At 63.2% G+C, this 57671-nt stretch carries 57 protein-coding genes and 1 tRNA gene (1 of these 58 running past the window's edge); 18 read left to right on the top strand and 40 right to left on the bottom strand.

Going from position 1 to position 57671, the window contains the following annotated elements; genetic code table 11:
* From G557_RS0100005 to ctaE, 8 genes are all read right to left on the bottom strand, one after another.
* Window positions 1-265 (bottom strand): transposase (locus G557_RS0100005; RefSeq protein WP_028244463.1); only part of this gene is annotated, 265 nt, incomplete at its 3' end.
* Between the two features lie 50 nt (window positions 266-315).
* Complete coding sequence (locus G557_RS0100010; protein ID WP_156877029.1) at window positions 316-768, bottom strand: hypothetical protein; 453 nt, start codon at window positions 766-768, stop codon at window positions 316-318.
* A gap of 70 nt (window positions 769-838) precedes the next feature.
* Window positions 839-2209: an MFS transporter gene (locus tag G557_RS0100015; protein ID WP_028244465.1), complete on the bottom strand. Its 1371-nt coding sequence runs from the start codon at window positions 2207-2209 to the stop codon at window positions 839-841.
* Window positions 2210-2472: 263 nt separating this feature from the next.
* Window positions 2473-3858: an MFS transporter gene (locus G557_RS0100020; RefSeq protein WP_051223929.1), complete on the bottom strand. Its 1386-nt coding sequence runs from the start codon at window positions 3856-3858 to the stop codon at window positions 2473-2475.
* Window positions 3859-3975: 117 nt separating this feature from the next.
* Window positions 3976-5574 (bottom strand): cytochrome bc1 complex cytochrome b subunit, encoded by a 1599-nt coding sequence (gene qcrB, locus G557_RS0100025; protein WP_028244467.1) that lies wholly within the window; start codon window positions 5572-5574, stop codon window positions 3976-3978.
* Window positions 5571-6632, bottom strand: coding sequence for a cytochrome bc1 complex Rieske iron-sulfur subunit (gene qcrA, locus G557_RS0100030; RefSeq protein ID WP_036960152.1), 1062 nt, complete (start codon window positions 6630-6632; stop codon window positions 5571-5573). The genes qcrB and qcrA overlap by 4 nt, the downstream gene beginning before the upstream one ends.
* Before the next feature lie 14 nt (window positions 6633-6646).
* Window positions 6647-7477, bottom strand: coding sequence for a cytochrome bc1 complex diheme cytochrome c subunit (gene qcrC, locus G557_RS0100035; RefSeq protein WP_051223931.1), 831 nt, complete (start codon window positions 7475-7477; stop codon window positions 6647-6649).
* 18 nt (window positions 7478-7495) lie between these two features.
* Window positions 7496-8143, bottom strand: coding sequence for an aa3-type cytochrome oxidase subunit III (gene ctaE / locus G557_RS0100040; protein WP_036960155.1), 648 nt, complete (start codon window positions 8141-8143; stop codon window positions 7496-7498).
* 148 nt (window positions 8144-8291) lie between these two features.
* Here ctaE and trpD point away from each other — a divergent pair, with 148 nt between their 5' ends.
* Entirely contained in the window at window positions 8292-9347 is a 1056-nt protein-coding gene (trpD, locus tag G557_RS0100045; RefSeq protein WP_028244471.1) for an anthranilate phosphoribosyltransferase, read from the top strand.
* Window positions 9348-9887: 540 nt separating this feature from the next.
* On the opposite strand, the gene G557_RS0100050 is transcribed toward trpD, so the two are convergent.
* Complete coding sequence (locus tag G557_RS0100050; RefSeq protein WP_028244472.1) at window positions 9888-10655, bottom strand: SDR family oxidoreductase; 768 nt, start codon at window positions 10653-10655, stop codon at window positions 9888-9890.
* A 114-nt stretch (window positions 10656-10769) separates the two neighbouring features.
* Here G557_RS0100050 and G557_RS10560 point away from each other — a divergent pair, with 114 nt between their 5' ends.
* Window positions 10770-11024: an RNA polymerase-binding protein RbpA gene (locus G557_RS10560; protein ID WP_084626863.1), complete on the top strand. Its 255-nt coding sequence runs from the start codon at window positions 10770-10772 to the stop codon at window positions 11022-11024.
* Window positions 11025-11033: 9 nt separating this feature from the next.
* Here the strand turns inward: G557_RS10560 and lnt are convergent, their stop codons facing one another.
* From lnt to G557_RS0100120, 13 genes are all read right to left on the bottom strand, one after another.
* Complete coding sequence (gene lnt / locus G557_RS0100060) at window positions 11034-12587, bottom strand: apolipoprotein N-acyltransferase (RefSeq protein WP_051223933.1); 1554 nt, start codon at window positions 12585-12587, stop codon at window positions 11034-11036.
* Window positions 12587-14965: a DEAD/DEAH box helicase gene (locus G557_RS0100065; RefSeq protein ID WP_036960158.1), complete on the bottom strand. Its 2379-nt coding sequence runs from the start codon at window positions 14963-14965 to the stop codon at window positions 12587-12589. The genes lnt and G557_RS0100065 overlap by 1 nt, the downstream gene beginning before the upstream one ends.
* Window positions 14958-15761 (bottom strand): twin-arginine translocase subunit TatC, encoded by an 804-nt coding sequence (gene tatC / locus G557_RS0100070; protein ID WP_156877030.1) that lies wholly within the window; start codon window positions 15759-15761, stop codon window positions 14958-14960. The genes G557_RS0100065 and tatC overlap by 8 nt, the downstream gene beginning before the upstream one ends.
* A 12-nt stretch (window positions 15762-15773) precedes the next feature.
* The gene (tatA, locus tag G557_RS0100075) at window positions 15774-15992 is read right to left on the bottom strand and encodes a twin-arginine translocase TatA/TatE family subunit (protein WP_028244477.1); all 219 of its coding nucleotides are present in this window, start codon (window positions 15990-15992) and stop codon (window positions 15774-15776) included.
* Window positions 15989-16387, bottom strand: coding sequence for a hypothetical protein (locus tag G557_RS0100080; protein WP_028244478.1), 399 nt, complete (start codon window positions 16385-16387; stop codon window positions 15989-15991). Before G557_RS0100080 ends, tatA begins: the two co-directional genes overlap by 4 nt.
* Complete coding sequence (locus G557_RS13145; RefSeq protein ID WP_028244479.1) at window positions 16384-17334, bottom strand: helix-turn-helix transcriptional regulator; 951 nt, start codon at window positions 17332-17334, stop codon at window positions 16384-16386. Before G557_RS13145 ends, G557_RS0100080 begins: the two co-directional genes overlap by 4 nt.
* The gene (locus G557_RS0100090; protein ID WP_028244480.1) at window positions 17331-18368 is read right to left on the bottom strand and encodes a helix-turn-helix transcriptional regulator; all 1038 of its coding nucleotides are present in this window, start codon (window positions 18366-18368) and stop codon (window positions 17331-17333) included. The genes G557_RS13145 and G557_RS0100090 overlap by 4 nt, the downstream gene beginning before the upstream one ends.
* Before the next feature lies 1 nt (window position 18369).
* A complete protein-coding gene (locus G557_RS0100095) occupies window positions 18370-19302 on the bottom strand; it encodes a hypothetical protein (RefSeq protein ID WP_028244481.1) in 933 nt (310 codons plus the stop codon).
* A gap of 25 nt (window positions 19303-19327) precedes the next feature.
* The gene (locus G557_RS0100100) at window positions 19328-20305 is read right to left on the bottom strand and encodes a tRNA (adenine-N1)-methyltransferase (protein ID WP_036960163.1); all 978 of its coding nucleotides are present in this window, start codon (window positions 20303-20305) and stop codon (window positions 19328-19330) included.
* Window positions 20298-20972, bottom strand: a complete 675-nt coding sequence (locus G557_RS0100105) for an HAD family hydrolase (RefSeq protein ID WP_028244483.1) — start codon at window positions 20970-20972, stop codon at window positions 20298-20300. The genes G557_RS0100100 and G557_RS0100105 overlap by 8 nt, the downstream gene beginning before the upstream one ends.
* On the bottom strand, window positions 20969-22243 hold the full coding sequence (gene mshC, locus G557_RS0100110; RefSeq protein WP_028244484.1) for a cysteine--1-D-myo-inosityl 2-amino-2-deoxy-alpha-D-glucopyranoside ligase: 1275 nt from the start codon (window positions 22241-22243) through the stop codon (window positions 20969-20971). Before mshC ends, G557_RS0100105 begins: the two co-directional genes overlap by 4 nt.
* Before the next feature lie 12 nt (window positions 22244-22255).
* The gene (locus G557_RS0100115; protein WP_028244485.1) at window positions 22256-23086 is read right to left on the bottom strand and encodes an undecaprenyl-diphosphate phosphatase; all 831 of its coding nucleotides are present in this window, start codon (window positions 23084-23086) and stop codon (window positions 22256-22258) included.
* A 78-nt stretch (window positions 23087-23164) separates the two neighbouring features.
* Window positions 23165-24481 (bottom strand): M20/M25/M40 family metallo-hydrolase, encoded by a 1317-nt coding sequence (locus G557_RS0100120; protein ID WP_028244486.1) that lies wholly within the window; start codon window positions 24479-24481, stop codon window positions 23165-23167.
* Between the two features lie 227 nt (window positions 24482-24708).
* Between G557_RS0100120 and G557_RS0100125 the strand changes: the two genes are divergently transcribed.
* Window positions 24709-24795 (top strand) — tRNA-Leu (locus tag G557_RS0100125).
* Between the two features lie 80 nt (window positions 24796-24875).
* On the opposite strand, the gene G557_RS10570 is transcribed toward G557_RS0100125, so the two are convergent.
* The 7 genes from G557_RS10570 to scpC form a co-directional block, all read right to left on the bottom strand.
* Window positions 24876-26114 (bottom strand): MFS transporter, encoded by a 1239-nt coding sequence (locus G557_RS10570; RefSeq protein ID WP_051223936.1) that lies wholly within the window; start codon window positions 26112-26114, stop codon window positions 24876-24878.
* Window positions 26107-26877, bottom strand: coding sequence for a sulfite exporter TauE/SafE family protein (locus tag G557_RS0100135; protein ID WP_028244487.1), 771 nt, complete (start codon window positions 26875-26877; stop codon window positions 26107-26109). Before G557_RS0100135 ends, G557_RS10570 begins: the two co-directional genes overlap by 8 nt.
* Window positions 26878-26886: 9 nt before the next feature.
* Entirely contained in the window at window positions 26887-28107 is a 1221-nt protein-coding gene (locus G557_RS0100140; RefSeq protein ID WP_028244488.1) for a Dyp-type peroxidase, read from the bottom strand.
* Window positions 28100-28657, bottom strand: coding sequence for a copper chaperone PCu(A)C (locus G557_RS0100145; RefSeq protein ID WP_036960165.1), 558 nt, complete (start codon window positions 28655-28657; stop codon window positions 28100-28102). The genes G557_RS0100140 and G557_RS0100145 overlap by 8 nt, the downstream gene beginning before the upstream one ends.
* 69 nt (window positions 28658-28726) lie before the next feature.
* Complete coding sequence (locus G557_RS10575; RefSeq protein WP_051223938.1) at window positions 28727-29317, bottom strand: copper resistance CopC family protein; 591 nt, start codon at window positions 29315-29317, stop codon at window positions 28727-28729.
* 68 nt (window positions 29318-29385) lie between these two features.
* A complete protein-coding gene (locus tag G557_RS0100155; RefSeq protein ID WP_028244490.1) occupies window positions 29386-29943 on the bottom strand; it encodes a hypothetical protein in 558 nt (185 codons plus the stop codon).
* 125 nt (window positions 29944-30068) lie between these two features.
* Window positions 30069-31613 (bottom strand): succinyl-CoA:acetate CoA-transferase ScpC, encoded by a 1545-nt coding sequence (scpC, locus tag G557_RS0100160; protein ID WP_245542729.1) that lies wholly within the window; start codon window positions 31611-31613, stop codon window positions 30069-30071.
* 134 nt (window positions 31614-31747) lie between these two features.
* Between scpC and G557_RS10580 the strand changes: the two genes are divergently transcribed.
* Window positions 31748-32347: a histidine phosphatase family protein gene (locus tag G557_RS10580; RefSeq protein WP_051223940.1), complete on the top strand. Its 600-nt coding sequence runs from the start codon at window positions 31748-31750 to the stop codon at window positions 32345-32347.
* 35 nt (window positions 32348-32382) lie between these two features.
* Entirely contained in the window at window positions 32383-33090 is a 708-nt protein-coding gene (locus tag G557_RS0100170; RefSeq protein ID WP_036960168.1) for an exonuclease domain-containing protein, read from the top strand.
* A 255-nt stretch (window positions 33091-33345) separates the two neighbouring features.
* Here the strand turns inward: G557_RS0100170 and G557_RS0100175 are convergent, their stop codons facing one another.
* Together G557_RS0100175 and G557_RS0100180 are read right to left on the bottom strand one after the other, a co-directional pair.
* On the bottom strand, window positions 33346-33603 hold the full coding sequence (locus G557_RS0100175) for a type B 50S ribosomal protein L31 (protein ID WP_028244493.1): 258 nt from the start codon (window positions 33601-33603) through the stop codon (window positions 33346-33348).
* Between the two features lie 54 nt (window positions 33604-33657).
* Complete coding sequence (locus G557_RS0100180; RefSeq protein ID WP_028244494.1) at window positions 33658-34446, bottom strand: ABC transporter ATP-binding protein; 789 nt, start codon at window positions 34444-34446, stop codon at window positions 33658-33660.
* 57 nt (window positions 34447-34503) lie between these two features.
* On the opposite strand from G557_RS0100180, the gene serB reads away from it, so the two are divergent.
* Window positions 34504-35145 carry a phosphoserine phosphatase SerB gene (gene serB / locus G557_RS10585; protein WP_036960173.1) on the top strand — a complete coding sequence of 214 codons (642 nt, stop codon included), beginning with the start codon at window positions 34504-34506 and terminating at the stop codon, window positions 35143-35145.
* A gap of 13 nt (window positions 35146-35158) precedes the next feature.
* Here serB and fabG read toward each other — a convergent pair whose 3' ends face one another.
* Window positions 35159-35893: a 3-oxoacyl-ACP reductase FabG gene (gene fabG / locus G557_RS0100190; RefSeq protein WP_051223942.1), complete on the bottom strand. Its 735-nt coding sequence runs from the start codon at window positions 35891-35893 to the stop codon at window positions 35159-35161.
* Between the two features lie 90 nt (window positions 35894-35983).
* Here fabG and G557_RS10590 point away from each other — a divergent pair, with 90 nt between their 5' ends.
* Both G557_RS10590 and G557_RS0100200 read left to right on the top strand, forming a co-directional pair.
* Window positions 35984-36397 (top strand): DUF3099 domain-containing protein, encoded by a 414-nt coding sequence (locus G557_RS10590; protein WP_245542730.1) that lies wholly within the window; start codon window positions 35984-35986, stop codon window positions 36395-36397.
* Window positions 36394-37230 (top strand): SURF1 family cytochrome oxidase biogenesis protein, encoded by an 837-nt coding sequence (locus tag G557_RS0100200; protein WP_028244496.1) that lies wholly within the window; start codon window positions 36394-36396, stop codon window positions 37228-37230. The genes G557_RS10590 and G557_RS0100200 overlap by 4 nt, the downstream gene beginning before the upstream one ends.
* A gap of 10 nt (window positions 37231-37240) precedes the next feature.
* Here the strand turns inward: G557_RS0100200 and G557_RS0100205 are convergent, their stop codons facing one another.
* Window positions 37241-38836, bottom strand: a complete 1596-nt coding sequence (locus G557_RS0100205; protein WP_028244497.1) for an ABC-F family ATP-binding cassette domain-containing protein — start codon at window positions 38834-38836, stop codon at window positions 37241-37243.
* A gap of 135 nt (window positions 38837-38971) precedes the next feature.
* Complete coding sequence (locus G557_RS0100210; RefSeq protein ID WP_028244498.1) at window positions 38972-39937, bottom strand: PLP-dependent cysteine synthase family protein; 966 nt, start codon at window positions 39935-39937, stop codon at window positions 38972-38974.
* A 260-nt stretch (window positions 39938-40197) separates the two neighbouring features.
* On the opposite strand from G557_RS0100210, the gene G557_RS0100215 reads away from it, so the two are divergent.
* The 5 genes from G557_RS0100215 to G557_RS0100235 are packed head-to-tail and all read left to right on the top strand — an operon-like array spanning window position 40198 to window position 45658.
* The gene (locus G557_RS0100215; RefSeq protein ID WP_028244499.1) at window positions 40198-41334 is read left to right on the top strand and encodes an ABC transporter substrate-binding protein; all 1137 of its coding nucleotides are present in this window, start codon (window positions 40198-40200) and stop codon (window positions 41332-41334) included.
* A 19-nt stretch (window positions 41335-41353) separates the two neighbouring features.
* Entirely contained in the window at window positions 41354-42469 is a 1116-nt protein-coding gene (locus G557_RS0100220) for an ABC transporter permease (RefSeq protein ID WP_028244500.1), read from the top strand.
* Window positions 42463-43278: an ABC transporter ATP-binding protein gene (locus tag G557_RS10595; protein WP_051223944.1), complete on the top strand. Its 816-nt coding sequence runs from the start codon at window positions 42463-42465 to the stop codon at window positions 43276-43278. Before G557_RS0100220 ends, G557_RS10595 begins: the two co-directional genes overlap by 7 nt.
* Window positions 43279-43280: 2 nt before the next feature.
* Window positions 43281-43961 (top strand): YcnI family copper-binding membrane protein, encoded by a 681-nt coding sequence (locus tag G557_RS10600; protein WP_051223947.1) that lies wholly within the window; start codon window positions 43281-43283, stop codon window positions 43959-43961.
* A gap of 59 nt (window positions 43962-44020) precedes the next feature.
* Window positions 44021-45658 carry a copper resistance CopC/CopD family protein gene (locus G557_RS0100235; RefSeq protein ID WP_169337729.1) on the top strand — a complete coding sequence of 546 codons (1638 nt, stop codon included), beginning with the start codon at window positions 44021-44023 and terminating at the stop codon, window positions 45656-45658.
* Between the two features lie 69 nt (window positions 45659-45727).
* Here G557_RS0100235 and G557_RS0100240 read toward each other — a convergent pair whose 3' ends face one another.
* From G557_RS0100240 to sufB, 5 genes are read right to left on the bottom strand one after another with little or no spacing between them, the layout of a single operon-like run.
* Window positions 45728-46054, bottom strand: coding sequence for a metal-sulfur cluster assembly factor (locus tag G557_RS0100240; RefSeq protein WP_028244502.1), 327 nt, complete (start codon window positions 46052-46054; stop codon window positions 45728-45730).
* Window positions 46054-46821, bottom strand: a complete 768-nt coding sequence (sufC, locus tag G557_RS0100245; protein WP_028244503.1) for a Fe-S cluster assembly ATPase SufC — start codon at window positions 46819-46821, stop codon at window positions 46054-46056. Before sufC ends, G557_RS0100240 begins: the two co-directional genes overlap by 1 nt.
* Before the next feature lie 22 nt (window positions 46822-46843).
* Window positions 46844-47191, bottom strand: coding sequence for a non-heme iron oxygenase ferredoxin subunit (locus G557_RS0100250; protein ID WP_028244504.1), 348 nt, complete (start codon window positions 47189-47191; stop codon window positions 46844-46846).
* 4 nt (window positions 47192-47195) lie between these two features.
* Window positions 47196-48365 carry a Fe-S cluster assembly protein SufD gene (gene sufD, locus G557_RS0100255; protein ID WP_051223948.1) on the bottom strand — a complete coding sequence of 390 codons (1170 nt, stop codon included), beginning with the start codon at window positions 48363-48365 and terminating at the stop codon, window positions 47196-47198.
* Window positions 48366-48367: 2 nt separating this feature from the next.
* Complete coding sequence (gene sufB / locus G557_RS0100260; RefSeq protein ID WP_028244506.1) at window positions 48368-49786, bottom strand: Fe-S cluster assembly protein SufB; 1419 nt, start codon at window positions 49784-49786, stop codon at window positions 48368-48370.
* 154 nt (window positions 49787-49940) lie between these two features.
* Here sufB and G557_RS10605 point away from each other — a divergent pair, with 154 nt between their 5' ends.
* Genes G557_RS10605 through G557_RS10615 form a run of 3 tightly spaced genes read left to right on the top strand, consistent with a single transcriptional unit; the run spans window position 49941 to window position 53422 of the window.
* Window positions 49941-50954 (top strand): COX15/CtaA family protein, encoded by a 1014-nt coding sequence (locus G557_RS10605; protein ID WP_051223950.1) that lies wholly within the window; start codon window positions 49941-49943, stop codon window positions 50952-50954.
* Between the two features lie 41 nt (window positions 50955-50995).
* Window positions 50996-52375 (top strand): MFS transporter, encoded by a 1380-nt coding sequence (locus G557_RS10610; protein ID WP_245542731.1) that lies wholly within the window; start codon window positions 50996-50998, stop codon window positions 52373-52375.
* The gene (locus tag G557_RS10615; RefSeq protein ID WP_051223952.1) at window positions 52376-53422 is read left to right on the top strand and encodes a 2,3-butanediol dehydrogenase; all 1047 of its coding nucleotides are present in this window, start codon (window positions 52376-52378) and stop codon (window positions 53420-53422) included. It begins immediately after the preceding gene.
* Between the two features lie 86 nt (window positions 53423-53508).
* On the opposite strand, the gene G557_RS0100280 is transcribed toward G557_RS10615, so the two are convergent.
* A complete protein-coding gene (locus G557_RS0100280) occupies window positions 53509-54438 on the bottom strand; it encodes a heme o synthase (RefSeq protein WP_036960423.1) in 930 nt (309 codons plus the stop codon).
* A gap of 161 nt (window positions 54439-54599) precedes the next feature.
* Here G557_RS0100280 and tkt point away from each other — a divergent pair, with 161 nt between their 5' ends.
* Together tkt and tal are read left to right on the top strand one after the other, a co-directional pair.
* Complete coding sequence (gene tkt / locus G557_RS0100285; protein WP_028244508.1) at window positions 54600-56702, top strand: transketolase; 2103 nt, start codon at window positions 54600-54602, stop codon at window positions 56700-56702.
* A 1-nt stretch (window position 56703) separates the two neighbouring features.
* Window positions 56704-57671: the 5' portion of a transaldolase gene (gene tal, locus G557_RS0100290; RefSeq protein ID WP_028244509.1), read on the top strand. It continues 142 nt past the right edge of the window; the window shows 968 of its 1110 coding nt (coding positions 1-968); the start codon lies at window positions 56704-56706; its stop codon lies off the right edge, out of view.

Below are 57671 nucleotides of genomic sequence, written 5' to 3' on the forward strand. Positions count from 1 at the left end.
CCTTGAGGATCGCGACGTCCTCCCGCAGACGCCGGTTCTCAGCCTTCAACGCCTTGATCTCGGCGGCCTCGTCACTAGTGACCCCTTCACGGGCACCAGCATCGATCTCGGCCTGCACGACCCACCGGCGCAGCGACTCACGTCCCACGCCTTCCTGACGGGCGACCGCCGCTATCGCGGCCGCCCGAGACGGGTACTCACTCGCGTGCTCCAGCACCAGACGCACCGCCCGGTCCTTCAACACCTGATCAGTTCTCTTCGGCATGGAAACCATCCTCTCAACTCAAAAGAGAACGGCACAAAACCCCAGGCGCTTCACACAGCAGCAATCGCCATGATCCCCGAAGCCACCCCCAGCACTACCAACCCGCCTCCCACTGGCGCTCCGTAGCGGCTGAGTCGCGAAATGCTGCCAACCCCATCGACCATTCCGATAATGGCGACAACCAGCGATGCACTTCCCACTGCAATATGTGTCCAGCGTCGCTCGTAGAGCAGCACTAAGCACCCGCCGGCAATCAGGATCAGCATCAGGCCCAGAAGCTCGAAGCCATCACCGTTGGTCACCGTGCTGAAGGAATTCATCGAAGTCTGCCCGATACTCACAACCGGCAAGAACAGCGACACGATTCCGAGTGCTGCCGCCCCGATGAGCACAAACGGTGCTCTGTCAACTGCGCGCAGCAGCACAGACCTGCTGTGATTCGCTTCTGGCACTTTTGAAGTAGTCGATAAATCAACCGCTGTCTGAACGTCGTCGCGACTCACCACCCACCTCCCCAACCTGACATATTGACATTATATGCCGCGTGAAGCTGTCAGCAGCAGGCGGATGCCTTTAACAAGCTGCGGCGCTGTCGTGCAGGTCTTCGGCGTTGTCGACCGCTCCGGCCACCCGTTCGGGCAGCAGAGCGAGACACACGAGGCTCAGCACCATCACCACGATCAGATAGATCGAGATGGACATCGTGCTGCCCGTGGCTGCCAGCAGGCGATTGGCGATCAGCGGGGAGAAGCCTCCCCCCAGAGCCGCACCCAGCTGAAACGCAAGCCCCACTGCGGTATAGCGCTGGGCCGCGGGAAACAGCTGTGCAAACCAAGTGACCACTGGTCCGAACATGATTCCAGACAAGGTAAAGCCAATGATCATCGCCAAAAGTGGCCCCGTCGAGCTCGCCTCCGCTCCGGTGCCAGCAGATCGGAACAACGGAAACATCGGCACCGCGTACAGTGCCAGGGCAACCGCGCCAGTAGCGATCACTGGTCGTCGCCCCACACGATCAGACAGGATGCTGCCCACGAGAATCGCGATGGCGTGCGCCAGACACCCCAAGAGCGTGCCCACGATCAGCATGCTTCGAGAAAGCCCCAGCCCATGGTTGTCGACAGCCTCAGAGCCATATGACAGCAGGAAGCTGAACAGCACGAACTGAAACGCATTGAATCCAAACACCACACCGGCGGCGCCAAGCAACCGAAGCCCTCCGGCACGTAGCGCGTCGACCAGGGGTCGACGTGAGACCTGAGTCTGGTCGCGCATCCGTTCGAACACCGGAGTCTCATCAACGTGCAGTCTCGTCAACAGACCGATCACCAGCACCAAGCCACCGAGCAGGAAAGGAACCCTCCAGAGCCCAGCGATCACCGCATCCATCGGAAAAGCCAACACCCCCAACACCGCGAGATTCGCCAGCCCTGCACCGATGGGGGAGCCCAGAGTGACGAAGCTGCCATAGAGCCCCCGACGGTCGGTAGGAGCATGCTCGATGGCAAGCAGCCCCGCACCACCAACCTCGCCGCCACGTGCTACCCCATGAGCCAGACGCAGAATCAGAAGCAACACGGGAGCGGTGACGCCGATGGAGTGGTAGTCGGGGAGCAGCCCCATGAGCACCGTGGCGACGCCCATCAGGGTGAATGTCGACACCAGGGTACGCTGACGACCAATGCGGTCGCCAAGGTGACCGAAGAGCACAGCGCCAACCGGAGCCATCAGAAACCCGACCGCAAAGGTCACAAACCCGAGAAATGCTCCGAACCACGGGTCGTCGACCACAAAGAATACCCGGTTGAACACCAGCGATGTCGCAGTCGCGTAGAGAGCGAAATCGTAGTATTCAAGAGCCGTGCCGGCGCCAGAGGCGACCGCGAGTCGGGTAAAGAGCCGAGTGCTGCTGGGGGTCGCAGTGCTCGTGGCGTTGGTTGCCATGTGCGTTTCCTTTCGCATCGCGCTCATGCGATGCATCTCATTCGCCGTCGCTGCGAGCGAGACCGCACAGATGACACGGGCCGCTCGAACGGCGGCCTGGTCGGGAGCTCCCGGTTATGACCGTCGTGCAGACGGCCACCACCACGCACCCTGTGCGCGGCAGACGCGCACAGATGCACCCTGCAGGGCACTGCGGTTGCGGTGGAGACTCATGGCAAGAACTTTACTCCATTCGCGCGCGCATCCGCGCCAACGTCAAAGAATCAGTCGCTCAGCTGCGCGCCAGTGTGCTCGCTCAGTACGAGAGCTGCAACGCCCGCGAGCAAGAACGCCACCGCGAACACCGCAAACAGCCAGCCGACGCCGGCGGCCGCCAACAGGGCAGGAACCAGCAAGGGAGCGATGATGGAGGCAATGCGGCCAAAGCCAGCGGCAAAGCCGGTGCCCGATCCACGAAGACGCGTGGGAAACACCTCAGGCGAGATCGCGTACAAAGCACCCCATGCGCCCAGGTTGAAGAAGCTCAGCAAGGCCCCAGAGACAAGCACCATGGTCAGTGAGCCCGCACTTCCGAAAAGGATGGCCGAGGCTGCCGATCCGGCGAGGAAGACAGCCAGCGTCGTACGTCGACCCCAGCGCTCGATCAACCACGCGGCCACCGCATACCCTGGCAGCTGAGCCAGAGTCATCAGCAGGGTATAGCCGAACGACTTGACCACTGAGTGCCCCTGGGCCGCCAGCAGCGAAGGCATCCAGATGAATGCCCCGTAATACGAGAAGTTCACGAAGAACCACACCAGGCTCAGTGCAACCGTGGCCCGAAGCTGCCCACCACGCCAGAGGTCTGCGAATCGCGAGGGGCGCTCAACAGCTGAGTCAGGGTGGTTCGAATGGATGCGATCGGCCGCTGGCGCACCACCAGAGACCTGGTACAACACTGGTGACTGTTCGAAACGCTCAACGACCGCTGTCGCCTCGTCGTGGCGCCCTCGAGATTGGAGAAAGCGAACAGACTCAGGCAATCCAGAACGCACGTATGCCGCATACAGGGCCGGAAGGGCACCGACGGCGAAAGCGAGGCGCCACCCCCAATCGCCGAGCGGCACCACGAGGAAGCCGAGGAAGGCAGCTACCAGCCAGCCAATGGCCCAGAATGCCTCAAGAATCACCACGATTCGACCGCGAATAGCGGGGGGAGCGAATTCACTGACATATGTGCTGGCAACCGGCAATTCGGCCCCCAAGCCGAGTCCGATGATGACCCGGAGCACGAGCAGCACCGCCAACGAGGATGCGAAAGCGGCCAAAAGCGAGCCCAACCCGAAAATCACCAGCGTCAGTGCGAAAACGCTGCGACGGCCCAGACGATCGGAAAGACGCCCGCCAAGCAGCGCACCAACCGCCATACCGATAAAGCCCAGAGACACAATCAGGCCAGTATCGCCTGAGCTCAGCGCCCACTGTTCCTTCAGCACGACAATCACGTATGAAATCAGTGCAACATCGAGGGCGTCTAAGGCCCAACCTGAGCCAGATGCGACCAACAGATGCCGATGTGCCTTGGTGAACGAGAGGCTGTCAAGTCGGTCGGTCAGAGATCGCCCATGGGTGTCATCGTCGATTCCGTGCAGCGGGGGAGAAGAACTCATAGCCGCAATGATAGTACACGTTTGAACAGGTACACCAAAACAGAACGAGACGGATTCTGGATCGCAAAACGGGCAGCCCCTCGAAAGGGACTGCCCGTTTTGATGAGGAGTTCAACCTCAGTGGTGCGCGTGCTCCGCAGCTTTGAGCTCCTCTGGAGTGACCGGCTTCACACGATCCTCAAAGAAGAAGCGAGTGAACCAAGCGCGCCGGCGATCCTTGTTGTAGATCTTGCCGTCAGCCCGCGGGCGCACAACCACCGGAACGTTCTCGTCGAACGACACGATCTTGTAGCGCTCGTACTCGTCAAGCGGACGGTGCAGCTCTTGGAACTCGCCGTGCGGCAGACGCAACACGTGACCAGTCTCGGTGCCATGGAGCACCAGATCGCGGTCTTTGCGCTGCAGTGCCAAGGCAGTGCGCTTGGTGATCACGAACGCGATGATCGGGCCGAGAATCAGGTTGGCCTGCAACACGTGCGTCACCAAGAACACGTTCCAGTGGAAGAACACGCTCATCACGTCAGACGAGGCAGCGGCCCACATCGTGGCGTAGAAGGTGATGCCAGCGGCACCGAGAGCCGTGCGAGTCGGGGCGTTGCGCGGACGATCAAGCACGTTGTGGTGACGCTCGTCGCCGGTGACCCACTTTTCGAAGAAGGGGTAGAGCAGCAGTGCCGCAATGAACCCGCCCAGCAGAATCACCGGAACGATGATGTTCATCGAGAAGGTGAAGCCGCCAATCGAGAACTCCCAGCCCGGCGGGATCAGACGCAGGGCGCCATCGGCGAAGCCGATGTACCAGTCGGGCTGTGTACCAGCAGAAACCGGTGACGGATCGTACGGGCCGTAGTTCCAAATCGGGTTGATGGTCACCGTGGCGGCGATCAGTGTGAGTACGCCGTAGACGATGAAGAAGAAGCCGCCGGCCTTTGCCGCGTAGACCGGCAGAACGGGGTAGCCCACCACGTTGTCCTCACGCGAACCCGCCTTGGGGAAGTGCGTGTGCTTGTGCACCACCACGAGCAGCAAGTGCACTGCCACCAGAGCGATGATCAGTGCTGGAATCAGCATGATGTGCAGCATGTACAGGCGGTTGATCAGGTCTGTACCGGGGAACTCGTTGCCGAAGAACAGGAACGAGAGCCAGGTGCCGATGAGGGGCAGGCCCTTCATCAGACCGTCTATGATACGCAGGCCGTTACCCGAAAGCAGGTCATCGGGCAGTGAGTACCCGGTGAAGCCGGCACCCATGCCGAGCACCCACAGGCCAACGCCGATAACCCAGTTGATCTCACGCGGCTTGCGGAATGCGCCGGTGAAGAAAATACGGGCCATGTGGAGCGTTGCCGCTGCGATGAACATCAGGGCCGACCAGTGGTGCAGCTGACGCATCAGCAGGCCGCCGCGGATGTCGAACGACAGGTCGAGCGTTGAGTTGTAGGCTGCAGACATGCTGATGCCCTTCAACGGCAGGTAAGAGCCGTCGTAGACGGTCTCGACCATCGACGCCTGGAAGAACAGCGTCAGGAAGGTGCCCGAGATGAGCAGCGCAACAAAACTGTAGAGCGCGACCTCACCGAGCATGAACGACCAGTGATCGGGGAAGATCTTGCGGCCGAACTCTTTGACGACAGCGGCGATGCCGGTGCGCTCGTCGACGTAGTCAGCGAGACGACCCGTCTTCGTCGTGGGTTTGGTGTTCACTGTGGTGCTCAACGTTCAATCTCCCAGAAGCTCGGTCCGACGGGTGCCTTGAAGTCGCCCTTGGCGATCAGGTAGCCCTCGCTGTCAACGGTGATGGGCAGCTGGGGCAGCGGACGATTGGCCGGGCCGAACACGACCTTGGCGCCGTCAGAGATGTCGAATGTCGACTGGTGGCACGGGCACAGCAGGTGGTGCGTGTGCTGCTCAACGAGTGCCACCGGGCAGCCGACGTGCGTGCAGATCTTGGAGTAGGCGAGAATGCCGTGGTACCCGTCTTCGGCCCCTTCGACGATCTCATCTTCGGGCAGACGAACCAGCAGCACGGCTGCCTTCGACTTCTCGATGATCTTCTGAGAGTGCGGCTCGACCTCGGCGAGGTTGCTGGGCACTACGTGGAAGGCAGAGCCCAACTGCACGTCTTCGGCCTTGATCGGCTCACCGCTGGTGTCGTGCACCAGGCGCAGGCCGTTCTCGTCGCCCCAGATGGTGTGGCGAAGCTTTTCGGCGGGATCAGTCAGCCCCTGGCTCACTGGGGCGAGATCGCGCAGCAGCACGATGCCCGGCAGCGGAGCCACAATCGCAGCGCCAATCAGCGAACGACGCAACACCTTGCGCTTCGTGAAGCCGCTCTCTTCATCAGCCTGCTGCAGAATCTCGACGGCACGCTCGCGAGTCTCATCTGATGAGCGAGGTGAGTGACGCTCTTCTTCGATCTCTTGGGCGGGCATGAGCTGACGAGCCCACTGCACGGCGCCGATGCCAATGGCCAAGAAGGCGAAGGCGATCGAGAGGCCGAGCCAGAGGTTGTTCGGGTGAACAGTGCTGATGTCATCGCCCTTGATCGGCAGAGCGATGTAGAAGACGATGGCCAGCACACTGGCGACGGCCGAGAGGATGAACCACCAAGTGATCTGTGTCGCGGCGCGACGCGCCACTTTGGGATCAACGTCGGTGCGGCGGTGAGGGCTGTGCTCCTCGATGCCTGGGTTCTCGAACTTTTCGTCGAGGACGACAGCCGTCGACTGGGCCTCGTGCCCAGCGTCTGGAGTGATATCAGTTTTCGATGACATAGTGCTCTCTCCGCTCAGTTCGCCCGTGACCCGAGCCAGACGGTGAATCCGATGACGGCACCAAGGCCGATGATCCAGATGAACAGGCCTTCAGCGACCGGGCCGATCGACCCCAAGTCAAAGCCACCGGGGGAGGAGTTGGTCTCGACGTACTTCAGGTACGAGATGATCTCGGCCTTCTCTTCGGGCGTCACGTTGGTGTCGTTGAACACGGGCATGTTCTGCGGACCGGTGATCATGGCCTCGTAGATGTGCGTGGAGGTCACACCCATAAGTGAGGGAGCGTACTTGCCCTCGGTCAGTGCACCACCAGCACCCGCAACGTTGTGGCACATGGCGCAGTTGACGCGGAACAACTCGGCACCGTTGGAGACTTTGTCAGCGTCTGTGGCGTCAACCTCGTCTTCGACATCCGGGATCTCTGGGCCTGAGCCAACGCTTGCGACGTATGCTGCGAGTGCTGAGATCTGATCGTCGGTGAACTGCACAGTTTTCACCTGAGCCTGGGGCCCTTGCGTCTGCATGGGCATACGGCCAGTGCCGACCTGGAAGTCGACCGAGGCAGCGCCGACACCCACGAGGGAGGGGCCTGCGTCAGTGCCCTGCAGGTTGAGTCCGTGACAGGTGGCGCAGTTCGCCTGGAAGAGCTTCTGGCCTTCGTCGACGGTGCTCTGCGTCACCGTTGCGGTCGCCTCAGTGTCATTGGCGCCGATCTGTGCTACGGCAGCATAGCCACCGCCGGTCACCGCGAGGCCCACAGCGAGCAGGCCGACGGTTGCGAGGGGTCCACGGCGTCGAGCGCGACGCTTCGTGGTCGAGGTCTTCTTAGTTGTGCGAATCTTCATGCCTGAATCTCTCTAGTCTCAGCCGATCAGCGGAAGGATGTAGACGGCGGCGAACAGGATCAACCAGACGACGTCGACGAAGTGCCAGTAGTACGAGACCACGATGGCACTCGTCGCATCGTGATGGCCGAACTTACGAGTGGCATACGAGCGCCCGATGATCACCAAGAAGGCCATGAGGCCACCGATCACGTGCAGAGCGTGGAACCCTGTGCCGATAAAGAAGGCTGACCAGAAGGTGTCAGTTGCGGGGGTGATGCCCTCGCTGACCAGCGTGGCGTACTCGAAGACCTGCCCGGTGACGAAGATGGCACCCAGCACATAGCTGATGAAGAACCAGCGGGTCAGCCCCCAGTTCTTCATGCCTTTGCCCGTGTTGCGGTGCTGCATACGCTCGGCGGCGAAGACGCCGAACTGGCAGGTGACCGACGAAAGCACCAGAATGACCGTGTTGATCGCCGCGAAGGGGATGTTCAGCACCTTAATGCCGTCACTCCACTGACCGGTCGAGGTCGACCAGAGGGTGAAGTACACCGCGAAGATCGCGGCGAAGAACATGACCTCGCTGGCAAGCCAGACGATGGTACCTACTGCAGTAGCGCTCGGACGATTAATGCTGGTCGGCGCAGTCTTCTTGGAAATAGCTGTACTGGACACGTTAACCATTATGGCCTATGAATCAACCATGTCTTGACCAAACGGGCTGCGTGTGGCAGAAAACCCGCGTACCCTCGCCAGAAATCCATTTCGCGCCATGGGAGATAGGGGAGAGGACCTGCCAGATTGCACTGCGACAGCGGCGTAGAATCAACGCATGTCATCTGCAATCACCTGGCCTACAGTCATCTCCACCCTCGTCGACGGCGTCGATCTCACCGCAGATCAAGCGCGTTGGGCGATGGATCAGATCATGTCCGGTCATGCCGACCCCGCAGCGATGGGCGGCTTCTTGGTGGCGCTGAAGACCAAGGGGGAGAGCCTGACCGAGGTCGAGGGATTCATCTCGGCGATTCTCGATCATGCGGTGCCGCTCGACGTCGATCGCGACGCCGTCGACATCGTGGGCACTGGCGGCGACCGCTCCGGTACCGTCAACATCTCTTCTATGGCCTCGATCGTCATCGCCTCGACCGGAGTGAAAGTCATCAAACACGGTAATCGCGCCGTAAGTTCACGTTCGGGGTCTTCTGACTTCTTCGAAGCTCTGGGCATCGACATCACGGCCGAGCCTGACCGAGTCGCCGAGATCTTCGCTCGCACGGGTATTGGGTTCGCGTTCGCACCGACCTACCACGGCGGCTTCCGATTCGCCGGCCCGGTGCGCAAAGCACTCGGCGTGCCCACCGTGTTCAACTTCCTGGGGCCGCTGAGCAATCCCGCTCGGCCTCATATCAACGCATTGGGTGTTGCTGATCCGCGCAGGGTTCGCCTGGTCGCCGATCTGCTCGCGACCCGCGGTGACGTCGGCCTGGTCTTTCGTGGTGAAGACGGCCTCGACGAGCTCACAACGACAGGCCCCAGCGTGCTGCTGCAGGTCGATCGTGAGGGCGAGCTCACTGAGTACCAGCTCGACCCCGAAGACTTGTCGATCGCTCCGGCTGACCTCGAAGATCTCGTCGGCGGCGATGCTACGGAGAACGCCGCCATCGGCCGAGCGTTCTTCGACGGGGAGACCGGCTCTGTGCGCGACATCGTGTTGCTGAACGCAGCTGCTGGCCTGGTTGCCGCAGATCTTTGGCATACTCCTGAGTCAGCCTCTCGCGGCGTGACTGATCGCTTCACTGAGAAGCTCGAGATCGCAGCACAGGCAGTTGACAGCGGCGCTGCCAAGGCCAAACTCGACGAATGGGTACAGGCTTTCGCGAGCTGACCCGACACATTCGGCTCACCGGTCAAAATACTGGTCTGGCGCAAAATAGCTCTCGAGGCGCAGCACCGTCATGCTCTGTGACGGCGACTGCGCCTCGGGTGTTTGTGTGGCTGGTCGCTGTGTCACCTGATGCATCGGTGTGCGGCGGGCGGATAGCCGTGGCGGCAGACCTGTCGGGTGGCGCGTGGGTGCGCCTACAAGTGGCGGCAGCGGCACATCGTGCGGCAAATGGCCGAGTGCAAGGCGTTGCGTGTTCTCGTGAGGCAACCACGCGGGTTGGCTGGAACGTGAGTCATTCTGCGCATTCATCTGTCGAGCATCCCAAAGGCGACCACTCGCGCCAAGAGCCAGCGTGAACGTGTGGAGAGAATCGCGCACTCCATACGCTGTGCAGAGTCAGTGGAGGAGAGTCGCAAAACGACGTCGTCACACCCGAGTATGACATAACATACATTATCGGCAGTTATGGCAGGTGCTCGCCAAGACATCAACGGGGCCGTCCAACTCCTTGGACGACCCCGAGAGACGACTCCTGAGAGCTCAGCTCTGAGTGAAGATCGACGTATCGCCAACGAGTTTGATGTGATCAGCCGGAACTGGCTCGATCACCGCGTCACGAATCTCCGCAGCGAACTCTTCGACGCTGTAGAGATGACCGACCTGCTCGGTGCGTGCCTCGAGCACACCCGGGTTGCTGCGGTTGAGCAGCGTCGCCGTGACGGTGCCGACGATCATGTCGCCAGACACGACCACGAAATCGATGCCGCGAGCCTCAAGCTCTGGGATGCGCGCCCGCAGCGCAACCTCGCCGGCGCGCTTGGAGACCGCCACTGGGCGATACTCCGGCAGCGTGTCGACTGTGTCGATAAAGTGCGCTTGGTGACTGGTGATGAACACGACGCGCGACCCCTCGTGCAGCAGCGGCTCAGCCAGGTCAAGCGCGCGCACCTGGGCATCTCGATTGAGCTGCAGTGCGTAGTCTTCTGCGACGTTCTTCTCCATGCCGCCCGAGGCGTTGAGAATCAGCACGTCGAGCGTGCCGAGCTCGCGGCGCACGGTGTCAAACAGCGCGGTCACTGAGTCTGGATCGGTCAGGTCGCCTTGGGCCACCACGGCCTGTCCGCCGGCGGCTCGCACCCGCTCGGCAACCTGTTCAGCTCGTTTGGCCTTGTCGCGGTAGTTGATCACAACGGTGGCGCCGAGCGCCCCCAGAAGTTCGGCTGTCGCAGCCCCAATGCCGCGAGATGAGCCGGTGATCAGCACAGTCTTGCCCGCCAGCGGCGTGCCCTGAATGGTGGTCTCGGTCACAGTGACCCCTTTCGTCTCGGCACGAGGTTACCAGCCGCGAATGAACGACCGCAGATCCACGCCGCATCACTGCGAGAGTCGCCCGGGAACAAAACTGCCATCACGACAGTTAAGATGGTTGGATGCCCACGCCCCCTGTGGGCGTCCAATGACATTGAACGATCGAATGAGAGCGCATACGTGAGCACGTCCACCGGCAAGAAGAAGAGCGATCCCCCGGCACAGCGCACCCCATGGGACATGCTCCTTGAGCGTCGCAGCGAGAAAGAGCTGCAAGAGATTCTCGACGAGCGACTGGCCTACCTGCGTGATCGCCGCAAGCGCGCCCTTGAACTCTCGCATATCAAGAGCGACCCCAACGAGCAGTAGCTCGCCGCGCTAACGCTGGTCTGACGCGGTTCGACCACGGCGCACACGCAGAGCCGCCCGCTGAACGAGTGCACCCGCAGCAACCAGCAAGGCCCCCACTTCAACGACGGGCCCCATCAGCTGCGAAGGCGCCCAGGCATCGTGCAGCGGCACGGTCGCGATCATCGCCCCGGAGGTGAAGTCCTCTAGCGAGGCGAGCTGCGCTCCCCCGGCATCGATGATCGCACTCGACGACACGGTCGACACATTCACCACTGATCGCCCAGCGGCCACAGCCTGTGCGCGGGTGATCGCCAGCTGTTGAGCGGCCTCATCCGAATGCCCAAAGTCGGCGTTATTCGTTGGAGCCAGAATCACCTGCGCTCCCCCGCTGACCAGACCGCGCACGAGATCGCTGTCACTGGTTTCAAAGCAGATCAGCACACCGGCGTTGACGCCAGCCACATCGAGATTTCCGCTGGCCTGCCCAAAGCTGAAGCCGCGCGGCACCAGATCAACCAGATCGGGTGCCAGCGGCCGCCACAGCCAACGATCAGGCATGTACTCGGCGAATGGCACCGGATGACGTTTGTCATACACCTGTGTCGGGCCTACGCCAGGCAGCCAGACAATCACCGAGTTGTACACGTCGTCGCCACGCGTCGTGACGCTGCCCAGCACCAGCGGCCGACCCATACGGTCGACGAACTCAGTCACCGCAGCACGGGCTGAGGCGTTGCGCAGCACATCGAGATCGACGGCGTTCTCGGGCCAGACCATCACGTCGAAGTCTTCGTCGACCACCGCCTCGGCGGCATCCAAGTGGTTGCGCAGAATAGTTCCCGGCGTTTCGTTCGAGAACAGACCGGCATTGGCGTTGCCCTGCACCGCAGCCACACGCAGCTGACCCTGCGCCGAAGTCACGCTGCCCCACGCGGGCACCAGCGCCCAGACTGCGACCGCGACTGCACCGCCCAGCCACGCCCGCCACCTCGGAAAACGCCAGGTCAGCATCCAGCACACCGGCAGCACGCTCACGAAGACCACCAACCCGCTCAGCGCTGGCAGGCCGATCCACGAGCTCAGGCTGAGCAGAGGCGAGTATGACTGCGTCCATGAGATATGCCCCCAGGCGAAACCGCCGTAGGGCACTCGTGACGACAGCGCCTCGCGAGCCACCCAGACAGCTGCCCACAACGCAGCCAGCAGCGCAGGATGCGCGAGCCGGGCCATACCGCGCCGCACGAACCAGCCGGCCAGCCCGAGGCCCAGGGCCCATTCGAGCGACATGAACAGCCCCAATGCGAGCCATGGGACGGCGCCCAGGTACATCGTGAGCCACTCGATATGCAGTAGCCAGAACGTGGCTGCGAACACGAATCCGGTGGCCGTCGCGGCCCAGAACCCCACGCCCAGCGTCGCCCAGGCCACGAGGGCGAGAGCGGCGAACGCCAACGGCCAGGCAGCGACCGGCTCGAACGCCAAGGTGAGCACCCCTCCGGCCGCAGCCGCAGTGATCAAGCGCACCAGCGCATCCATGCGCATCTCGTGCCGCAGCAGCGATCGCACCCGCACCGCCGACATCAGCTGACGCTCGAGTACTCGACGATGCCGCGCCGCAGCAGCTCGCAAGCTGCGCGCGCTGTGACACCGACCCCCTCTGGTTCGGCCTGAGAGATTTGATCGAGCAGATCGATGACCATCTTCATCAGGCGCACGAAATCGCCGGCGGGCAGTTCAGCCTCGGTGAGCACGTTGTCGAGTGTGCCGCCACGGCTCCAGCGCAATACCGCGGTGCACACCAGCGCATTCGGCTCCGGGTTGCGCGGCAGGTCGTGGCGCTCTTCAAGCGCGTCAACATCGGCCCAGATCGCGACGGTGTCGACGTAGGCCTGCTGCAGTGCACCCTTCGGCAGCTGCGCCTGCTCATCGCTGCGATCTCGGCGGGGCTCGTAGACCAAAGCCGACACGAGCGCCGCGAGTTGATCGGCGCCAAGTTCGCGCCACACACCGCGGCGCAGACACTCGGCCACCACCAGGTCTCGCTCGCCGTAGATTTTGTCGAGCACAGCAGCAAATTCGGTCACCGTGATGTCATCGGCCGTCGCGCCGCGCTGCAAGTAGCCGAAATGCTCGAGTACCCGCACCACACGGTCGAAAGTGGCAGCGATGTTGCCCACGCGGTGTTCGATCTCACGCTGCAAGTCATCACTGGAACGCCGCAGCCGATGCCATCGCTCAGCCCAACGCGCATGCTCTTCTCGGTCTTCGCGGTGGTGCGCGGGATGCTGCTGCAGCTCGGTCTTGAGCGCGCGGGCCTCGCCGATTAACTGCTCACGGCGGTTGGAGCTGCGCCGTTGCTTCTTCGACAGACCCTGAATCTCACGATCGACGTCGCTCAGGCGGCGACGCAGGTCGAAGTACTCGCGCAGCTCGGGATCGTCAAAGCCTGCAGACTCGGCGTAGCCCTCGAGAGACCCGCGCTGCTCTTTGAGTTTTCGAGCCAGACCGACGACCGACCGATCAGCCTGAAACTGGGCAAACGACGATTCGAGAATGTCACGAGTACGGGTGAGCCCCACCGAACCGATCAGATTGACCGCCATATTGTACGTGGGCCGGAAGCTCGAACGCAGTGGATACGTGCGTTTGCTGGCCAACGTGGCCACCCGCTCCAGGTCGAGGCCCGGCTGCCAGACGATCACGGCATGGCCCTGATCATCGATACCGCGGCGCCCGGCCCGCCCCGTGAGCTGGGTATACTCCCCCGGAGTGATCGGCACTTTGGCCACACCATTGAACTTCTCGAGTTTCTCGAGCACCACGGTGCGCGCGGGCATATTGATGCCGAGTGCCAGAGTCTCGGTGGCAAACACCACCTTGACCAAACGCCGTTGGTAGAGCTCTTCGACGGTCTCTTTGAAAGCCGGAAGCATCCCTGCATGATGTGCGCCGACGCCGCGAAGCAGCGCCCCTCGCCAGCTCTTATAGCCCAGCACTTCACGATCGGCCTGGGGAATATCACCGGTGTGTGCTTCGATGATGCGCTTGATCTGATCGCGCTCTTGCCGGTCGGTGAGACCGATGCCGGCCAGCATGCACTGCCGCACCGCGGCGTCGCAGCCGACCCGGCTGAAGATGAATCCGATCATCGGCAGCAGATCTTCGCGTTCGAGCACACGGATGAGGTGGGCACGGTCGACGTGCTGGCCTCGGTCTCTGCCGCGCCGCTGGCGGTCTCGGTTCGACTTCGGCCCAGAGAGCCCGCCGAGTCGAGCCAGCCCAGAAGTCAGCCGGCCCTCGTGTCGAGGATCGAACAGCTCGACCAGCTCGCCTTTGACCAAGACATGCTGATTAAGTGGCACTGGGCGAAATTCTGAGACGATCACATCGGTGTGCCCACGCACCTCTTGTAGCCAGGCGCCGAACTCTTCGGCGTTGCTCACCGTGGCACTCAGGCTGATGATGCGAACGTGCTCGGGCAGCTGAATGATGATCTCTTCCCAGACTGGCCCCCGAATGCGATCAGCCAGGTAGTGCACTTCGTCCATCACCACGAAAGCGAGATCGTCGAGGGCACCGCTGCGCTCGTAGATCATGTTGCGCAGCACCTCAGTGGTCATGACCACGATGGGCGCAGCTTTGTTGATGTTGTTGTCGCCGGTCAGCAGGCCGACTTGGTCGTCGCCATAGCGGCGCTGCAGTTCGTGGAACTTTTGATTGCTCAGCGCCTTGATCGGTGTCGTGTAGAAGATGCGCTCACGGCGGGCCGACTGCATGGTGAGATACACCGCGAAGTCGGCCACGATCGTCTTGCCCGCACCTGTCGGGGCAGCGACCAGCACGCCTCGACCGGCCACGATGCTGGCGGCGGCGTCGAGCTGAAAATCGTCGAGCGCGAAGCCGACCGTGCGTTGGAAGGCGAGAATCTCATCGGCGAGCGGAGCGTGTGGTTCAGACATGCGACTCATCATCCAGCAGCGAGTCATCGTCGAGGAACTCGGCATTGCGCCGCGCCACACGGCGATCGTTCCACAGCGCGAACAGACCGGCCAACAGGTAGAGCGCCAGCATCGGTGTTGACAGCAGGAACATCGAGACGATGTCGGTGGGCGGTGTGATAAAGGCGGCGAAGATGAGCGCCACGACGATTGCGACACGCCACCCCTTGAAGATGGCCTTGCCGCTGAGCACACCGACGAGGTTGAGCAGCACCAGCAACAGCGGCAATACGAACCCGATGCCCATGAACAGCATCAGATACATGATGAATCTGATGTAGATATCGGCCGAGACCAGCTGAGTGTCGTTCTCGCCGGCAAAGCTGGTGAAGAAGCTGACCAAATTGGGCAGCGCAAACCAGCCAAAGGTGCAGCCGGTCAGAAATAGCGGCACACCGATGCTCACGAACGCGAGTGCGCCGATCTTCTCTTTGCGCTTAAGCCCCGGCACCAGAAAGCCCCAGATCTCCCAAAGCAGCACGGGCGAGGCCAGCACAATGCCAGTGACCATGGCAATGTGCATACGCACGTTGAACGGCCCCGAGATATCTTGATAGTTGATCTGCGTCTGTCGACCGCTCGTGTGCATCACGATCTCGAGAGGTTCGCGAAGCGCACCAAGGATGTACTCAGAAAGAAACCAACCGGCCACTGCGGCGACTGCGACCGCGATCAGACTGACCACGAACCTCCGCTGCAGCTCGGCCAAATGTTCCCCGAGCGGCATGTTGCCGTCGCGGGGTCTGCGTCGTGCCACCGCCGTGTGCGACTACTCGGGCTTCGCCGAGGAGTCGTCTGCGCTCTTGGGCGTCTCAATCTTTGCCGCAGCACGTGCTTCGTCTGCCGCTTTGTCGTCTTCGAGGCCTTTGACCTCTTTGCGAAAGACACGCAGCGACTGCCCGAGGCTCTTGGCCAGGCCGGGCAGCTTCGGGGCGCCGAAAAGCAAGAGGACGACCAGAATGATGACGACGATCTGCCAGGATTTCATCGGTTTACGCTCCCATGTTCATGTACCGCTTCAGTATACGGATCGGCCTCCCCCGTCTGGCCACTCGGTCTCGTTGTATGACGTGAAACGAGACCTCCTCGACGATAGCGCATGCGCGCGAGTCGTGCCGCGACAATGCGACGATGCTGCGCGGCCTCGATTTCTTCTTCACTGAGTGCGTCTTCCAGCGCGCGGCGGCGAGTCTGTTCGTCGTCGGTGACGCGCCGCAGCGTCACCAGCGCGCGTTGCAGCGGCGAAGTCGTCTCTGCCAGCCGTTTGAGCTCACCTTCGAGCTCGTGCGCACTGCGGCGCACCTGCGACACTGCAACCGAGATGACCACCGCCGCGGCGATGATCAAACCGGCATACACTCCGATCCAAGCCCACAGACTCATGCGTTCTCACCGTCCTCGTCGTCTTGCGCATCATAACGGGCCAAGGCGGCAACCGCATGAGCGTGCACTTGATCGCGCACCTCGTCAGGGCCCAGCACACGCGCATGACCAGCCAGGCTGGCCACGTGTCGAACCAGGGCAGCGACCGACGCAACCGAAACGGTGCAGCGCACCGGCCATCCTGCGGCCGCAGACGGCTGAATGCCAAATGCCACAAGAATCGGCGCCCCTTCGCCGTCGACCTCGAGGGTGACTTCAGCCGGCTGACGGTCGTGTGCGGCGACTGGCAGTTCTGCGCCGCTGGTCTGCCCAACATCTGACATGCGATCGATGCGGAAGGTGCGCGATCTTGGGGCTCCCTCTGGCGTGACGGCATCGATACCGACCAAGTACCAGACTCCCTGTGAGAGGCGAAGGCTGCGCACCTGGGCGACGCGATGCGACGGGCGACCGGCAGCATCGACATAATCGAACTCGACTGCCCGCCCCTCTGCTCCGGCGGCTCGCAGCTGCGCGAGCAGTTCGCGATCGCGCTCGGGCTCTGTGTCGGCCGCGACCACTCCCCCAAGTCTGGCGGCGAGCTGCTGCGCTCGCACGGCCTGTTCGTCAGGCAGCACTGCGGCAAGATAGTTCAGTGCGGCAACCAGAGCGGCAAGCTCGGTCGTGGTGAATCGCTGTACCCGGTTGAGCCCCACCGAGTGGGTGATCGTCACTTCGTCGCGCAGCTCGAAACCGTCCCAGTCGATGTCGAACAGATTGAGATGGTCATAGGTGCCGGTTTCGCCGGGTACGCCGCTGACGGCGATGGTGCGCACGCTGTCGCGCACCTGTTTGGCTGGCACATCGAACCACTCGGCAATCTCGGTGACTGAAGCCCCGGGATTAGCCAGCACCCACGGCACCAGCAAGGTCAGAAAGCCCAAGCGGTCGTTAGAAGAGACGCTCATACCGGGGCCTCACTGCCCTCTGCCGGTGCTGCGTGGTCGGCTGCCAGTCTGCGCAGTCGGTCGATCACACCCTGGCGCAGCGCCGCGGGCGAATGCACGAGCACATCGGCTCCGAAGCCGGCCAGCTCGTCGGCAAGCAGACCAGCATCGGTGTAGTGCATCTGAAAGAGGCCGTCGCCGATTGCCTCGAGTTGGTCGGCAAGGCGCACACTGGCCTCAGTGGCAGGGCGCACTTCGAGCTCAGCCACGTTGGTCTTCCACTGCTCGTCGAGTCCGTCGCGAGCGGCCTTCGCCCAAGCACTCTGGTCGCAACGGTCGGCGATTTCGCGTGCTGACGCCCACGATGTGTCTGGTGCAGGTGCCGAGGCATCGGCTGCACGTACCAAGCCAACCATGCGCTGCAACAGAAAGGTTCGGGGCTGCGCGAGTGGCACATCCACAGCATGCAGATACCAGCGACCGTGAAACAGCAGCACCGCGACGGGAATGACCAGACGGGTGAGGGCATCAACGTGATGCTGCGTGTGGTACTCAAACTCGAGCGGTGTGCGGGTGAGCACGCTCTGCTGCACCAGGTGCAGGTTGGGCTCGTAGACGGCAAGCTCCGGCAGGATGCCCGGTTCAAGCGGCTGCCTTGGCGCGCCTAACGCGCGGGCTCGGGCGCGTACCCCACTCGCCTGCTGCTGATCGAGGGTGCCCAACAGCACGGTCGCCGCGGTGATCAGCGAGAGGCTCTCGTCGTCGAGGTCGTCGGGCAGCGACGAATCCTGCTCGCTGATGTGGTAGCGAATCAGCTGATTATCGCCCGGGGCCGACGGATCATCAGTGGCGATCACCTCAATGCCGAGTTTGCGCAGTGCCTCTTTGTCACGCTCGAACTTGCGATCGAGCGAGGCGGGCTGAGCGCCAGCACGCTGTTCCTCGGCGTAGCCGGCGACCGTCTCGAGAATGCGCCGCTTGGTCAGGCCGAAGCGGGTGTGCTGGAGCGCCAGAATGAGGTTGAGCTGACGCTCGTGTGCTGGCAGCGCCGCCATCTCACTCGGTCTTCGCCACGATCTGCAGCACGTCGACGACGAACAGATCGCCGTAGCCGGCGTCTGCGGCAGCCGGAATGTGCATGATCACTTGGGAACCGACTGGCAGGCCACGAATCGCATCGTCGATGGCCGCAGTGATCTCGTTGGAGCTGTCACCCACATGCTCGCCGCCGAGCTGACCGGTCTCCCAGGTGGAGTTGATCACCATGCTCGAGCGCTTGGCGACGGTGGTGTCGTACTGCACAATCTGCATGTAGACGACGTCGTCATCTTGCACCACCTGATCGCCGTCGCCCTTGATGAGCACGGCTGATGCCGGAGCGTCGTCTGATGAGTAGGAGCTGTCGAGCACGAGACCGGGTTGCCCATTGGTCGCCCGCACCACCTGCGGGAACCCGGCCACTGGAGCCTGCTCGGCGCCATGGGCCCGTGCCAGGAAGACATCGTCGACCGAGCCGATGATCACGATGCTGGTGGTGGTGTCGGTGAGCTCGACCCCCGGGATGACCAGTGTGAACACGTCACCGGCTCGCAGACCGTCGAGAGCCTCAGAGAGCGGTTCGTAGACCGTCGAGAGCCCCAGCGAGGCGATACCGTCGGCAGTCGCAGGAGAAAGTGTGGTGGCGTCGCCGAGCGATTCACCAGTGTCGAGTCGGAAGTAGCTGATGCTCAGCTGCACGGCGTCGGTGTCAGGGTCGAACCAACGCCCGTCGCCACGGCTGCCGATCGTCAGCTGAGGGCTGTCGGTGCTGAGATCGGTGCGCCCGGTGATCGAGCTGCGATCGCTGGAGTAGTCGGCCACCGAAACGGCGTTCGACACGTCGCCAGCGGCGATGCGCTGCTCGCGTGCGGTGCTCGAGCACCCCGCCAGTGCACCGGCAGCGAGTGCGACGGCAATGCCAGCCGCGGCGAGTTTGGACAATGTGCGCATGCGTGTCTCCATTCCGGGTAACAGCTTAGTCGTGCAGCCGTTGTTCGCGTTCGGTCTGCGCCAGGCGCACCGTCTTTCGCAGGCGTTTCTCAGAGGTCTGACGTGTGCCGATGGCACCGGGGGTCCAGACGGCCATGTCTTCTGGGTCGTAAGCCTCCTTCGACGGGCGTCGTGCAATATCGGGCAGACGCACACCGGGGGCGAGCAGACGCGCAGAGAGCAGAAAGCCCGTGTGCCCGATCATGCGGTGTTCGGGGCGCACTGCCAGCCCTTCCACGTGCCAATCGCGTACCAAGGTTTCGCTGGCCCTCGGGTCGGTGAATCGCTCAGTGTCTCTGATCGCCTCCATGACGCGCGAGAGCTGAGTGACTGTGGCCACGTAGACGACGAGCACACCGCCGGGGCGCAGCGCGGCGACCACAGGGTCTAGCGTCTCCCAAGGCGCAAGCATGTCGAGCACCACGGCGTCGGCCGTGCCGTCATCGACCACCGAGGGCAGCTGTTCCTGCAGGTCACCCACGGTGAGCGTCCAGTTTTCGGGACGATCACCGAAGTGCCCGCTGACATTCGCCTCCGCGATGTCGGCAAATTCCTGCCGCCGTTCGAACGAGAACAAGTGGCCGCTTTCGCCGAGTGCACCGATCAGCCACAGACTGAGCGCGCCAGAGCCCACGCCGGCCTCAACCACACGCACACCGGGATGCACATCGGCGAGGGCGAGAATCTGCACGGCATCCTTCGGATAAATGATGGCTGCCCCGCGTGGCATCGAGATCACCTCGTCGACCAGCAGCGGTCGCAGCGCTAGGTATTCGGCACCGAGCGTGCTGGTGACGACGCTGCCGTCAGGATGCCCGATCAAGTCGTCGTGTCGGATCGCACCTTTGTTGGTGTGAAACTCGCGCCCCGGCACAAGCACGAGCGTGTGCATGCGCCCCTTGGGACCGGTCAGCTGCACTTTGTCGCCGGCGTGCAGCAGCGAGCGGTCGGTGCGGTCAGGCATGGGTGGTCCTCTGGGTGAGCAGTGCGTTCAGGTCATCGATGGTGATGCCCTCGTGCGAGGGCCACAGTGTGAAGTGGTCTGCCGGTTCGATCGGGGCCACACACGGCACGACCACTGTGGTGAGCCCGGCCGAGGTGGCGCTGGTCAGCCCGGGCACGGAGTCTTCGAAGGCGACGCTGCGCTCGGGTGCGACGCCCAACTGCGCAATCGCTCGCAGGTACGGTTCGGGATCGGGTTTGCCCCGGCTCACGAGATCGCCAGAGACGACGACATCGAACAGATCGCCTGACGCCCGAGCCACCCGCTGGGCGTTGTCGGCGTATGACATGGTGACCATCGCCTGTGGAATACCCTGCTCGTGCAGATGTGCCAGCAATTGCTGCACGCCGGGTCGCCACGGCACGCCGTCAGTGATCACCCGTTGAGCCACCGCTGAGCTGATGCGGGTGATGACCTCATCGACGGGAAGTGCCACGCCAGCACTGATCAGATGCGCTGCCGTGCGGTCGAGAGAGCTGCCGATGACCGCTGCGGCGAGCTGTTCGCTCCAAGTGCCGCCGAACTCAGCGACCAGCGCATATTCCGAGTCGATCCAGTAGCGCTCGGAGTCGATGAGCGTGCCGTCGAGATCCCAGCAGACCGCCTGCAGCGTGTTGTCGGCGCTCATGCCTGCGCATCCGTGGTCAGATCGATGCCGAGCAGCGCGAGTGCTGCCTGCGCAATGAGCTCTGGTGCCTCGGGGCTGTCGGCCCAGGCGTCGAGCACTGCCAGGGCGCGCGGCGCATCAAGGTCATTGGCCAGCGCTTGCCGTAGGTTGGCCAGCACCGGGTTGTCGGCCTTCTGCGAATGATCGCTGCCGGCCATTGCCACTCGCCAAGCGGCGCGCCACTCGCCGAGTCGCTGCTGCGCGTCAGGCACCGTGCGCTCAGTCCACTCCCAGTCGCTGCGGTAGTGGTGCGAGAAGATCGCAGTGCGCACGACATCTGCTTCGACCCCAGCCTCACGCAGCTTCGACACGAACACGAGGTTGCCGAGCGACTTGCTCATCTTGCGGCCCTGATACGCGATCATGCCGGTATGGCTGTACAGGCGTGCCAGCGGCAGCTCGTTCAACGCAGTGGCATGCCCGGCAGACATCTCGTGGTGCGGAAAGATGAGGTCGCTGCCGCCGCCCTGCACGTCGAAGTCACTGCCGAGCGCTGCCTCAGAAATCACCGAGCACTCGATATGCCAGCCCGGGCGCCCGTCGGGCAAGCCGACGACCGCCCATGACGGCTCGCCCTGACGGGCTGCTCGCCACAACAGCGGATCGAGACGACTGCGCTTGCCAGCTCGCCGGGGGTCGCCACCGCGTTCGGCGAACAGCCGCAGCATGGTGTCTTCGGAGTAGTGCGACTCTTCGCCCAAGGTCCAGGCGGCGCATTCCTGCTCTGCCGCAGCCACATCAAAGTAGATGTCTTCGGCGGCGTCTTCGCTCTCGACCCGGTACGCGAAGCCGCGCTCGATCAGCTGCAGTACGGCTTGGCCAATCGCATCGACCGACTCGACCACCCCCACATAGTGCTGGGGCGGCACAACCTGCAGCCACTGCATGTCGCTGCGGAACAGGTCGATCTGATCGGCGGCGAGCTGTTCCCAATCGACACCGGTCTGAGCGGCCCGCTCGAGCAGCGGATCATCGACGTCAGTGACGTTCTGGGTGTAGTCGACGATGATGCCGTTGTCGCCGAGCGTTCTCACGAGCAGGTCGTAGGCCAAGTACGTGGCGGCGTGGCCGATGTGCGTGGCATCGTATGGCGTGATGCCGCACACATAAAGGCTCGCTCGGCGTCCATCACGGCTGACCGGCTGGTTCTGCTGCGTGACGGCATCATGGATGCGCGGTGCCACACCCGCCCCGGGCAGGCGTTGCAGCGTGGGTTTCGGCCAACTCTTCACGGATCGAGCCTACTATGCACTGATCGTGCCGGTGCTCAGCAGCACGATGAGCGCAACACCGAGCACCACACGGTAGACGACGAATGGCGCGAACGACCCGCGCTGCAGGTATTTCATCAAGCGGTCGATGACGAACCAGCCCACCAAGAACGAGACGATCGTGGCAACCGCGGTGGGCCACAGCTCGGGAATGTCATGGGTGTCGCCGCGCACCGACTGAATCAGCTGGAACACACCGCTGAGGATCACCGCGGGCACCGCGAGATAGAACGAGTACTTGGCTGCCGTGGGGCGGTCATATGCCAGCGCCCGACCGGCGGTCGTGGTGCCGCCCGAACGCGAGACTCCGGGAATGAGTGCCAATGCCTGGGCGAGACCCATCAACAGACCGTCACGCAGCGTGAGGTCGGCGAGACCACGCTTCGAAGGCGCCCAGCGGTCGACGGCGCCGAGCACGAGACCGAAGACGATAAGCATGATGGCCACGATCCACAGGCTGCGCAGAGTGGTTTCAATCTGGTCTTTGAACACCACGCCCAACACGCCGATCGGCAGCGTGCCGATGATCACCACCCAGCCGAGCCGAGCATCCTGATCGTCACGCGGAATGCGCCCGATCAGCGCCAGCCACCAAGCACGAACGATACGCACGATATCGTGCCAAAAGTACACCAGCACCGCAGCTTCGGTGCCGAGCTGAATGATCGCGGTGAACGCGGCCCCGGGGTCGCTGAGCCCGGGCATGAACTCCCCTACGATGCGCAGATGCGCACTCGACGAGATGGGCAGAAACTCAGTGAGCCCCTGCACCAGCCCCAGAATCAGAGCCTCGAAAATCGACACGCGTAGCCTCTCTGGTGGTGTGGTGAACGACCACCTGACTATACCCCCGAGCGGCGCGGTCGCAGAACTGGCGCAGGCTCAGAATCGGCGCAGGAAGTCGCCCAGCGCTGCCTGGCCGAACTCCAGCGCCGACAGCGGAATGCGCTCGTCGACCGCGTGGTACGAACCGGGAAAGTCAAAGTCGGCGTCAACTTTTGTGGGCACCCAGCCATAACCGGTGATGCCGAGCTGCGACAGCGAGACGTTATCGGTGCCGGCATTGAGCAGGTAGGGCAGCACGGCGGCCTCGGGGTCGTGCTCGGCCAACGTCTTGGTGATGGCCTCGATGACCTCACCGGCGAAGGGCGACTCGTACCCGATGCCCTGCTCGATGATCTCGATGTCGATCTCGTCGCCGATGAGTTCGCGCAGCTTGGCGAACACTTCGTCTTCGCGGCCGGGCAGCGGCCGCAGGTCGATTTTGGCCTCGGCGGATGCGGGAATCACGTTCTGTGCATACCCTGCGTCGATCACAGTCGGGTTTGAGGTATTGCGGATCGTGGCGCTGAGGAAGGCTGTGGCATGCCCTGCCTGGGCGAGCACCTCTTCGGGAGAGGCGCTTTCGGGCAGGTCGGCCAGGTCGCGCAGACGGTCGAGCAGTGTGCGCGTTGTCTCGGTGAGTTCGATAGGCCATTCGTAGGCGCCGATGGCTGCGACTGCGCGCGCAATCTTGGTGACGGGGTTGTCGCGGTTCCAGGCCGAGGCGTGCCCGGCGGTACCCGAGGCGTGCAGCCTGATCCAGGTGTGCCCTTTTTCTCCGGTCTGCACCAGATAGGCACGACGCCCGTTGGGCAGCTGCACCGAGTAACCGCCGACCTCGCTGATGGCCACCTTGGCGTCAGCCAACAGCTCCGGGTGATGACGCACCACCCATTGCGCACCTTGTGGCCCACCGGCCTCCTCATCAGCGAAGAAGGCCAGAATGACGTCTCGTCTGGGGCGAATGCCGTGTGCAGTGAAATCGTGCAGATTGGCCAGGATGAGCCCGAGCATGTTTTTCATGTCGACGCTGCCACGCCCCCACAGGTAACCGTCTTTGATCACACCGCCGAACGGGTCGACACTCCAATGCGTGGGGTCTGCCGGCACCACGTCGGTGTGCCCGTGCAGCAGCAGAGGCGGCAAGCTTGAGTCACTGCCCGCCCAACGGGCGATCACGGATGGCCGGGCCGGGCCGTCGACGCTGGCGGGCGGCCCGATGACCACCGGTTCGAGCCCCTGCTCACGCAGAAACTCCGCGATGTAGTCGGCTGCCGGCTGCTCGCCACGGGCCTTGCCACCGCCGAAGTTGCTGGTGTCGAAGCGAATCAGATCTTGCACGATGCGGGCCACGAGCGGCAGAGATGCGTCAGTCATGGGCTCATCGTAGCCGGGCTGTACCCCAGCTGGCTGTTGCATGACGAGATGAGACATGACCTGCTCTCGCCCAGACGGATGAAAGCCACGTTGCAGCATAGGTTCAGCGGGCTCGCCAGCCGGATGAATCGCCGAGCAGTCGCGTGAGTTTCACCAGACCGGCGGAATCGTGCTAATGTTCCATGGTGGTCGTTCGCGGCCGACACAGCACTGCGCTGTGGTCACCTGCCCGGGTGGCGGAATAGGCAGACGCGCTAGCTTGAGGTGCTAGTCCACATATTTAGTGGGTGGGGGTTCAAGTCCCCCCTCGGGCACGAAACGAAGGCTCTGAGATCGCAAGGTCTCAGAGCCTTCTCTCGTTTCGCGAAGCTTTTGCCTGCCCCAGCGCGCTCGCTCAGTCGCGCAACAGCGGGTCGTCTTCGATGAAGCCCTCGCGCAGCCCGAGCGCGCCGCACAGCATCGACGAGAGGGCAACCGCGAGCATCAGCGCCAATGGCCAGACCCAGCCTCCGGTAATCTGATGCAGCACGCCGAACGCCATCGGCCCGGCAAACGCCAGCAGATATCCACCGCCCTGCACAAAAGAGCTCAGCTGCGCAGAGCCGGCCTGTGTGCGCGACCGCAGATTGATCAGGTTGAGCACGAGACTGAAGGTCAGCGGGCCGAGACCGACCGCAGTGACCCAGACTGTTGTGCCTGTGGCCGGTGCCACCATCAGTCCGACCAGCCCGATGACGAACAGCACTGTCGAGACGATCACCAACGGGTGCAGACGGCGCATCCGCTCGGTCAATGGAGAGATGATCAGCGGCATGAAGATACCCAAGAGTGAGAAGAGTCCGAGGTAGGCGGCAGCCAGCGCCTCGTCGAGCCCGGCATCGCGCAAGAGCGACGGCAGCCACGCGAACATCGTGTACACAATCATCGACTGAATGGCCATGATGCCGGTGATGCCCCAGACCTGGCCCGACCGCCATAGCCGTAATCTCTGTGCAGAGTCGTCGACCGCAGGTGGAGCATCCACCGCATCTGCAGCCGCTGTGCCGATCTGCCGACGCCGAACCGCCACAGCGCACCAGAGCAGGCAGGCCAGCGCGGCGGGCAATGCCCACGAGGCCATCGCGCGGCGCCATCCATACGCTTGAGCCATACCCACCACATAGAGCGGTGGAATCGTGGTGCTCACCCCCATCAGGGTCGAATAGAGCGTGGTCATGCCGGCGATGCGGTGCGGAAAGTAGCGCTTGACCAGTGGCGGCATGATGATGTTGCCGATACCAATGCCCAAAAAGGCCAGTGCAGTGGCAGCGAAAAACAGCACCACGGAGTCGCCGAGCGGCCTCAGCAGCTGAGCGACGCAGCCGACAAACATGGTCAGCGCGGCCAGCACATCGAGCGGCAGTCGACGCAGCAACAGCGGCGTGACAAAACCCGCACCTGCGAACAGCAGTTGCGGCAGCGAACCGATCATGCCGAAGGTCACAGAGTCGAACGGGATATCTGCGCGTACCCGGTCGGCGATGGGCGAGAGAATGGTGACCACGCCGCGAAGGTTGATCGCTGTAGCCGCCACTGCCAGCAGCACCAACGTGCCATCTCGTCCGCGCGCACCGGAGGCGAGCGCGTCAGCCACGCCGCAGCGCTTTCCAGAGCATCTGGCCAGAGGTGAACAGCAGCAGCACGACCAGCAACCCGGTTGCCAGCCCCTGGTCGATGACTTGCACGAGCATGCCGCCGATGACTGCCCCGAATGCGCCGGGCACGCCCACCAACGCGGCGAGCTTCAGGTTGACATTGGCATTGCGCAGGTTCGCCCACGTGCCGCTGATGCCCGTCGGCAGGATGCTCACCAACGACGCTCCCTTGGCCAGCGTTGCGTCAACGCCCAGTCCGATGATCAGCACAGGCACGATGATGAGGCCGCCACCGATGCCCAACAGCCCGGCGAGCACGCCAACGCTCAGCCCGAGGGAAAGCAGCACCAAGGTGTGAGTGAGCGTCGGCTCGAGCGCGCCTTCACCGGTGGGCAGGTCGACCAGCATTTTGATCGCCGTGGCGATGATCAGCAGGGCGAACAGCACTTGCAGCGCCTTCGGGCGAATGCGAGCGAGCAGCCAGGCGCCAGCAAAGGCACCCACGAACGAGCCGGCGCCGATCACGCACCCGGTGTAGAGATCGAGGGAGCCGTGCGCGGCGTAGGTGATGATGCCTGTCGCGGCGATCGGCATCGTGGCCGCCAGCGACGTGCCGCTGGCCATCTTGGCCCCCACACCCAAGATGAGCACGAGACCGGGCACGATGATGATGCCGCCGCCCACACCGAACAGGCCAGAGAGCACGCCGGCAGCCAATCCTAAGAGGGCGGCCAGTGCGAGTTTCAGGGGAGATGAGTGCACTCCCCCACCTTAGCCGAGCAACTGCTCCCCGACGTATCCTCCGGCCTGAGCACCAGGCGGTATCGCAAACGAGGCAGACCCGATCGGTGTGGTCCAGGTGTTGAGCAGGTCGAGATCGGCAAGCGCCTGCTGAATGGGCACGAACTGCTCGGTGATGCTCGCCTGCCAGCTGCCGAACAGCAGACCAATGTCAGCGACACCCTCGGCATCGACCCCAGCGTCGTAGTTGTAGCCGCTGCGATGGATGCGCACTCGGGTATCGCTGTCACGCGCACGACGAATATGGGCGGCCGTGTCGATCACGGTGAACCCGAGGTCGTTACGCGCGTCGAAGTCGGGTTCGTCGAACTCATCCGATCCAGTCAGCGGTGCGCCAGTGGAGATGGTGCGCCCGATGCTGTTCTCACGGCCTGATGGATCGACTTCGTCCCAGGTTTCGAGATTCATCGCAATGCGTCGGAGCACGAAGGTCGTGCCGTTGTCTACCCATGGCGAGAAGCCGTCACCGGTACCCCACACCTGTGCCGCCAGTGCATCGCTGCCGAGTGCCGCGTTCGCGGTGCCGTCTTTCTGACCGAACAGATTGCGCATGGTGGTTGAACTTGACTCGGCGTGTCGCGCTCTGCGGAACCCCTCCTGTCGCCAAGCGACTGTGGCGAAGAATTTGGCGTTCTTCGTCATCACTCGCGCCACGTGTGACAACGTGATGGGGTCGTCACTGGCGACCTTGATCAACAAGTCACCACCCGAGAACTCGGGTCGCAATTGGTCAATTGAGAAGGCGGGAAAGGAATCACCGACCCCAGCCGGCGTTTCGGCTCCCACCAGCTCAAAGACCTTCTGACCGAACCCGAAGGTCACGGTCAGCCGTGCCGGAGGGCGCACCATGTCGGGATCGGTGAGTGCGATGGTCGGCTGCCCTTGGGTTAGTCTCGAGGCATCATCAGTGAGGATGCGCATCAGACGTTGCAGCCGCTCTCGGTCGACGAATTCGCGCAGCGTGAAAGCAAGGTACACCGCATGGGCTTGATCAGGTGTGTCGATGCCAGCCTGGCGATCGCCATAGAACGCGATGGTCTCGTCTCCGGTGACTGCGGCATCCGGCGTGACCAGGCCGGTGTCGGCTGGGTCGGCCACCGAGTGACCGACCCAGCCAGCACCGAATCCCGCGCCGAGTGCAGCGACACCGACTCCGCCGGTGATCAGCCCACGACGCGAGACATCAGCCATTGTTCGACATGCCCTCGTGTTCGGAGTCATCGCCGTACTGCTCGTTCGCACCGGTGTAACTGCGCACCTCGGCATCGAACTGCTGCTCACGTCCGTCTGAGAAGTGCAGCGTCACCGTCACTGTTTGGCCCGGCTCGAGGTCTTGCTTGAGCTTCATCAGCATGATGTGATTGCCGCCCGGCGCCAGTTCGAAGCCGTCAGAGGTAATGGCGAAGCCACCCTCTTTCTCCTGCATCTTGCCGTCGACTGTTTCATGCAGCTGGGTCATGCCGGCGACCTCGGTCTCAGCGGAGACCAGCTGCACGTCACCATCAGTGGCTCGCAGTGTGCCGAACACGGCGGTCATGCCGTCAGCAGTGGTGGCCGCCTTGGCCCAGGCGTTCTCGACGGTGACCGCGTCTTGCTGCGTCTGCTCCGAAGAGGAGGCGGTGTCGCTGCTCTGCTGATCGGGGCTGCTTGAGCAGGCGCTCAGCGGCAGCGTGAACGCTGCGGTGAGCAGCACCGCTGCCATGACACGGCGGGCAGGGGTGATCGACTTGTGGTTGTTCATGAATATGTTGCTTTCTGATGATGTGTGAAAAATGCCGTCGACTGCGGCCACAGAGCATCAGAGATTCAGTTAGCGGCGACGCGTGGCCACCACAGCCACGACCACGATCACCGCTGCAACGCCCACGCCACCGAGTGCCCAAGGCAGCCAGCCGGAGCCGTTGCCCGTTTCGCTCGAGTCCTCTTGCGCAGCGGCTGTCTCCGTCTCAGCATTCGCTGAGACCGAAGGCGTCGCTTCGCTGGTATCGGGGTCGCCGACGGTGAACTGGTAGGCCGCGCTGATGCGGTGTCCGTCTTCAGACACCACACTGTAGGCCACTTGGTAGTGACCTGCTGTGGTGCCGATGTCGACGGGCACTGAGACGGTCGCCCCATCGACGACCGTCTCACCTGTGGTGTGCGAGGCTCCGTCAGCGTCGGTCACTGCCACCTCGCTGGCGCCAGTAGTGAGCACCGATGCGCTGAAGGTGATCGACACGACTGCTGGTGCCGTCTGCAGCTGGGCATCCTGCGCGGGGTTCGTCTCGACTACCACGTTGTGCGCGTGAGCAGTCGTCTGAGCCGTGACGGTCAGCACGCTGGTGAGCGCCAGCGCGAACAGACTGAGCAGGGTGACCCAGTGCGCCCGATTGTGCGTGCGGGCGTGCAGAAGTAAAGCCATGAGTTACCGTTCCTGAATCTCTGATGTGGGGCGGAGCGTCAACGAGAAGAGGCGCTCCGTGTGACCGCTCAGTGAGACGGCGGCGCTCGAAGGCTCCACCCCTGAACGAGGCTCGGCCTGCGTGCAGTGCGCGGAGCCTCAGTGAGGCAAAGATGAGTGTCGCCCGAGACCAGGGCTGGATGAAGATCTGTGGTCGAGAGCAGGCGATGAACTTGCGCCGCGCCGGCGCTGATCACTCGTGAGAGCAGTTGCGCGCCGAACCCCAACCAGAGCCAGGCCACCACAGCGGCAAGCGTATGGGCGGCCACCATGGCGATGCCACCGGCCAGTGCGCTGGAAGACGTGGTGGCAAGGTGTGCAGCGTGGCCGCCAGCAGAGGACATGAACACCATGTGCATGACGCCCTGTGCACCGAGCACGACGAAAAACGAGCTCAGCCGACGATGGATGCCGCGCGGGAGGAAGCCGATGGGCGTGCACACCGCTGCTGCGACGAGCACCGCCCAGATGCTGACGATTTGGCCGTCAACTGCGGCATGGGCAATGCCGCTGAGCCCCGCAGCGAAGAGCGCAAACACGAAGGCACGCATCAGTCGCGTGCTGCCATGCTCTCGCTGTGTGCTCATCCTGCCTAGTCTATCGCCCTTGGAGTCAGCCGTGAATTCGATGTCGATGCATGTCGCCACACAGACCACGACGCCCGACACGTCGAGAGATCGTGTCAGGCGTCGTGCGCGGAGTCAGCTGAGCGTTACTCGGCTTCGCCCTGCAACATGCTGCCGGTGTCGAGGAACCGCTGATGCCAGCTGAGTGCCTCGGGCAGAATGTGGGGGGTCTGACCGGCGTTCGGCTGCGCGTTTGCGCGGTCGAAATAGTCTTGCAGCTGGGCGCGGTACGACGGATGCGCGATGGCGATCAGTGCCTGGGCGCGCTCACGCGGGGTCTTGCCACGCAGGTCGGCAAAGCCGTACTCCGTGACGATCACCTGGGTGTCGTGCTCGGTGTGATCGACGTGCGAAACGAACGGCACGATTGCCGAGATATCGCCGTTCTTGGCCACCGAGGGGCTCAGGAAGATCGAGATGTAGCCATTGCGGGCGAAGTCACCTGAGCCGCCGATGCCGTTCATCATCTTGGTGCCCATGACGTGAGTCGAGTTCACATTGCCGTAGATGTCGGCCTCAAGCATGCCGTTCATCGCCACCACGCCGATGCGACGAATGAGCTCAGGGTTATTGCTGATCTCTTGGGGGCGCAGGATGATGTGCTTGTTGTAGAAGTCGATGTTCTCGCGGAACTCATCGATCACGTCTGGGCTCAGCGAGAGCGCAGTGGCCGACGCCACCTCGACAGTGCCCGACTTGATCAGCCCGAGCATGCCGTCTTGAATCACTTCTGAGAAGCACTCGAGACCCTTGTAGCCGCCGGTCTCGAGGCCGGCAAGCACCGCGTTGGCCACGTTGCCGATACCCGACTGCAGCGGCAGCAGTTTGCCCTTGGGCAGACGGCCGGCCTCTTCTTCTTGTTTGAAGAACTTGACCACGTTGTCGCCGATGGCCTTCGACACCTCGTCAAGCGGGGTGAACTTCGTGTTGCGGTCGCCACCACCAGTCTCGACCACTGCGACGACCTTGTCGAGATCGACCTCGAGGTACGGCACGCCGATACGGTCGGTCGCCCCGACCAGCGGAATCGGCTTGCGATGCGGCGGCACATCGACCGAGTAGTAGACGTCGTGAATGCCGTTGAGCTGCTCGGGCTGCCACTCGTTGACCTCGAGAATGACCTTGTCAGCCTGCTCGAGCCACGTCTTGTTGTTGCCCAGCGAAGTGGAGGGAATGAGGTGGCCGTCTTCGTCGATGCCCGAGACTTCGATCACCGCGAAGTCGAGATGGTCGAAGAAGCCCTCTTCGACCTGCTGCGCGAGATGCGAGAGGTGCGTATCGATGTAGCGCACGCTGCCGTTGTTGATCTGCTTGCGCAGCGAGCCATCGGTAGAGAACGGTGTGCGGAACGCGATCGCTTCGCTCTCAGCGAGAATGCCATCAAGCGCGTGGTCAGTCGAGGCGCCGGTATAGACGTTGACCTGGAAGTGCTCGCCGCGCTCATGGGCGGCAGCAGCGTGCTTGGCCAGTGAATCGGGAATCGCCTTGGGGTAGCCTGCACCCACGAAACCACTGAACCCGATTGAGGCTCCGTCGTGGATCAGTGCCGCAGCCTCGTCTGCCGAAACGACCTTGCTGCGGAAGGCTTCGTTGCGGATTCTGTCAGTGTTGATAGCTTCGTTGGTAGACACGACTTCATCGTATCCCACACTCTCGCCCACCCCGCCAATCGACGCGGCGATCATATATAGCACTCGCCCACGACGCATGGATGCGCGAGGGTCACCTTCCACCTCCGGTAGCATTGTGGCGCGAAGGAGCCCGCATGCACACCACCATCGGCCTGATCCGACACGGCGAGACCGACTGGAACGCCCAGCGTCGTATTCAAGGGCGCACCGACATCCCCTTGAACGACCGCGGCCGTGCTCAGGCTCGAGTGGCCGCCGAACGTTTGATGAACACAGATTGGCAGCGCATCTACACCAGCCCCCTGCAGCGCGCCGCCGACACTGCGTCGATCGTCGCCGAGGTGCTTGGTCTGCCCGCGCCCGGAGTGCTCGACGATGTGGCAGAGCGCAGTTTCGGCGAAATCGAGGGGCTCACTTATGCCGAGCGCACCGCGCGATTCGCTGAAGACACAGCAGTTCCGGGCCTGGAGACTCGTGCCGATGTGGTCGCACGCAGTCTGCCGGCTCTCTCACTTCTGGCCGCAGCTCATCCCGGCCAGAACCTTTTGGTAGTCACCCATGGGGGCGTCATCGGCTCGCTCATCCGGCATGTGACAGATTTCCGCCTGCCGAATCCCGCCGACACTATTCCCAACGGCAGCACGAACGTGTTTACCGTCGACGAAGTCGGCGCCTGGGCGCTGCAACAGTATGAGGGTGCCCCCGGAGACGCCGCGGCGCGTCCGATCCCCTGACAAGGCGTGTCAGTGGGCGCCGCTAGGCTGGAAATATGACAGAGACAGCAGCACTGCCAGCATGGGCGCGCGACCTCATCGTATTCGACACCGAGACCACAGGGGTCGACACACGCACCGCACGCATCGTCAGTGCCTTCATCGGGCGGCTCGATGCCGACGGCCACCTCGTTGAAGAGCATTCTTGGCTGATAGACCCCGAAGTCGAGATTCCCTGGCAGGCACAGCGGGTGCACGGCATCAGCACCGAGCGCGCACGTCGTGAGGGTCGCCGCGCTGCCGACGCCCTGTCTGAGGTGCTTGAACTGTTGCGGTCAGCGTTCGACACGCAGACACCAGTGGTCGCTTATAACGCACCCTACGACCTCTCGATTCTCGAAGCCGAGGCGCAGCGGCACAGCCTCGCTCCACTGGTCAATCCCAGCCCTGTCGTTGACCCGCTGGTGATCGACAAGGCCGTCGACCGATTCCGTCGAGGCAAGCGCACCCTGACCGACGCCTGCCGCCATTATGGTGTCACGCTCGACGACGCACATCAGGCCTCTGCCGACGCGATTGCCGCCGGGCTCGTTGCCCAGGCCGTTGCACGCGCCTTCCCCGAACAGCTCGACATTCCTGCCCAACAGCTGCATACCGAGCAGATCAGTTGGGCCCGCGAACAGGCCGACAGTTTCATCGACTACATGCGCAACACACGCGGTCTCACCGACTTCTGGACCAGCGGAGCCTGGCCAGTGCGCTAACCCGCCGCGCTGATCATCTCTCAGCCGCGCACTTTCTGCAGCAGCGACACAATGTCGGCAGTGCCAACGCGTTGTCTGCAGCAGCCCGGAGTGTCGTGCAGACATCACGTCGCAGATGCAGACAGTGCCTCTGCGCACCCATGAACCTGATGCAGCAGCATCGGCCGCTCACCCCACAGTCCCAGCCAAACACAAAGAAGGACACCCCATTGGGTGTCCTTCTTTGAAGAGATGAGGCGCAGCCTCAGTGGCTGACTAGCCGAGCTTGCCGAAGCCCTTGTAACGGTTGTTGAACTTCTCAACGCGGCCGGCCGAGTCAAGGATGCGCTGCTTGCCGGTGTAGAACGGGTGCGACACCGATGAGATCTCGACGTCATAGACCGGGTACGTGTTGCCGTCTTCCCACTCGATGGTCTTGTCTGACTTCACGGTGGAGCGAGTCAGGAACGACTCGCCCGACGCGAGGTCACGGAAGACGACCGGAGCGTAGTCGGGGTGAATGCCTTTTTTCATGAGTGATCCTTACACACTAAAAGTGGACGCAATGACGCGTGAGCCAGAGAAACACTATACCAGATCGGCCTGCGCGGTGAAACGACCGTCGTGCCGTGTCACGCGAAGCGGCAGGTCATAAAGCTGACTGAGGTTGTAGCTGGTGACGGTCTCTGCGATCGGGCCCTGAGCAGCGACCTGCCCGTCTTTGAGCAGAAGGGCGTGGGTGAAGTTGCGTGGGATCTCCTCGACGTGGTGAGTCACCGAGACCAAGGCCGGCGCCTCAGGTGCCAGTGCGTACTCACCCAAGAGCGTCAGCAGCTCTTCTCGCGCACCGAGGTCGAGGTTGGCCGTCGGCTCGTCGAGCAGCAGCAGTTCGGGGTCGCTCATCACCGCGCGGGCGATCTGGGTGCGCTTGCGCTCACCATCGCTCAAGCTGCCATAGGTGCGGTCTGCCAAGTGCTCCAGACCCCAATCGCGCAGCATCGCCCGAGCTCGGCGCTCGTCAACCTCGTCATACTGCTCGCGCCACCGACCAGTGACGCCATACGCCGCGGTGAGCACCACGTCGAGCACCGGCTCACCGGCCGGCAGCCGCCGACTGGTGGCTGACGAAGCCAGCCCGACTCGCGGCCGCAGCTCGAAGACATCGACGCGGCCGAGCTGTTCACCGAGCACGCGCACAGTGCCTTTGGTCGGATGCAGTGAGGCACTGGCGACGTTCAGCAGCGTCGTTTTGCCGGCACCATTGGGGCCGAGCACGACCCAGCGTTGGTCGGCCTCGACACGCCACGAGACATCGTCAAGCAGGGCGTGCCCTGAGCGCACCACACTGACATGGGAGAGATCGAGCACTGTCGTCATGGCATCCAGACTAGAACATGCTGCGCGGAGCGAGCCGCAGGCCACGCGTAGAATGCAATGGTGAATGCTGCCCTACTGGTCGTGACTGACGTTGACTCCACCCTGATCCAAGACGAAGTGATCGAGCTGCTGGCCGATGCCGCCGGCACCCGAGACCAAGTTGCCTCAGTCACCGAACGAGCGATGCGGGGCGAAATCGACTTCGCCGAGAGCCTCCGTGAGCGAGTTGCAACCCTCGCCGGGCTCTCCGACGACATCTTTGCGACCGTGGTCGAACGAGTGCGAGTCAGCCCCGGCGCTCAACAGCTCATCGACGCCGTGCACGAGCGCGGTGGCATCGTGGGCGCAGTCTCCGGAGGCTTCCGGCAGGTGCTCGATCCGCTGGCCGTTCACTTGGGGCTCGACCTGTGGGAGGCCAACGTGCTCGAAGTCGTCGACGGGCATCTCACCGGGCAGGTGCTGGGTGACATCGTCGACGGGCAGCGCAAGGCAGACCTCTTAGTGCACTGGGCGAGTCGCAACGAGGTGCCTCTCACACACACCATGGCCGTCGGCGACGGCGCCAACGATCTGCGCATGATGGCTCAGGCTGCTGTGTCGGTCGGGTATCACCCCAAACCCATCGTCGCTGAGCATGCTGATCATGTGATCAGCGTCGGCGGACTCGACCAGGCCGTGGCCTGGCTGCCTGCCGTCTGAGCGGCCTTCGCGCTCAGTGCCCCATGCCGAGGCCGCCATCGACAGGAATGATCGCCCCGCTGATGTAGCCGGCGTCATCTGAGGCGAGCCAGGCGATCGTCTTGGCCACGTCATCCACCGTGCCGAACCGCCCGGCCGGGATGGCCGAGAGATAGTCGGTGCGCTGTTGGTCGGTGAGCACCGCGGTCATGTCGGTCTCGATGAAACCGGGAGCCACCAAGTTCGCAGTGATGCCGCGCGAGCCCAGCTCACGAGTGAGGGAACGTGCGATGCCAACCAGGCCGCTCTTAGCCGCCGCATAGTTGATCTGTCCGGCGGAGCCATACTGCCCTACCACGCTCGACAGCAGGATGACACGCCCCCAGCGCGCGCGAATCTGACCTTTGATCACCCGTTTGATCGTGCGGAACACCCCGGTGAGGTTGGTGTCGATCACCTCGGTGAAGTCGCTCTCGCTCATGCGCAGCAGCAGTGTGTCTCGGGTGATGCCCGCGTTGGCCACCAAGATCTCGACCGGCCCGAGTTGCTGCTCGACCTGCGAGATCGCCTCGTCAATTGATGCCGCATCGGTGACATCGGCGTTGACTGCGAGTGCACCCTCGGGCCCGTCGCCATTGCGCGAGGTGACTGCCACGCGGTAGCCGCGACGCACAAACTCTTCGGCGACGGCACGGCCGATGCCACGGTTGCCGCCGGTGACCAGCACAACGCGGGCGTTTTCGGCAGCGGCTGATGGTGTTTCGCTCATGGTGTGATCATCCTCGGTCTTCAACAGTGGTGCGGCTTACACTATATCCAAGGCCTGCAATGCTCGGGCCGGGCGAGATTGGAGGCGACCGTGGCAGCAGATCACACTGCCGTGGTAACCCACGTCTCGACCTCCCCCGTTGATGACCGCGTACGGCGCATGTGGCAGTACAGCATTGCGATGGCTATTCGTCTGGTGTGCTTTGGTCTCATCTTTGCCGTGCCCGGCTGGTGGAAGCTGCTTCCGATCGCCGGTGCCGCGCTGCTGCCGTACTATGCAGTGGTGATTGCAAATCTGCCCCACCGCGCAGCTCCCGAGTTTCAGCCAGTGGTGGCCCCGGCCATATCTGCCCGCCGCCCGGGCAGTGCAACCGAGTCTGCCGAAGTCATCACCATCGAGGCACACGTGGTCGGCGAGCCCACAGCTCCCACCCCCGACGACTCCGGCGAGCCCCGTGTTCAGCAGACACAGACACAGCCACAGCGTCCGGGGCGCACCGCATGAGGCGCCTGCGTCTGCTGCGGCCTTGGGAGTGGATCGGATATCTCGCCGCAGTCATCGTCTTCGCCATCGCCTGCGTCTATCTGTCGCAGTGGCAGTTCGACCGCCGCGAACAGGCTGTCGAACAGATCGACAAAGTGCAGACCAACTGGAGTGCAGAGACCACCGACATCGATTCGCTGGTGCCCCAAATCGACGCGTTCGATGACGCGCTCGAGTACCGCAGTGTGACACTCACGGGTGTGTACGAGCAACAGCGCCAGGTGTTGGTGCGCAACCGTCCGCTGAATGGCTCACCGGGCTTTGAGGTGCTCGTGCCGCTGCGCCTCGACGACGGTCGGGTGTTCTTTGTCGACCGCGGGTGGGTGGCATCTGCCTCCGACGGCGGCACCCCAGACGTGCCAGATGCTCCGACTGGCGAGGTCACTGTCGTCGTTCGTTTGAAACCTGCCCAGCCTGCGGTTGACCGCGGCGCACCCGAGGGTCAGATCGCCAGCTTTGAGCTGACACAGCTGGTGGCCGATGGCGAGGCCGAGGCCACGTTCACCGGTGCCTACGGTCAGCGGCAGAGTGAGACGCCTGCTGCGGCTGAGAATCCGCAGGTCATCCCCCAGCCGAGCCTGAGCGAAGGCAGCCACCTGTCTTACGCCCTGCAGTGGTTGGCCTTTGCTGTGCTCGCGTTCGTGGGGTTCGGCTATGCGATTCGCGCGACACTGCGGCGTATCGAAGACACCGGCGGCAGCGAGATCGAGGCGCAGCGGCGACGCCGTGTCGGTCGGTCGCGAGCCGATGCCGACACTGAGGTCGAAGACGCCATTCTCGATCGCACGCACTGACCGCGGCGCATCACTCCAGCGAGATCAGATCGGCGTACTCGGCCGTCCAGATGTCTTCAGTGGCCTCGGGCATGATCAACACTCGCTCGGGGTCGAGCGCCAGTACGGCACCCTCATCATGGCTGACCATGATCACCGCGCCTTCATAGTGTGAGAGCGCGTCAAGAATCTGCTCACGGCTGGCAGGGTCGAGGTTGTTGGTCGGCTCATCGAGCAGCAGCACGTTCGCGCTCGACACCACCAAGCGCGCGAGGGCCAGACGCGTCTTCTCGCCACCAGAGAGCACCCCAGCCGGCTTGTGCACATCGTCGCCGGTGAATAGAAACGATCCGAGCACGCTGCGAGCCTCGCGCTCGCTCAGGTCGGCCCCGGCCAGCATGTTCTCTAGCAGAGAGCGGTCGCCGTCGAGTGTTTCGTGCTCTTGTGCGTAGTAGCCGAGTTTTGCACCGTGGCCGAGCTCCACTACGCCAGAGTCTGCTTGGTCAACGCCGGCGAGGATGCGCAGCAGCGTGGTCTTGCCCGCACCGTTGAAGCCCAAGATGACCACACGAGAACCGCGGTCGATGGCCAGATCGATTGAGGTGAAGATCTCGAGCGAACCATAGCTCTTGGAGATACCCTTTGCCATCAAGGGCGTGCGACCACACGGTGCAGGCTTGGGGAATCGAATGTTGGCCACACGGTCTTCTTGGCGCGGCCCCTCCAGCCCAGACAGCAGCTTTTCGGCGCGTCGGCGCATCTGGTGCGCCGCAGCGGCCTTGGTGGCCTTCGCGCCGAAGCGAGCAGCCTGCTGTTCAAGCTGCGTGGCTGTTTTTTCAGCGTTGGCTCGTTCACGCTTGCGCCGTTCTTCATCGGCTTCACGCTGGCGCAGATAGAGTTTCCATCCCATGTTGTAGATGTCGATGGTCAAGCGAATGGCATCGAGGTAGAACACCCGATTCACTGTCTCTTCGATCAGCCGCACGTCGTGGCTGATCACGATCAGCGCACCCTGATACTTCTTGAGAAAATCGCGCAGCCACACCACCGAGTCATGGTCGAGGTGGTTGGTCGGTTCGTCGAGCACCATGGTGTCGGCGTTAGAAAAGAGAATGCGCGCAAGGTCGACGCGGCGGCGCTGCCCGCCAGACAGCGTGCCGATCGCCGCGGAGAGCATGTCGTCGCCGATGCCCAGGTTGTTGGCGATGACGGCTGCCTCGGATTCAGCGGCATAGCCGTCCAGTGCTTCGAACCGGTCTGTCAGCCGACCAAAGCGAGCCATGGCACGCTCGGCGACTTGAGCATCCGACGACCCCATATCGTTCTGAGCCTGCGCCAGCTGCTCAGAGATGTGACCGAGTTCGCGGGCGTCGAGAATGTGGTCGAGCACCCGCTGCTCAGGGTCTGCCGGTTTCGGGTCTTGTGCCAGGTAGCCGAACACCCCACGTCGATCGACTGAGCCCTCGGCCGGCTGCAGCTCGCCAGCGAGCACTTTGGTGAGTGTGGTCTTGCCGGCTCCGTTGCGCCCGACCAGGCCGACCTTGTCACCCTTGTCGACGCGGAAGCTCACGCCGCTCATCAGGGTGCGAGCACCGACCCGGATCTCAAGATCTTTGACAGCGAGCACGCGGCAGCACCTTCATCAGTCGTGGGTTGCGGCGCGGATTCGCGCCAAGTGCTCAGTATACGTGCTGAACATCAGTATGGGGCGGGCCGGTCTTCGTCGACCGAACCCGCCCCAGCATCATGGGTGTGCCCTAGATCAGGCCTCCGGGTCGTCGAAGACCCCGACCGAGAGGTAGCGCTCACCGGTATCGGGCAGCACCGCAACCACCGTCTTGCCGGCGTTCTCTGGGCGAGCAGCGATGATGGTCGCCGCATTCACAATGGCACCGGCTGATGATCCGATCAGCAGCCCCTCGGTGCGGGCCAGCTCTCGCGCTGTTGCGTAACCGGCGTCGGCCTCGACTGGCACGATCTCATCGGCGATCGCGATGTCGTAGTTGTCGGGTAGCAGTTCGGCCTCGATGCCGTCGACTTTGTGCACTCCGTCGATCTCGTGCGGGTAGACGTTGTCTTCGCTGGGCAGCGACGATTCACCTGGCTCGATCACAATGACCTTCAGGTCAGGGTTGCGCTCTTTGAGGTATTTGCCCGCACCAGAGACGGTACCGCCAGTGCCCACGCCGCCGACCAAGAAGTCGACCTGACCATCGGTGTCTGCCCAAATCTCGGGCCCAGTGGTCTCGTAGTGCTTCTGCGGGTTCACCGGGTTGCCCAGCTGATTGGCGATGAACGACCCCGGGTTCTCACTCTCGGCGCGAGCAAAGAGCTGCTCGAGTGCAGAGGGGTCAAGGAACAGACTGTTGGGCACGCTCACCACGTCGGCGCCGAAGGCACGAATGATGCGCTCTTTATCGGGGCTGGTGTTGTCACCAAGATAGAACTTTGCACGGTAGCCGCGAGCGGCGGCGATCGCAGCCAGTGCGATGCCGGTATTGCCGCTGGTGATGTCGACGATCAGCTGACCGGGCTTCAGTTCACCCTTGCGCTCTGCGTCATCGATGATCGCCCAGGCGATGCGATCTTTGATGCTGCCCACCGGGTTGAAGTACTCGACTTTGCCGATCAGACGAGCCGGCAAGTTGTGCTTTTCGGCGTATCGGCTGAGCTCGAGCAACGGTGTGTTGCCGATGAGATCGACGATGCTGTTGTGAATCTTGGCCATTTCGCTCCATTTGATCGATGTGAGGGGAATCGTGAACCGAATCTATTGGTCTGCGACACGTCGCGATAGACAAAGTGACACAGAGTGAAACACAGCGGTACAGCCCTCGCGACACCTGAGGGTACAAATCGGCGGTTTGTGACGCTGCCAAGGCTCTGCCCCGCCCGTCGGTGCTCTAATGAGGCACTGTCGCGCTGAGCGACACACCCATCACGAGGGAGATCTTGTGCGGATCGCCCCCATTTGAAAGAGAGCATCGTATGAGCAACGAGACTTCTGACCCGAAGCACGACCAGCAGGCGGCGTCACACGCCGCGGAGCCAGTCGAAAACGCCCTCGACGCCGACGCGCCCAAGGGCGTTTCACGTCGCGCTGTACTGACGACCGTCGGGGTCGCAGCCGGTGTCGCCGCGGTAGGCGGCGGAGGCTGGTGGTACTGGAAGCAGCAGAACAAGCTCCAAGTCACTCAGTCGTGGGCAGACCGAGAACTCGCACTCACCTCCCCCAGCGGGGTCTGCGAGGCTCCGCTCATCATCGCCTACGAGAAGGGCTTCTTCTCAGATGCTGGTCTCAATGTCTCGCTGAAGAAAACCGGTGACGGAGAGGACACGACCGCGGCCGTTGGTTCTGGCAAGTACGTCGCTTCGAACGGCATCTTCTTCAACTACCTCGGGCCGATCTACAACGGCACTCCAGTCAAGCTCTCCGGTGGGCTCCACCACGGCTGCCTCGATCTCTACGTGCGCAACGACGACAGCATTTCGCAAGTCGCCGATCTCAAAGGCAAGAAGATCGGGGTCAGCAAGCTACAGGGCTCTGCCGTGAACTTCTTCTCTCTTGACTTGCTTGACGCGGGCATCAACTCGAGCCCCGAGGCCAAGCAGGTTGAATGGGTGCAGATCGAGCAGGCGCTGCTGCCCAAGGCGCTCGAAGACGGCACCGTCGACGCCATCGCCACCAGTGGCGGCTATCTGCCCATCATCGAGGCCGTCGACGCAGGAACTGCCAAAGAGCTCTCCAGCAACAACATCGCCGACGGGCTGAGCAACAACGCTGACGCCCCCTGCTGCGCGGTGGTGCTCAACAGCGACTTCGTCTCGCAAGACCCGGTGACCGCGAAGAAGCTCGTTGAGGCCTGGTCAGAAGGCTCGCGCTGGGCTGGAAACAATCTCGAAGAAACTGCCCAGATCGAGGCCGACGGCAACTACATCAGCGGCACGGCAGAAGAGGCGCTCGCGGTGCTCAAGACGCTCACCTTCGATCCCTCGCCGAAGAACCTGCGCGAGCAGCTTGAGCCGGGCATCGAGAAGTACAAGCAGACCGGCTTCTTGAACTCTGATGTCGATCCGTCAGTGCTGGCCGACAAGGTCTTCGTCGACCTCGACTTCGATTACTGATTCGCGGAGCAGCTGAACCATGACCTCAACCTCGATCGTCGATCGCGCAGTGGTGGGTGCGTCGGCGCCCGTAGCGCCCACCACCGCCGCGTCGGCCACAGTGCTCTCTGCCGAGCGAATCCATGCCGCACTCGAACGTGTCACGCACCCTGAGCGCATCAACCCGGTGCTCACTTCGCTGGGTATCCTCTCGTGGGTGGCCGTCGCTTTCACCGGCTTGGTGCCCAACCACGCTGATCTGCCGCTGCGCGACGGCGAGATCCTCAATCGCACCGAGTCACTGTGGACTGCTTTGACGCTGGGCGTCGCGGCACTGGCGGCATTAGTCTGGGCAGCATCCGCGCTGCCCGGACGCCTCGGGGCTTGGGCACACGCGCGCACCGCGCGCGGGTCGGCCTGGCTGCTTGGGGCTGGGGTCTGGTTCCTGTTCTGGGTGCTGTCGACAGCAAAGTCCCTCCTGCTCAAGCCGCCCTATTTTGTGGCACCGCAAGAGATTCTTGGTGGCATCCTCGACGAAACCACCCTGCTGCTCGAAAGCCTCGGCAACTCGCTGCTGCTGTTGGGCATCGGCTTTCTGGTCGGTCTGGTCACCGGTCTGCTCACGGGCGTCACGATCGGCTGGTATCAGGCCGCCAACTACTGGGTCAACCCGATTCTGATCTTCATCGGGCCGGTGCCCTCCCTGGCTTGGGTGCCCATCGTGTTCGTGCTGGCGCCGACCGCTTACAGTGGCGCGGTGTTCATGATCGCCCTCAGCGTGTGGTTCCCGGTTTCGGTGCTCACCCGTGCCGGTGTGCTCAGCGTTCCCAAAGCCTATTTTGACGTCGCACAGACTGCCGGTGCCCGAGCATGGTTCCTTGTGCTGCGGGTGAGCCTGCCGGCCGCTCTGCCGAGTATCTTCACGGGCCTGTTCATGGCACTCGGCGCGTCGTTCGCCTCGCTGGTGGTCGCCGAGAGCTTCGGGGTGAACTCCGGGCTCGGCTGGTACCTCAACTGGAAGAAGAGCTGGGGCGACTTCAACGGTCTGTATGGCGGCATCATCGTGCTGATCCTCGTCTGCGGTGTCACTCTGACCCTGCTGTTTCGCGTTCGCAGCTGGGTGCTGCGCTGGGAGAAGGAGTTGGTTCGATGGTGAGCACACACACGGCACAAAAGTCGGCCCAGGTCTCGATCACTCGCGTCACCCAGGCGTTTCGCAGCAATGGCAGCGATCTTGCCGTGCTCGACGACCTCACGTTGGATGCTGCTCCCGGAGAGTTCGTCGCATTGGTCGGCCCCAGCGGGTGCGGCAAGTCGACGCTGCTGCGACTGCTGGCCGGCCTCGACCGACCCCTGTTCGGCACCCTCGAGGTCGATGGCACGCCGGTGCGCGCACCATCGCCAGATCGAGCCTTGGTCTTTCAAGACCCAACGCTGTTTCCGTGGCGCACGGTACGTCAGAACGTCGCACTGGGGCCGTCAGCACGAGGCGCCCTCAAGAAGTCACAGCAGCGCATCGAGGAGGCGCTTGAGCTGGTGAATCTCACTGACTTTGCCGATTCGTGGCCGGCCCAGCTCTCGGGAGGCATGGCTCAACGTGCAGCTCTGGCTCGCGCGCTGGTCAACGATCCCTCAGTGCTGCTGCTCGACGAACCGCTTGGCAAACTCGATGCGCTCACGCGCCGGGTGCTGCAACAGGAGATTCTCTCGCTCTGGCAGCGCCAGCGATTCACTGCCTTTCTGGTCACCCATGACGTCAATGAGGCGCTGTTACTGAGTGACCGGGTTGTGGTGTTCTCGCCGCGCCCCGCACGCATCCGTGAGATCATCGAGATCAATCTACCGAGACCGCGTGACACCGCCTCCCCCGAGTTCATCGCTCTGCGTGAGAGAATTCTTGGGTTGCTTGACGAAGAGGGTGCCGGCCACGACCAGCCGACCCGTGAGACGGAGAGACACGACTGACCATGACCGTGCGCACTGCCCGTATCGGGCGACCACTGATGGCATTCACACTGACGGCCGGCTTGGTCGTCGGTCCGGCAGCTGGCGGATTCGCCCACGTGGCGGTCGACGCCTCCTCCGACGAACCAGGCGACTATTCAGTACTGACGTTTCGGGTGCCCACTGAGTCTGACACAGCCAATACCGTAAAGGTCGACACTCACCTGCCCACCGATACACCGTTCACCTCTGTGCGCGTGCTCCCGGTTGCGGGGTGGAGTGCACAGCTGGTGCGCACCGACTTCGACACCCCAGTGCAAGATGCTCATGGCAACACGCTCACCAGTGCGGTCACTGAGGTCATCTGGACAGCTACCGGCGCCGGTATCGCGCCTGATGAGTTCGGCGAGTTCACCGTGCAGGTCGGCCCGCTGCCCGACAGTGGCACCGTCTACTTCCCCACCGTGCAGACCTATTCCGACGGCACCACTGCAGCATGGAGTCAGCAGGCCGACCCCAGCCAGCCCGAGCCGGCAACTCCGGCACCGCTGGTGACCGTCGCTGAAGCCGACGACGATGCCGACACCGCGCAGCCTGTCGAAGTACCCGGCGCGCTGTGGGCACTTTCAGCAGGTGGGGCCACCGCTGCCCTCGGGGCCCTTGTGCTCTCCGTGATCGCGCTGCGTCGTATTGGGCGCCCTTGACCGTGGCTGCGCGCGCGCGTTCTCTTTCCTCACTGGCTGCTCTGGCACTCCTACTCACGTTGCAGGCAGTCTTCGGCGTGATCTTTGCCGACTCGGCCTCCGCACATGCCTATGTCATCGCGACTGATCCGGCCAATGGCACCGAACTCGACGAGGCACCGACGCAGGTGACCGTGACCTTCGACGAGGCGGTCACCTTCACCGGGCGCGAAGGTGCTGTGCGGGTCATCGATTCCGAGGGCAATCGAGTCGACACCGACGCAGCGACCCTCGATGATGATCGCCTCGTGCTGCGCATCCCGCTGCAGACCGACCTGCCTGAGGGGCTCTACGTCGCGAGCTGGTCTCTGGTCTCAGCAGATACGCATCCGATCGGAGGCTCACTGCAGTTCGGCTACGGAGTGCCGGCTACTGCGCTGGTCGCCGAAGATGCCGTGCAGCCCGATGCCCGCCTGACTGCTGCGGTCGGTATCACCAAGGCGATCACCTACGGCGGACTCGCCCTGGGCTTCGGTCTGCTGCCCACCGCTTTGCTGCTGGCTGCCGAACAGCGGCAGCAACGCGCCGCTCGCCGAGCGGCGCTCATCGGTCTGGGCATCACGGTGATCTCCTCAACCGTGCAACTCGTGCTGCAATATGCCTGGACCATCTCAGCCGCGCCAGACGACGGCACCGGATGGAGCGGTTTCTGGACGTTCAGCTCCAGCGCCTATGGCACCGCCATCGGCCTGCGCGTGCTGATCTGTCTCGCCGCAGCCTGGCTGGTGGCGACCTGGTCACAGACCACCCGTGCGCGCATCCTTGCTCTCATCGGGCTCGGCGTGGCCGCTGTGGCAACCGTTGTGCAGAACGGGCATGGCGGCGCAGGGGCATGGTGGCAGTATCTCTTCACGCTGGTGCACGGGGTTGCCGCGGTCACCTGGATCGGCGGGCTGCTCGCAATGGGCTGGCTTCTGCTGCTACAGCGGCTCACCGCGGCGCGACTGCGACAACTGCCTTGGTGGTCGCTATTCGCTGGCATCAGCGTGGCCGCGCTCGTGATCTCGGGGCTCGTGCAGTCGCTCGCTCAGGTGGGCTACCCAGGCGCATTGTTCACCACACAGTACGGACTCGTTCTTTCGGCCAAGCTCGTGCTCGCCATCGTCGCCTTGGCGCTGGGCGCCTGGGGGTTCGTATGGGTACGGCGACAGCTGCGCGAGTCGACCACTGGGCGACCGGCCGAAGGGCAGACCGCACGGTTGCGTCATCGTGTGCGCATCGAGGCGATCGCAGCCATTGGCATCATCGCGCTCTCGGGGGTGCTCTCGTCGCTGACACCTGCCAAAGCGGCGTATGCTCCGGTGACAACGGCACAGACCGCTGCGGGCCCGTATGATTTGACGGTCACGATCTCGCCGACGCGCTTGGGCCCTGAGACGATCACGGTGATCGCCGTGCGACGCAGCGGCGACGATAACACCCCATTGGCACAGCAGGTCGAGGTGTCACTCAGTCAGCCCGACGGTGGTGTGCAGGCACTTGCCGTGGAGATGCCCTACCGGGTGCCCCAGAGCATCAGCTCAGGGCAGCCGACTCCGGTGCGCTTCACCAGTCAAACGGTCACGGTGCCGAGCACCGGCGAATGGACCGCCATGGTGACGGTCGTCGACAGCGAGATCGAGCAGTATACGAAGACGGTGGTCTTCACCGTCGAGTGAGACGCACAGAGCCCGTTGCATCGAAGATGACGCAACGGGCTCTGTATGCGGGTCGGGTGAACCCTCGAGTCAGAACGCAAACCCCAAGGCACGCATCATGTCGCGGCCTTCTGGAGTGATGCGCTCCGGCCCCCACGGGGGCATCCATACCCAGTTGATGCGGAAGGAGTCGACAACACCGTTGAGTGACGCACTGATCTGCTCTTCAAGCACATCGGTCAGCGGGCAGCCCGCTGACGTAAGCGTCATGCTGATCACCAGTTCGCCCTCATCGTCGAACGACAGGTCGTAGATCAGCCCCAGGTCGACGATGTTGATGTCGAGCTCGGGGTCGACGACCTCACGAAGCGAATCTTCGATCTGGTCGTACTTCTCGGGCGTCGGCTCGGTCGTCATCAGACCAGCGCCTCATTGGGATCGAGGAAGCGATCGTAGCCTTCGTCTTCGAGGCGTTCAGCCAGCTCGGGGCCGCCCTCTTCGACGATGTGTCCCTTGACGAACACGTGCACGAACTGCGGCTTGATGTAGCGCAGAATACGGGTGTAGTGCGTGATGAGCAGCAGACCGGTGTCGTTCTGCTCGTGCACGCGGTTCACGCCTTCAGAGACGATACGCAGGGCATCGACGTCAAGGCCCGAGTCGGTCTCGTCGAGCACGGCGAACTTCGGCTTGAGCAGCTCCATCTGAAGAATCTCATGGCGCTTCTTCTCACCGCCCGAGAAGTTCTCGTTGACGTTGCGCTCCAAGAAGTCGTCGCTCATGCGCAGCTCTTTCATGGAGCCCTTGACCTGCTTGACCCAGTCGCGCAGCTTCGGGGCTTCACCGTCGATGGCGGTCTTGGCGGTGCGCAGGAAGTTGCTCACCGTGACGCCCGGAATCTCAACCGGGTACTGCATGGCCAAGAACAGACCCGCGCGGGCCCGCTCATCGGCGCTCTTGTCGAGCAGTTCTTCACCGTCGAGCTTCACCGAGCCGCCCTTGATGATGTAGCCGGGATGGCCGGCGACAGCATAGGCCAGAGTCGACTTGCCTGAGCCGTTCGGGCCCATGATGGCGTGGATCTCGCCGGTGTTGACCGTGAGGTTGACGCCGTTGAGGATCGGCTTCTCACCCTGATCGGTCTCGACGCTGACCTTGAGGTCGCGGATTTCGAGTGATGACATGCTGTGTTCCTTCTGTGCCTGTCTAGGCTTCTTCGGTGACGATCTCGCCACGGGGATTGATGTAGATGTCGCCGTCTACCACCTGCACGTGGTAGACCGGCACCGGCTCATAGGCCGGCAGAGTGAGCGGACGACCTGTGGTGAGGTCGAACTTGGAGCCATGTGCCCAGCACTCGAGCGTGCAGCCCTCGACAAACCCTTCGGCCAGCGAGATATCGCCATGCGAGCAGCGATCACCGATGGCGTGTACCTCACCGTCGGCGGTCTTGACCAGCGCGATCGGCTCGTCGCCGATGATGATGCGCAGTGGTGACTCGGCCTGCACGTCGTCGACGGGGCAGATGCGCATCAGGTCTGAGGTTTCGGCCATGCGATCACACCTCCACGTCGGCGAGCTCTGCCTCGATGGCTGCCTCGAGACGTTCTTCCAGCGGAGCGAAGCCGATACGTTGGATCACCTCGACCAAGAAGCCGCGCACGACAATGCGCTTGGCCTCTTTTTCAGAGATGCCGCGAGACTGGAAGTAGAACAGCTGTTCGTCGTCGAAGCGGCCTGTTGCCGAAGCATGACCAGCGCCGATGATCTCACCGGTCTCGATCTCGAGGTTGGGCACCGAATCGGCACGGGCACCGTCGGTCAGCAGCAGGTTGCGGTTGAGCTCATAGGTGTCGGTGCCCTCGGCCTCCGAGCGGATGAGCACATCGCCGATCCAAACGGTGCGGGCCTCATCACCCTGCAGCGCACCCTTATACGTGACTCGCGAGACGCAATTGGGCTCGTTGTGGTCAACGTAGACCTGCTGTTCGAGGTGCTGGCCGGCATCGGCGAAGTACACGCCGTCAAGCTCGACATTGCCGCCCGGCCCAGCGAAGCGCGCCGACGGGTTGACCCGCACCAAGTCGCCGCCGAGGTTGACCTCGACGTGGCGCACATGCGCGCCACGTCCGACGTTGATGAAGTGCTCGGCGTCGTGCACCGCGGTGGGGCCCCACTCTTGAATCGAGATGATGGTCAGCGAGGCCTCAGCCTCGACATTGATCTCGACGTTCTCGGCCAGACGAGCGTCGCCCTGGTTCTCGAGCACCACAATCGCCTTGCTGTGGTGGCGTGCGGTGATCACCGTATGCGCCGCGCGCGGGGTTTCGCCCAGCTCGGCACGAGTGATCACGACCGGTTCGGCGAGCTCTTGCTCGGCATCGATGGTGATCGACAGCACCTGCTCGAAGCCGCTCCACGCTGCGGCAGAGACGTAGTCTTCAGGTGTGGTCTGGGAGCTGCCGACCACGCCATCGTCGCGGCCGACCCATTCGGCGTGCGATCCCTCGGGGGTTACTGCCGCATAGGGGTAGGGTGCGCCGTCAAGCACGTCGAGCAGTGGCGAGAGACGGTCGAGCGGGGTGTTCTTCCAGACCAGCTCTCGCACTGACGGTTTGCCGAACTCGGCTACATCGGTTGACGCAAAGCGTGCCGAACGCGTCTGCACGGGAACTTGATAGCCATGGCTGTGCTCCCCAATGCCTGGTTGTGTCACGATCTCGGTCACGGTTAGCCCACGGCCCCTTCCATCTGGAGTTCGATCAGTTTGTTGAGTTCGAGCGCGTATTCCATAGGAAGCTCACGCGCAATCGGCTCGATAAAGCCACGGATGATCATGGCCATGGCCTCGTCTTCGGGCATCCCGCGGCTCATCAGGTAGAACAGCTGTTCGTCGCTGACCTTCGAGACTGTGGCCTCGTGACCCATGGTGACGTCGTCGACCCGGATGTCGACGGCCGGATAGGTGTCTGAACGCGAGATGTCATCAACCAGCAGAGCGTCACAACGCACCGTGTTAGCCGAGTGGTGAGCGTTCTCACCGAAGCGCACCTCACCGCGATATCCGGCACGCCCACCGCCACGAGCAATCGACTTGGAGACGATCGACGAGGAGGTGTACGGAGCGAGATGGATCATCTTGGCGCCAGGGTCTTGGTGCTGACCCTCGCCGGCAAAGGCCACGGAAAGCGTCTCGCCACGGGCGTGCTCACCCACCAAGTACACGCTCGGGTATTTCATGGTCACCTTGGAGCCGATGTTGCCGTCGATCCACTCCATGGTGGCGCCCTCGTGCGCAATTGCGCGCTTGGTGACCAAGTTGTAGACGTTGTTCGACCAGTTCTGGATCGTGGTGTAGCGCACTCGGGCGTTCTTCTTCACGATGATCTCGACCACGGCGGAGTGCAGCGAGTCGCTCTTGTAGATCGGCGCCGTGCAGCCTTCGATGTAGTGCACGTAGGAGTCTTCGTCGGCGATGATGAGCGTGCGCTCGAACTGCCCCATGTTCTCGGTGTTGATGCGGAAGTATGCCTGCAGCGGGATCTCGACATGCACACCCTTGGGCACATACACGAACGAGCCGCCCGACCACACCGCCGTGTTGAGCGCAGCAAACTTGTTGTCGCCGGCGGGGATCACCGTGCCGAAGTACTCTTCGAAGAACTCCGGATGCTCTTTGAGCGCAGTGTCGGTGTCAAGGAAGATGACGCCCTGCTCTTCGAGGTCTTCGCGAATCTGGTGGTACACCACCTCAGACTCGTACTGAGCCGCAACACCGGCAACGAGGCGCTGACGTTCGGCCTCGGGAATGCCAAGCTTCTCGTAGGTCTTGCGGATGTCTTCTGGCAGCTCTTCCCAAGACTCGGCCTGCTTTTCGGTGGAGCGCACGAAGTACTTGATGTTGTCGAAGTCGATGCCGCTGAGGTCTGCACCCCACATCGGCATGGGCTTGCGCGCAAACATCTGCAGGCCCTTGAGGCGGCGATCGAGCATCCATTGAGGCTCGTTCTTCAGCCGTGAGATCTCGCGAACTACGCTTTCGTCGAGCCCTCTGCGGGCGTGCGAGCCAGCCTCGTCGGAGTCGGCCCAGCCGAACTCGTAGTTGCCGAGCCCCTCGAGTTCGGGGTTCTGCTCGAGAATATCGCTCACTGTGTGTTCCTCTCTGCCCTCGCAAACGGTTGTCGCCGTCGGGCATGCCCGCCTGCCGACGAGCAAAACAACTCTAACGTCATTGTCGTAGAAAGTAACGTTTCGCCGGGCTGGTCGAATTCCCGCTTTGGGCAACTCGGGCCATAATTGAGGTATGCGTGCCGAAAACCCGTCCCCCGCCCGTGACCGCGAGGCAAGCCCGTCCACCATGACCTGGCCGCTGCCCTCACGCGGCGTGCGCTGGGCGGCGATCGCCTCGCTCGTGGCGAACTTGGTGATCATCGCCACCGGCGGTCTCGTGCGCCTCACCGGTTCGGGCCTCGGCTGCAGCTCATGGCCGAAGTGCACGCCCGACGCATTCACCACCACCCCCGAGCAGGGCATCCACGGCCTGATCGAGTTCGGTAACCGCACGCTGACCGGTGCGCTGCTGATCATCGCCGCTTGGGCAGTGCTCGCCGTCTATGAGCTGCGTCGCACCGCCGACGGGTCGCGAACGCTGGGCATACCACTGACATTCACCCGCCACCCTGCACGTCGCGATCTGGTCGCGCTGGTCTGGATTCAGGTGGCTGGCATTCTGTTGCAAGCGGTCGTGGGTGGCATGGTGGTCATCTTCCACTTGACCTGGAACCTCGTGGGGTTTCACTATCTGCTCTCAATCGTGCTGGTGGCTCTCATGACCGTCTTCGTGGTACGCGCCCACAGCACCGCAGCGCCGCGCGAACGAGCGGTCGGCGTGCCCACAGCGATCATCACGCACATCATGACGCTGGTGCTCACTGTCACCGTGGTGCTCGGCGTGTTCGCCACGGGCTCAGGCCCGCACTCCGGCGACTTGTCTCAGGTGCAGCGCACCGGCATCGACGCCGAGCTGATCTACCACGTGCACGCCGTCTCCGCGTATCTGCTCTTCGCGCTCACCATTACCATCGTGGTGCTCGCACGCTTCGGCCCGGCACTGCTGCGCCGCTGGTCGGCCGCCCTGCTGCTTGTTGAACTGGTGCAGATCGCGGTCGGGGTGACGCAGGCTCGCCTGGCGCTGCCGGTGTCACTCGTACTGGTGCACATGGTGCTCGCGGGTGCGCTGACCGCTGCCGGAGTCGGCACGGTGCTCGCCCTGAAGCAGCCTCGTTCTGCCGCTGTCGCTGAAGGCGCAGACCGCTGAGTACCTCGGTCAGCTCGAACACGCACCGCTGGTGGGTGCTGGTGCTCACTGCGCTCGCCCAGCTGATGGTCGTGCTCGACGGTTCCATCATCACCATCGCGCTGCCGCGCGCGCAGGCCGATCTGCACATGAGCGACAGCCAGAGCCAGTGGGTGATCACCGCCTACGCACTGAGCTTCGGCACGCTGTTGCTGCTGGGCGGCCGTATTGCCGACTATTGGGGCCGCCGACGCACCTTCCTGGCCGGGATGCTCGGGTTCGGCATTGCCTCGGCATACGGCGGTCTGGTGCAGACTGGTATCGAGCTCATCATCGCCCGTGGTCTGCAGGGTGCTTTCGCTGCACTGATGGCTCCAGCGGCATTGGCGATTTTGACTACGACCTTCCCCAGCGGGCGCGACCGAGACATCGCCTTCACGATCTTCGGCGCGATCAGTGGTGCCGGCACCGGCATCGGCTTGCTGCTCGGTGGCACGCTCACCGAATTCTTGAGCTGGCGGTGGTGTCTGCTGGTCAACGTGCCCATCATGATCGGCGTGTTCGTGGCCACCTTGGCGATCATCACCGAAGGGCGCGCCGAGGGCCGGCATCGCTACGACCTGATCGGCACCGCCTTCGTCTGTTTCGGCCTGGGCAGCATCGTCTACGGCCTCACTCAGACAGAGCCGGGCAAGCACATCGGCCTCGGCGTCTTTCTGCTGATTGTCGGCGCACTGCTGCTCGCAGCGTTTGTCATCTCGCAGCGCAATGTGCGCGACCCGCTGCTGCCACTGCGCATCATCACTGACCCGGTGCGCGGCGGTGCGCTGATTCTGCAGCTGATCGCCGGATGCCTCACCATCGGCACGATGCTCTACCTCACGCGGCATCTGCAGCAAGTGCTGCATCTGGCACCACTGGCGGCTGGCATCGCGACGCTGCCGATGACTCTGGCAACCGGCATCGTCTCGCCGCTGTGCACCATTGCGTTGACCAGAGTTGGCCCGCGGCGCATGCTCATCATCGGTCCGGCGGTGTCTGGTGTGGCCATGCTCTGGCTCAGTCGCATCACCCCCGATGGCTCATATTGGGTGCAGGTGCTGCCCCCGCTCGTGCTGCTGGGCGCTGCGATGGCAATGGTCTTCGTGCCGGTGCAGAACCTCGCACTGTTGGGGGTCTCTCCTGCCGATTCAGGTGCTGCCAGTGCGGCGAACACCGCGACCACCCAGATCGGTGGTTCGATCGGTTTATCGGTCTACACCGCCCTGTACACGAGCTTCGCCGGAGCGCATCCTGACCCCGCGCACATGGTGATGGGCTTTCAGGCGGTCTTCGTCGCCACGGCAGTCACCTTGTTCATCGGCGCCTTCGTGGCGTACACGATGATCACCGACCCTCGCTATCGCAGACACCGTGAGTTCGGTGCCAAGCATGTGTCGTGACTGATCGAAGACATTCCTCAACAGCCCATCGAGCCAGGCACTGTTCGGGTAGATGTCGCCTGGAACGGCATCTGCGGCACCGATCTCCACGAGTTCGAAGACGGCAACAACTTTGTGCCGCCAGCTGGTCATCCCCATGTCATCTCAGGCGAATCCGCTCCGATTACGCTCGGTCACGAGTTCTCCGGTGTTGTCAGCGAGATCGGTGAAGGGGTGAACGACCTCGCCGTCGGCGATCACGTGGTCATTGAGCCCTACATCATCCACGACGACGTCGACACCACCGAAGCGAACCCCACATATCAGCTGTCGCCAGATATGAACTTCATCGGCTTGGCCGGCCGTGGCGGCGGACTGTCCGAGAACATCGTGGTCAAGCGTCGGTGGGTTCACCGCATCGACAAAAAGGTGCCCCTCGATGAGGCAGCACTCATCGAGCCGCTCACCGTGGCATATCACGCTGTGCGCCGCGCCGATCCCAAGCCCGGCGAGTGGGCGATTGTCGGTGGGGCTGGCCCCATCGGCCTGCTGGTCGGTGCCGTATTGAAGGCGCTCGGCCTTCACGTGGTCGTCTCAGAACTCAGCCCGCTGCGCCGACAGAAAGCTCTCGACGCACATTCGGCAGACTACGCGCTAAACCCTGCCGAGGTTGATGTCGTCGAAGAGGTTCGACGCCTCTCCGGCGGCGAAGGTGCCGACGTGGCTTTCGAAGCCACGAGCGTGCAGCCTGTGCTCGACACCTTGGTGGAGTCGCTGGCACCGTGCGGTCGCTTGGTCATCGTGGCGATCTGGAATCATCGCGCTGAATTCGACATCGAGCGCCTGCTGCTCAAAGAGATCGATATCCGCGGCTCGATCGCCTACGCGAACGACCACCCGAAGACAATCGAGCTGGTCGAATCAGGTCGCATCGACCTGAAGCCGTTCATCACTAAGAAAATCGCTCTCGAGCACCTCGTTGATGAGGGCTTCGACACGCTGATCAACCACAAAGAAACCGCGGTCAAGGTGCTGGTCTCGCCAAGCGGGGCAGGTCTCGAAGACTGATCTCACTGACTCAGTGACGAGCAATGGGCGGGTGCACCGGAAAATCGGCTGCATCCGCCCATTTCTCTCGAGAGGCTGGATTCAGCTCAGCCCGCCAGCGGCAGATGAATGAGCGGATCAATTGCGACCGCGATGAACAGCACGCTCAGGTAGGCGATTGAGCCGTGAAAGACGGTCATCGAGCGACTGCCGTCGCCACGGAGGCTCTCGGAATACAGAGCGTGTGTTTGATAGAGGAACCAGAGCCCGCTCACCACAGCGGTGACGGTGTAGATCCAGCCCATGTCACCGACTGGGATCAGCAGCAGCGAACCGGCCAGCAGCGCCCATGCGTACAGCACGATCTGCAGCCCGACGACACTGCGCCCGCGCACTACCGGCAGCATGGGCACGTCGGCCGTTGAGTAGTCTTCGCGGTATTTCACCGCCAACGGCCAATAGTGCGGAGGAGTCCAGAGGAAGATCAGCCCGAAAAGGATGAGTGCAGACCAGCTCAGCGAGCCGGTGACCGCAGCCCAGCCGATGAACACCGGCATGCAGCCAGCGATGCCGCCCCAGACGATGTTCTGGGCCGTGCGACGCTTGAGCAGCAGAGTGTAGACCACCACATAGAAGAAGATGGCGAACGCTGAGAGAAATGCGGCAAACCAGTTGGTGGTCAACCACAGCCAACCGATGGAGACCAGCCCCACGATCCAGGAGAACCCAAGCGCCTCGCGATCGGTGAGCGCCCCGGTGACCAGCGGACGGTTGCGCGTGCGGCGCATCAGCCGGTCGATGTCGCGGTCGATGTAGCAGTTGAACGCGTTGGCGCTGGCTGCACTGAGTGTGCCGCCGATCAGTGTGGTGAGTACGAGCCACAGACTCGGCATGCCCCGTTGCGCGAGGATCATCGTGGGGATGGTGGTCACGAGCAGCAGCTCGATGATGCGCGGCTTGCTCAGTGCCACATACGCCTGGGTTTTGGCGCGCAGGCGCTGCCCCAGTGATGGGGTGTCGTCGGTGATGCGCGTCACCTCGGTCACACTCACATTGGTCGTCACAGCAGTCTCATACCTTTCGGCAATGCCCACTTCGGAGCACGCGCACAGTTCACCGACAGTCTAAGGCACTATGGGCGCTCGCGCACTGCAGCTCCTTATACTGGTGATGCCCATCGAAGAACAGGAGTACCCGAGTGTCGAGCGTGCAGTGGAGTGTGTGGGATCAGAAGGCCGTGAACACGGCAAAAGTGTTGGCTGCCGACGCGGTCGAGAAGGTCGGCTCGGGGCATCCCGGCACCGCGATCTCCCTCGCTCCGGTCGCGTATCTGCTCTACCAGCGCTACCTGCGGCATGATCCCGCCGATCCCACCTGGATCGGTCGCGACCGTTTCGTGCTCTCCCCCGGTCACACATCGCTGACGCTGTACACACAGCTCTACTTCTCTGGCTACGGGCTCGAGCTCGACGATCTGCGCAGTCTGCGCACGGCCGGCTCGCTGACCCCCGGGCATCCTGAATACGGCCACACGCCCGGCGTCGAGATCACCACCGGCCCGCTGGGTCAGGGCTTGGCCAGCGCCGTCGGCTTTGCGTACGCCGAGCGTTTCGAGCGCAACCTGCTCGACCCAGACGCACCCGAGGGCACCAGCCCCTTCGACCACAACATCTATGTGATCGCCTCCGACGGTGACCTGCAAGAGGGGGTGACGGGCGAGGCCAGCTCTCTGGCTGGCAGCCAAGAGCTGGGTAGCTTGGTGGTCATCTACGACGACAATCACATCTCGATCGAAGACGACACCAACATCGCGTTCAGCGAGGATGTGCTGGCCCGGTATGAGGCATACGGTTGGCACACCCAGCGGGTCGACTGGACCAACAATGGCGGCGAGTACCGCGAAGACGTGTCAGCTCTGGCTGACGCTATCGACGCGGCCAAGGCCGAGACGCGACGCCCCTCGATCATCGCCCTGCGCACGATCATCGGCTGGCCTAGCCCCACCAAGGCAGACACCGGGGCCATCCATGGCTCCAAGCTCGGCGGCGACGAAGTCGCCGCACTCAAGCGTGAACTCGGCTTCGACGAGACCAAGACCTTCGATGTCGACCCCGAGGTGCTGGCGCACGTGCGTCAGGTCGCCGACCGCGGGGCTGAAGCCCACCGCGCATGGAACGAACGCTATGAGGCTTGGGAGGCCAGCCATCCAGCGAATGCTGCGCTGCTCAACCGTCTGCTCGGGCATCGGCTGCCTGCAGACCTCTCCGAAGCACTGCCGGTGTTCGAAGCAGGAAAGGCCATCGCTACCCGCGCAGCCAGCGGCAAAGTGATCAACGCACTCGCCCCGCTGCTGCCCGAGCTGTGGGGCGGTTCAGCCGACCTCGCCGGGTCGAACAACACCACGATCGAGGGCGCAGACTCCTTCGGCCCCGTCGATCGCACCACCGACACTTGGCACACCTCTCCGGCCGGTCGAGTGCTGCACTTCGGCATCCGCGAGCACGCCATGGCCTCGATTCTCAACGGCATCGTGCTGCACGGGCCGACCCGCCCGTTCGGCGGCACCTTCTTGATCTTCAGCGACTACCAGCGCCCGGCGCTGCGCCTGGCCGCGCTCATGGGCGTGCCCTCGATCTTCGTCTGGACCCATGACTCAATTGGTTTGGGCGAAGACGGCCCCACCCATCAGCCCGTCGAGCAGCTCGCCACGCTGCGTGCCATCCCCGACTTCACCGTGGTGCGCCCAGCCGACGCCAACGAGGTGGCCTACGCCTGGCTCGGTGTGCTCGGTCATCGCTCGGGCCCGGTCGGTTTGGTGCTCACGCGTCAGGCGGTGCCCACCTTCGAACGTGGCGATGACGCGCAGGGCGACACCCTTGCCCCAGCCGATGGAGTGCTGCGCGGGGCATACGTGCTCGCCGAAGCTCGCTCTGGCAATCCCGAGGTGCTGTTGATCGCGACCGGCTCAGAGGTGTCTCTGGCACTCGAGGCACGCGACGTGCTCGAGGGCGAGGGCATCGGCACTCGGGTGGTTTCAGCACCCAGCTTGGAGTGGTTCGCCGCGCAAAGCGACGAATACCGCGAGAGTGTGCTGCCGAAGGCGGTACGGGCACGAGTCAGCGTCGAGGCCGGCTCAGCTCTGACGTGGCGCGGCATCGTCGGTGACGCCGGGCGCTCCGTGAGCCTTGAGCACTATGGTGCCTCGGCATCAGCCAGTGAGTTGTTCGATGAATTCGGCATCACTTCGACCGCTGTTGCACAGGCCGCTCGCGAATCGCTCGCCGAAGTGAAAGGCAACTGAGATGACCAGCACCGCACTGCACGATCTGTCGGCCGCCGGGGTGAGCATCTGGCTCGATGATCTGAGTCGCTCCCGCCTTGATGACGGGAGTCTTGCCCGACTGCTCGACACCCATCACATCGTGGGTGTGACCACCAACCCGAGCATCTTCGACGCCGCAATCTCCAATGGTGCCGCCTACCGCCAGCAGATTGACGAGCTGGTCGCCGCCGGCACCGACGTTGACGGTGTAGTGCGCGCACTGACCACTGATGACGTGCGCCGGGCAGCCGATGTGCTGTCCACGGTGTATGCCGACACCGATGGTGTCGACGGCCAGGTCTCCATCGAGGTCGATCCTCGTTTGGCCGATGACGCCGAAGGCACGGTGGCACAGGCCATCGAGCTGTGGCGCAGCATCGACCGCCCAAACGTCATGATCAAGATTCCGGCCACCGACGCTGGGCTGCGCGCCATCCCGCGGGTGGTCGCTGAGGGCATCAGCGTCAACGTGACACTCATCTTCGGGCTGCCGCGCTACCGCGAAGTGATCAACGCGTGGCTTACCGGGCTGGAGCTCGCTCGCGATGCCGGCCGCGACATCCGCCCCATTCAGTCGGTGGCGTCGTTCTTCGTCTCGCGTGTCGACGTCGAGGTCAACCGACGCCTCGAACGTCTTGGCTTTGGCCCAACCGACGGACTGCACAACACTGCGGCTCTCGCGAACGCTCGTGCGGCGTACCAGGTGTTTCTCGACTCACTCGACACCGAACGTTGGCGCACGTTGGCCGCGGTTGGCGTGAGGCCTCAACGGCCGCTGTGGGCATCCACCGGTGTCAAAGACCCGGCGCTGCCAGACACCGCGTATGTTACCGGGCTGGTCGCTGCAGACACCGTGAACACCGTGCCGCAGGCCACGCTCGACGCAGTGTTCGATCACGGTGTGGTCAACGCTGGGCGTATTCCCCAGCAGATCGATGCGGCAAAAGA

The sequence above is a fragment of the Pseudoclavibacter soli DSM 23366 genome (assembly GCF_000423505.1).
Lineage (GTDB): Bacteria > Actinomycetota > Actinomycetes > Actinomycetales > Microbacteriaceae > Pseudoclavibacter_A > Pseudoclavibacter_A soli.

Bases quoted from the DNA above. Each gene is read 5' to 3' on its own strand.
- ctaE (WP_036960155.1), bottom strand. From the start codon at position 8,143: ATGGTTAACGTGTCCAGTACAGCTATTTCCAAGAAGACTGCGCCGACC.
- G557_RS10580 (WP_051223940.1), top strand. From the start codon at position 31,748: ATGCACACCACCATCGGCCTGATCCGACACGGCGAGACCGACTGGAAC.
- G557_RS0100220 (WP_028244500.1), top strand. From the start codon at position 41,354: ATGACCTCAACCTCGATCGTCGATCGCGCAGTGGTGGGTGCGTCGGCG.
- serB (WP_036960173.1), top strand. From the start codon at position 34,504: ATGGTGAATGCTGCCCTACTGGTCGTGACTGACGTTGACTCCACCCTG.
- G557_RS0100105 (WP_028244483.1), bottom strand. From the start codon at position 20,972: ATGAGCGCCGACAACACGCTGCAGGCGGTCTGCTGGGATCTCGACGGC.
- G557_RS0100155 (WP_028244490.1), bottom strand. From the start codon at position 29,943: ATGAGCACACAGCGAGAGCATGGCAGCACGCGACTGATGCGTGCCTTC.
- G557_RS10600 (WP_051223947.1), top strand. From the start codon at position 43,281: ATGACCGTGCGCACTGCCCGTATCGGGCGACCACTGATGGCATTCACA.
- G557_RS0100015 (WP_028244465.1), bottom strand. From the start codon at position 2,209: ATGGCAACCAACGCCACGAGCACTGCGACCCCCAGCAGCACTCGGCTC.
- G557_RS10595 (WP_051223944.1), top strand. From the start codon at position 42,463: ATGGTGAGCACACACACGGCACAAAAGTCGGCCCAGGTCTCGATCACT.
- tatA (WP_028244477.1), bottom strand. From the start codon at position 15,992: ATGAAATCCTGGCAGATCGTCGTCATCATTCTGGTCGTCCTCTTGCTT.
- G557_RS10560 (WP_084626863.1), top strand. From the start codon at position 10,770: ATGGTTGGATGCCCACGCCCCCTGTGGGCGTCCAATGACATTGAACGA.
- G557_RS0100020 (WP_051223929.1), bottom strand. From the start codon at position 3,858: ATGAGTTCTTCTCCCCCGCTGCACGGAATCGACGATGACACCCATGGG.
- G557_RS0100095 (WP_028244481.1), bottom strand. From the start codon at position 19,302: ATGCGCACATTGTCCAAACTCGCCGCGGCTGGCATTGCCGTCGCACTC.
- G557_RS13145 (WP_028244479.1), bottom strand. From the start codon at position 17,334: ATGAGCGTCTCTTCTAACGACCGCTTGGGCTTTCTGACCTTGCTGGTG.
- G557_RS0100100 (WP_036960163.1), bottom strand. From the start codon at position 20,305: ATGCCTGACCGCACCGACCGCTCGCTGCTGCACGCCGGCGACAAAGTG.
- qcrC (WP_051223931.1), bottom strand. From the start codon at position 7,477: ATGAAGATTCGCACAACTAAGAAGACCTCGACCACGAAGCGTCGCGCT.
- G557_RS0100240 (WP_028244502.1), bottom strand. From the start codon at position 46,054: ATGACGACCGAGCCGACGCCCGAGAAGTACGACCAGATCGAAGATTCG.
- G557_RS0100140 (WP_028244488.1), bottom strand. From the start codon at position 28,107: ATGGCTGATGTCTCGCGTCGTGGGCTGATCACCGGCGGAGTCGGTGTC.
- G557_RS0100210 (WP_028244498.1), bottom strand. From the start codon at position 39,937: ATGGCCAAGATTCACAACAGCATCGTCGATCTCATCGGCAACACACCG.
- G557_RS0100200 (WP_028244496.1), top strand. From the start codon at position 36,394: ATGAGGCGCCTGCGTCTGCTGCGGCCTTGGGAGTGGATCGGATATCTC.
- G557_RS0100180 (WP_028244494.1), bottom strand. From the start codon at position 34,446: ATGACGACAGTGCTCGATCTCTCCCATGTCAGTGTGGTGCGCTCAGGG.
- sufC (WP_028244503.1), bottom strand. From the start codon at position 46,821: ATGTCATCACTCGAAATCCGCGACCTCAAGGTCAGCGTCGAGACCGAT.
- G557_RS0100145 (WP_036960165.1), bottom strand. From the start codon at position 28,657: ATGAACAACCACAAGTCGATCACCCCTGCCCGCCGTGTCATGGCAGCG.
- lnt (WP_051223933.1), bottom strand. From the start codon at position 12,587: ATGTCGGCGGTGCGGGTGCGATCGCTGCTGCGGCACGAGATGCGCATG.
- G557_RS0100120 (WP_028244486.1), bottom strand. From the start codon at position 24,481: ATGACTGACGCATCTCTGCCGCTCGTGGCCCGCATCGTGCAAGATCTG.
- G557_RS0100065 (WP_036960158.1), bottom strand. From the start codon at position 14,965: ATGTCTGAACCACACGCTCCGCTCGCCGATGAGATTCTCGCCTTCCAA.
- G557_RS10605 (WP_051223950.1), top strand. From the start codon at position 49,941: ATGCGTGCCGAAAACCCGTCCCCCGCCCGTGACCGCGAGGCAAGCCCG.
- G557_RS0100170 (WP_036960168.1), top strand. From the start codon at position 32,383: ATGACAGAGACAGCAGCACTGCCAGCATGGGCGCGCGACCTCATCGTA.
- G557_RS0100175 (WP_028244493.1), bottom strand. From the start codon at position 33,603: ATGAAAAAAGGCATTCACCCCGACTACGCTCCGGTCGTCTTCCGTGAC.
- fabG (WP_051223942.1), bottom strand. From the start codon at position 35,893: ATGAGCGAAACACCATCAGCCGCTGCCGAAAACGCCCGCGTTGTGCTG.
- G557_RS0100215 (WP_028244499.1), top strand. From the start codon at position 40,198: ATGAGCAACGAGACTTCTGACCCGAAGCACGACCAGCAGGCGGCGTCA.
- G557_RS0100080 (WP_028244478.1), bottom strand. From the start codon at position 16,387: ATGAGTCTGTGGGCTTGGATCGGAGTGTATGCCGGTTTGATCATCGCC.
- G557_RS10575 (WP_051223938.1), bottom strand. From the start codon at position 29,317: ATGGCTTTACTTCTGCACGCCCGCACGCACAATCGGGCGCACTGGGTC.
- trpD (WP_028244471.1), top strand. From the start codon at position 8,292: ATGTCATCTGCAATCACCTGGCCTACAGTCATCTCCACCCTCGTCGAC.
- qcrA (WP_036960152.1), bottom strand. From the start codon at position 6,632: ATGTCATCGAAAACTGATATCACTCCAGACGCTGGGCACGAGGCCCAG.
- G557_RS0100090 (WP_028244480.1), bottom strand. From the start codon at position 18,368: ATGGCGGCGCTGCCAGCACACGAGCGTCAGCTCAACCTCATTCTGGCG.
- G557_RS0100250 (WP_028244504.1), bottom strand. From the start codon at position 47,191: ATGGCCGAAACCTCAGACCTGATGCGCATCTGCCCCGTCGACGACGTG.